Source organism: Sphingomonas glacialis, from assembly GCF_006439055.1.
Lineage (GTDB): Bacteria > Pseudomonadota > Alphaproteobacteria > Sphingomonadales > Sphingomonadaceae > Sphingomonas > Sphingomonas glacialis_A.
Genome location: NZ_RCZC01000002.1, coordinates 399,411 through 455,934 on the forward strand (window position 1 = coordinate 399,411; position 56,524 = coordinate 455,934).

55 protein-coding genes, 2 tRNA genes and 1 riboswitch (2 of these 58 only partly in view) are annotated in these 56,524 nt (G+C 68.3%); of the genes, 22 read left to right on the forward strand and 35 right to left on the reverse strand.

The annotated features are described in order from the left end of the window. The 4 genes from EAH76_RS05630 to smpB all read right to left on the reverse strand — a co-directional run. A protein-coding gene (locus tag EAH76_RS05630) for a response regulator (RefSeq protein ID WP_140849023.1) crosses the window boundary here: on the reverse strand, window positions 1-1,118 show its beginning. It extends 1,288 nt beyond the left edge of the window; only the first 1,118 of its 2,406 coding nucleotides appear in the window; its start codon is at window positions 1,116-1,118; its stop codon lies off the left edge, out of view. 136 nt (window positions 1,119-1,254) lie between these two features. Next, complete coding sequence (locus tag EAH76_RS05635; RefSeq protein WP_140849025.1) at window positions 1,255-3,306, reverse strand: M13 family metallopeptidase; 2,052 nt, start codon at window positions 3,304-3,306, stop codon at window positions 1,255-1,257. Between the two features lie 58 nt (window positions 3,307-3,364). Beyond that, window positions 3,365-3,952, reverse strand: coding sequence for a DUF2062 domain-containing protein (locus EAH76_RS05640; RefSeq protein WP_140849027.1), 588 nt, complete (start codon window positions 3,950-3,952; stop codon window positions 3,365-3,367). Beyond that, the gene (smpB, locus tag EAH76_RS05645) at window positions 3,945-4,427 is read right to left on the reverse strand and encodes an SsrA-binding protein SmpB (RefSeq protein ID WP_140849029.1); all 483 of its coding nucleotides are present in this window, start codon (window positions 4,425-4,427) and stop codon (window positions 3,945-3,947) included. The genes EAH76_RS05640 and smpB overlap by 8 nt, the downstream gene beginning before the upstream one ends. 152 nt (window positions 4,428-4,579) lie before the next feature. Here smpB and EAH76_RS05650 point away from each other — a divergent pair, with 152 nt between their 5' ends. Next, window positions 4,580-4,996, forward strand: a complete 417-nt coding sequence (locus EAH76_RS05650) for an acyl-CoA thioesterase (protein ID WP_140849031.1) — start codon at window positions 4,580-4,582, stop codon at window positions 4,994-4,996. 127 nt (window positions 4,997-5,123) lie between these two features. Here the strand turns inward: EAH76_RS05650 and dapA are convergent, their stop codons facing one another. Continuing rightward, complete coding sequence (dapA, locus tag EAH76_RS05655) at window positions 5,124-6,005, reverse strand: 4-hydroxy-tetrahydrodipicolinate synthase (protein WP_140849033.1); 882 nt, start codon at window positions 6,003-6,005, stop codon at window positions 5,124-5,126. 86 nt (window positions 6,006-6,091) lie between these two features. Between dapA and EAH76_RS05660 the strand changes: the two genes are divergently transcribed. From EAH76_RS05660 to EAH76_RS05680, 5 genes are all read left to right on the forward strand, one after another. Then, window positions 6,092-8,083, forward strand: coding sequence for a lytic transglycosylase domain-containing protein (locus tag EAH76_RS05660; RefSeq protein WP_140849035.1), 1,992 nt, complete (start codon window positions 6,092-6,094; stop codon window positions 8,081-8,083). 330 nt (window positions 8,084-8,413) lie between these two features. Continuing rightward, the gene (gene greB, locus EAH76_RS05665) at window positions 8,414-8,920 is read left to right on the forward strand and encodes a transcription elongation factor GreB (RefSeq protein WP_140849037.1); all 507 of its coding nucleotides are present in this window, start codon (window positions 8,414-8,416) and stop codon (window positions 8,918-8,920) included. Between the two features lie 55 nt (window positions 8,921-8,975). Beyond that, the gene (locus EAH76_RS05670; protein ID WP_140849038.1) at window positions 8,976-9,356 is read left to right on the forward strand and encodes a DoxX family protein; all 381 of its coding nucleotides are present in this window, start codon (window positions 8,976-8,978) and stop codon (window positions 9,354-9,356) included. A gap of 126 nt (window positions 9,357-9,482) precedes the next feature. Then, window positions 9,483-9,758: an acylphosphatase gene (locus EAH76_RS05675; protein ID WP_140849040.1), complete on the forward strand. Its 276-nt coding sequence runs from the start codon at window positions 9,483-9,485 to the stop codon at window positions 9,756-9,758. 77 nt (window positions 9,759-9,835) lie between these two features. Next, window positions 9,836-10,408: a Uma2 family endonuclease gene (locus EAH76_RS05680; protein WP_140849042.1), complete on the forward strand. Its 573-nt coding sequence runs from the start codon at window positions 9,836-9,838 to the stop codon at window positions 10,406-10,408. Window positions 10,409-10,432: 24 nt separating this feature from the next. Here the strand turns inward: EAH76_RS05680 and ettA are convergent, their stop codons facing one another. After that, a complete protein-coding gene (ettA, locus tag EAH76_RS05685) occupies window positions 10,433-12,112 on the reverse strand; it encodes an energy-dependent translational throttle protein EttA (protein WP_140849044.1) in 1,680 nt (559 codons plus the stop codon). A 101-nt stretch (window positions 12,113-12,213) separates the two neighbouring features. Between ettA and EAH76_RS05690 the strand changes: the two genes are divergently transcribed. From EAH76_RS05690 to EAH76_RS05705, 4 genes are all read left to right on the forward strand, one after another. Further along, on the forward strand, window positions 12,214-12,486 hold the full coding sequence (locus EAH76_RS05690; protein WP_140849046.1) for a hypothetical protein: 273 nt from the start codon (window positions 12,214-12,216) through the stop codon (window positions 12,484-12,486). Beyond that, a complete protein-coding gene (locus EAH76_RS05695; RefSeq protein ID WP_140849048.1) occupies window positions 12,483-12,926 on the forward strand; it encodes a type II toxin-antitoxin system VapC family toxin in 444 nt (147 codons plus the stop codon). Before EAH76_RS05690 ends, EAH76_RS05695 begins: the two co-directional genes overlap by 4 nt. Beyond that, window positions 12,923-14,326, forward strand: a complete 1,404-nt coding sequence (locus EAH76_RS05700) for a M20/M25/M40 family metallo-hydrolase (protein ID WP_140849049.1) — start codon at window positions 12,923-12,925, stop codon at window positions 14,324-14,326. Before EAH76_RS05695 ends, EAH76_RS05700 begins: the two co-directional genes overlap by 4 nt. Window positions 14,327-14,484: 158 nt before the next feature. Next, a complete protein-coding gene (locus EAH76_RS05705; protein WP_140849051.1) occupies window positions 14,485-14,763 on the forward strand; it encodes a hypothetical protein in 279 nt (92 codons plus the stop codon). A gap of 74 nt (window positions 14,764-14,837) precedes the next feature. Here EAH76_RS05705 and EAH76_RS05710 read toward each other — a convergent pair whose 3' ends face one another. The 16 genes from EAH76_RS05710 to EAH76_RS05785 form a co-directional block, all read right to left on the reverse strand. Continuing rightward, window positions 14,838-15,461 carry a tetratricopeptide repeat protein gene (locus EAH76_RS05710; RefSeq protein WP_140849053.1) on the reverse strand — a complete coding sequence of 208 codons (624 nt, stop codon included), beginning with the start codon at window positions 15,459-15,461 and terminating at the stop codon, window positions 14,838-14,840. Window positions 15,462-15,553: 92 nt separating this feature from the next. Continuing rightward, a complete protein-coding gene (locus tag EAH76_RS05715; protein WP_140849055.1) occupies window positions 15,554-15,952 on the reverse strand; it encodes a VOC family protein in 399 nt (132 codons plus the stop codon). A gap of 84 nt (window positions 15,953-16,036) precedes the next feature. After that, window positions 16,037-17,089, reverse strand: coding sequence for a Leu/Phe/Val dehydrogenase (locus EAH76_RS05720; RefSeq protein WP_140849057.1), 1,053 nt, complete (start codon window positions 17,087-17,089; stop codon window positions 16,037-16,039). Window positions 17,090-17,117: 28 nt separating this feature from the next. Continuing rightward, window positions 17,118-17,194: transfer RNA gene (locus tag EAH76_RS05725), tRNA-His, on the reverse strand. 54 nt (window positions 17,195-17,248) lie between these two features. Then, window positions 17,249-17,986 carry a type II secretion system protein N gene (locus EAH76_RS05730; protein ID WP_140849059.1) on the reverse strand — a complete coding sequence of 246 codons (738 nt, stop codon included), beginning with the start codon at window positions 17,984-17,986 and terminating at the stop codon, window positions 17,249-17,251. Next, entirely contained in the window at window positions 17,983-18,459 is a 477-nt protein-coding gene (gspM, locus tag EAH76_RS05735) for a type II secretion system protein GspM (protein ID WP_140849061.1), read from the reverse strand. Before gspM ends, EAH76_RS05730 begins: the two co-directional genes overlap by 4 nt. Further along, window positions 18,456-19,553 carry a type II secretion system protein GspL gene (gspL, locus tag EAH76_RS05740; protein WP_140849063.1) on the reverse strand — a complete coding sequence of 366 codons (1,098 nt, stop codon included), beginning with the start codon at window positions 19,551-19,553 and terminating at the stop codon, window positions 18,456-18,458. The genes gspM and gspL overlap by 4 nt, the downstream gene beginning before the upstream one ends. After that, window positions 19,550-20,545 (reverse strand): type II secretion system minor pseudopilin GspK, encoded by a 996-nt coding sequence (gene gspK, locus EAH76_RS05745; RefSeq protein ID WP_140849065.1) that lies wholly within the window; start codon window positions 20,543-20,545, stop codon window positions 19,550-19,552. Before gspK ends, gspL begins: the two co-directional genes overlap by 4 nt. Then, entirely contained in the window at window positions 20,529-21,155 is a 627-nt protein-coding gene (gspJ, locus tag EAH76_RS05750) for a type II secretion system minor pseudopilin GspJ (protein WP_140849067.1), read from the reverse strand. The genes gspK and gspJ overlap by 17 nt, the downstream gene beginning before the upstream one ends. After that, a complete protein-coding gene (gene gspI / locus EAH76_RS05755) occupies window positions 21,152-21,538 on the reverse strand; it encodes a type II secretion system minor pseudopilin GspI (RefSeq protein ID WP_140849069.1) in 387 nt (128 codons plus the stop codon). Before gspI ends, gspJ begins: the two co-directional genes overlap by 4 nt. Next, window positions 21,513-22,007, reverse strand: a complete 495-nt coding sequence (locus EAH76_RS05760) for a GspH/FimT family pseudopilin (protein ID WP_140849071.1) — start codon at window positions 22,005-22,007, stop codon at window positions 21,513-21,515. Before EAH76_RS05760 ends, gspI begins: the two co-directional genes overlap by 26 nt. Then, entirely contained in the window at window positions 21,982-22,362 is a 381-nt protein-coding gene (gene gspG / locus EAH76_RS05765) for a type II secretion system major pseudopilin GspG (protein WP_229839178.1), read from the reverse strand. Before gspG ends, EAH76_RS05760 begins: the two co-directional genes overlap by 26 nt. A gap of 137 nt (window positions 22,363-22,499) precedes the next feature. Further along, on the reverse strand, window positions 22,500-23,726 hold the full coding sequence (gspF, locus tag EAH76_RS05770) for a type II secretion system inner membrane protein GspF (RefSeq protein ID WP_140849073.1): 1,227 nt from the start codon (window positions 23,724-23,726) through the stop codon (window positions 22,500-22,502). A gap of 164 nt (window positions 23,727-23,890) precedes the next feature. Further along, a complete protein-coding gene (locus EAH76_RS05775; protein ID WP_241659655.1) occupies window positions 23,891-25,387 on the reverse strand; it encodes a GspE/PulE family protein in 1,497 nt (498 codons plus the stop codon). A 143-nt stretch (window positions 25,388-25,530) separates the two neighbouring features. Further along, complete coding sequence (gspD, locus tag EAH76_RS05780) at window positions 25,531-27,747, reverse strand: type II secretion system secretin GspD (protein WP_140849075.1); 2,217 nt, start codon at window positions 27,745-27,747, stop codon at window positions 25,531-25,533. After that, complete coding sequence (locus EAH76_RS05785) at window positions 27,744-28,610, reverse strand: type II secretion system protein N (RefSeq protein ID WP_140849077.1); 867 nt, start codon at window positions 28,608-28,610, stop codon at window positions 27,744-27,746. Before EAH76_RS05785 ends, gspD begins: the two co-directional genes overlap by 4 nt. 212 nt (window positions 28,611-28,822) lie before the next feature. Between EAH76_RS05785 and EAH76_RS05790 the strand changes: the two genes are divergently transcribed. After that, on the forward strand, window positions 28,823-29,434 hold the full coding sequence (locus tag EAH76_RS05790; RefSeq protein ID WP_140850380.1) for a prolyl hydroxylase family protein: 612 nt from the start codon (window positions 28,823-28,825) through the stop codon (window positions 29,432-29,434). A gap of 53 nt (window positions 29,435-29,487) precedes the next feature. Here EAH76_RS05790 and EAH76_RS05795 read toward each other — a convergent pair. The 3 genes from EAH76_RS05795 to lon form a co-directional block, all read right to left on the reverse strand. Beyond that, a tRNA-Val gene (locus tag EAH76_RS05795) sits at window positions 29,488-29,562 on the reverse strand. Window positions 29,563-29,688: 126 nt separating this feature from the next. Then, a complete protein-coding gene (locus tag EAH76_RS05800; protein WP_133191967.1) occupies window positions 29,689-29,961 on the reverse strand; it encodes an HU family DNA-binding protein in 273 nt (90 codons plus the stop codon). A 155-nt stretch (window positions 29,962-30,116) separates the two neighbouring features. Next, entirely contained in the window at window positions 30,117-32,564 is a 2,448-nt protein-coding gene (gene lon, locus EAH76_RS05805; RefSeq protein ID WP_140849079.1) for an endopeptidase La, read from the reverse strand. Between the two features lie 82 nt (window positions 32,565-32,646). Between lon and EAH76_RS05810 the strand changes: the two genes are divergently transcribed. From EAH76_RS05810 to EAH76_RS05820, 3 genes are read left to right on the forward strand one after another with little or no spacing between them, the layout of a single operon-like run. Continuing rightward, window positions 32,647-33,318 carry a hypothetical protein gene (locus EAH76_RS05810; RefSeq protein WP_140849081.1) on the forward strand — a complete coding sequence of 224 codons (672 nt, stop codon included), beginning with the start codon at window positions 32,647-32,649 and terminating at the stop codon, window positions 33,316-33,318. Further along, the gene (locus EAH76_RS05815) at window positions 33,315-35,042 is read left to right on the forward strand and encodes a M1 family metallopeptidase (protein WP_140849083.1); all 1,728 of its coding nucleotides are present in this window, start codon (window positions 33,315-33,317) and stop codon (window positions 35,040-35,042) included. The genes EAH76_RS05810 and EAH76_RS05815 overlap by 4 nt, the downstream gene beginning before the upstream one ends. A gap of 51 nt (window positions 35,043-35,093) precedes the next feature. Further along, a complete protein-coding gene (locus EAH76_RS05820) occupies window positions 35,094-35,696 on the forward strand; it encodes a methyltransferase family protein (RefSeq protein ID WP_140849085.1) in 603 nt (200 codons plus the stop codon). A gap of 15 nt (window positions 35,697-35,711) precedes the next feature. Here the strand turns inward: EAH76_RS05820 and EAH76_RS05825 are convergent, their stop codons facing one another. From EAH76_RS05825 to EAH76_RS05860, 9 genes are all read right to left on the reverse strand, one after another. Further along, a complete protein-coding gene (locus EAH76_RS05825) occupies window positions 35,712-37,376 on the reverse strand; it encodes a GGDEF and EAL domain-containing protein (protein ID WP_140849087.1) in 1,665 nt (554 codons plus the stop codon). Between the two features lie 122 nt (window positions 37,377-37,498). Then, on the reverse strand, window positions 37,499-40,492 hold the full coding sequence (locus tag EAH76_RS05830; protein ID WP_140849089.1) for a TonB-dependent receptor: 2,994 nt from the start codon (window positions 40,490-40,492) through the stop codon (window positions 37,499-37,501). A 102-nt stretch (window positions 40,493-40,594) separates the two neighbouring features. Then, window positions 40,595-41,473 (reverse strand): FecR family protein, encoded by an 879-nt coding sequence (locus tag EAH76_RS05835; RefSeq protein ID WP_140849091.1) that lies wholly within the window; start codon window positions 41,471-41,473, stop codon window positions 40,595-40,597. Next, window positions 41,470-41,997, reverse strand: a complete 528-nt coding sequence (locus EAH76_RS05840) for an RNA polymerase sigma factor (protein ID WP_140849093.1) — start codon at window positions 41,995-41,997, stop codon at window positions 41,470-41,472. The genes EAH76_RS05835 and EAH76_RS05840 overlap by 4 nt, the downstream gene beginning before the upstream one ends. A gap of 116 nt (window positions 41,998-42,113) precedes the next feature. Next, window positions 42,114-42,254 carry a hypothetical protein gene (locus EAH76_RS23890; protein WP_161988975.1) on the reverse strand — a complete coding sequence of 47 codons (141 nt, stop codon included), beginning with the start codon at window positions 42,252-42,254 and terminating at the stop codon, window positions 42,114-42,116. Continuing rightward, a complete protein-coding gene (locus tag EAH76_RS05845; RefSeq protein ID WP_140849095.1) occupies window positions 42,255-42,863 on the reverse strand; it encodes an acid phosphatase in 609 nt (202 codons plus the stop codon). After that, entirely contained in the window at window positions 42,860-43,918 is a 1,059-nt protein-coding gene (locus tag EAH76_RS05850) for a phosphatidylinositol-specific phospholipase C1-like protein (protein WP_161988976.1), read from the reverse strand. Before EAH76_RS05850 ends, EAH76_RS05845 begins: the two co-directional genes overlap by 4 nt. A gap of 91 nt (window positions 43,919-44,009) precedes the next feature. Then, entirely contained in the window at window positions 44,010-44,564 is a 555-nt protein-coding gene (locus EAH76_RS05855; protein WP_140849099.1) for a YkgJ family cysteine cluster protein, read from the reverse strand. 58 nt (window positions 44,565-44,622) lie between these two features. Continuing rightward, on the reverse strand, window positions 44,623-46,299 hold the full coding sequence (locus EAH76_RS05860; protein ID WP_140850381.1) for a chloride channel protein: 1,677 nt from the start codon (window positions 46,297-46,299) through the stop codon (window positions 44,623-44,625). Window positions 46,300-46,534: 235 nt separating this feature from the next. After that, a riboswitch (cobalamin riboswitch) is annotated at window positions 46,535-46,761 on the forward strand. A 171-nt stretch (window positions 46,762-46,932) separates the two neighbouring features. Between EAH76_RS05860 and cobW the strand changes: the two genes are divergently transcribed. The 6 genes from cobW to cobJ are packed head-to-tail and all read left to right on the forward strand — an operon-like array spanning window position 46,933 to window position 54,441. Continuing rightward, complete coding sequence (gene cobW, locus EAH76_RS05865) at window positions 46,933-47,970, forward strand: cobalamin biosynthesis protein CobW (RefSeq protein WP_140849101.1); 1,038 nt, start codon at window positions 46,933-46,935, stop codon at window positions 47,968-47,970. Window positions 47,971-47,977: 7 nt separating this feature from the next. Continuing rightward, complete coding sequence (gene cobN / locus EAH76_RS05870; protein WP_140849103.1) at window positions 47,978-51,250, forward strand: cobaltochelatase subunit CobN; 3,273 nt, start codon at window positions 47,978-47,980, stop codon at window positions 51,248-51,250. Further along, a complete protein-coding gene (locus tag EAH76_RS05875) occupies window positions 51,247-52,350 on the forward strand; it encodes a cobalamin biosynthesis protein CobG (protein WP_140849105.1) in 1,104 nt (367 codons plus the stop codon). Before cobN ends, EAH76_RS05875 begins: the two co-directional genes overlap by 4 nt. Further along, a complete protein-coding gene (locus EAH76_RS05880; protein WP_140849107.1) occupies window positions 52,350-52,979 on the forward strand; it encodes a precorrin-8X methylmutase in 630 nt (209 codons plus the stop codon). Before EAH76_RS05875 ends, EAH76_RS05880 begins: the two co-directional genes overlap by 1 nt. Further along, complete coding sequence (gene cobI, locus EAH76_RS05885; protein ID WP_140849109.1) at window positions 52,976-53,701, forward strand: precorrin-2 C(20)-methyltransferase; 726 nt, start codon at window positions 52,976-52,978, stop codon at window positions 53,699-53,701. Before EAH76_RS05880 ends, cobI begins: the two co-directional genes overlap by 4 nt. Then, entirely contained in the window at window positions 53,698-54,441 is a 744-nt protein-coding gene (gene cobJ / locus EAH76_RS05890) for a precorrin-3B C(17)-methyltransferase (RefSeq protein ID WP_140849111.1), read from the forward strand. Before cobI ends, cobJ begins: the two co-directional genes overlap by 4 nt. Here cobJ and EAH76_RS05895 read toward each other — a convergent pair. After that, complete coding sequence (locus EAH76_RS05895) at window positions 54,417-55,166, reverse strand: cobalt-precorrin-6A reductase (protein ID WP_140849113.1); 750 nt, start codon at window positions 55,164-55,166, stop codon at window positions 54,417-54,419. The two genes, cobJ and EAH76_RS05895, sit on opposite strands and share 25 nt — an antisense overlap. Here EAH76_RS05895 and cbiE point away from each other — a divergent pair. Both cbiE and EAH76_RS05905 read left to right on the forward strand, forming a co-directional pair. After that, window positions 55,165-56,373 (forward strand): precorrin-6y C5,15-methyltransferase (decarboxylating) subunit CbiE, encoded by a 1,209-nt coding sequence (gene cbiE / locus EAH76_RS05900; protein ID WP_140849115.1) that lies wholly within the window; start codon window positions 55,165-55,167, stop codon window positions 56,371-56,373. The genes EAH76_RS05895 and cbiE overlap by 2 nt on opposite strands. Further along, window positions 56,355-56,524, forward strand: partial view of a cobalamin biosynthesis protein gene (locus EAH76_RS05905; protein WP_241659571.1) — the 5' end (the start) only. 211 nt of this gene lie beyond the right edge of the window; the window shows 170 of its 381 coding nt (coding positions 1-170); the start codon lies at window positions 56,355-56,357; its stop codon lies beyond the right edge, outside the window. The genes cbiE and EAH76_RS05905 overlap by 19 nt, the downstream gene beginning before the upstream one ends.

A 56,524-nucleotide genomic window follows, 5' to 3' on the forward strand; every position in this document is an offset into this window, starting at 1 on the left:
TGGTCCTTCAAGCGCACCGCGAGATCGGTCGAATGCGTGGCACCCCCGGCGAAGCGGCGGATCGCGTCCGCCACGACGCCCTTGTCCTCGCGCACCAGCAGATCGCCCGGATAGATCGGCGGGCTCGCCGGATCGACCGCGGCGGCGCGGGCGAAGGCGTCGTTCATCTGCAGGAAGCGGCCGTCGGCGCCGATCAGCGCGACGCCGAACGGCATCAGCGAGACGAGGCTGCGGATGTGTGCGCTCGCGCTCTCGCCGATCGCGGCGTGGCCCTCCTCCTCGTCGATCAGCGCGACGAGCATCGGCGCGTCCTCGCCATCGAGGAACGGGATCTGCAGCACGCGTAACGGGTTGCGCGTCAGGCCCTCGCGCTCGAAGCGCGCCATGCCTTGCGCATCGGTGATCAGGAAGCGCGCGAAATCGCGGCCGAGGATCGCGCCCTCCTCCTGCCCCATCGCGCGGGCGCGCAGCACGCGGTTGGCGGCGCGGATACGACCGTCGGGGTTGATCAGCGCCGCCATGATCCCGGCGCTGCCGAGCCGGTCTCCCGTCGCGCCGGCGATGAGGTTTTCCATCGTCTTGGCGAGATCGAGCCCCTGCGGCGCGAAGAAGCGCCAGACGAGCAGATTGTCGTCCTCGCCGACGCGGGTCACCTCGGCCGAGACCGTCGCCCCCTTGACGACGAGGCGCTCGACCGTGGCCGCGCCGTCGCGCCACGCCGCGCGCCCGGTGCTGCCGAGCCGATCGACTCCGCCGGCGTCGAGCGGCAGGCCCGGCGGGGTCGGAAAACCGCCGAACAGCGCTTCGTAGCGATCGTTCGCGCAGACCAGGCGCCCCGCGCGATCGGTCACCGCGATCGCGTCGGGGCTGCTCGCGGCGAGCGCGCGCGCGACGCTCCAATCGGGTTCGTTCGCCGTTCCGGCATTGGCCGGGAACAGGCGGCGCCAGGCGATCAACCCGCCGCCGATGACCAAGGCGGCGGCGAGAAAGGCGCCGGCGATCGGAATGCTGTGGAGGAGCGCGAGGATGATGAGCGCGGCGAGCAGGCCGCAGCCGATCGCGATCAGCGCGGCGCTGCGCGTGGCATCGGTTTGCGGGGTCGCGGGGAGCGTGGCCATCGCCGCATGCTGTGGGCGCTGCGCGGCGCGCGTCAAGACTTAAGCGGCGCTGTGCCGCGGATCGTTTGGGGTTCGCGACGAAACCCCGCACGGCATGACCGGCCCCCGCATAGGCTGCGGGGGCCGGTCACGGATCTTACCAGACCTTCACGCGCTCGGCGGGCGCGAGGTACATCTTGTCGCCGGGCTTGACGCCGAACGCGGCGTACCAGGCATCGACGTTGCGCACTTCCATCGTGCGGAACGGACCCGGCGAATGCGGGTCGCTCAGCAGCTGCGAGCGCAAAGCGGGCTCGCGGAACTTGATCCGCCAGACCTGCGCATAGCCGAGGTAGAAGCGCTGGTCGCCGGTCAGACCGTCGATCACCGGCGCGGGCTTGCCGCCGAGCGAGCGGTGATAGGCGTCATACGCGAGCGCAAGGCCGGCGAGATCGGCCATGTTTTCGCCGAGCGTCAGGCCGCCCTTGATGTGCTGGCCGGGGAGCGGCTCGTACGCGTCATACTGCTTGACCAGCTGATCGGTCATCGCGGTGAAGCGTGCGACGTCCTGCGGCGTCCACCATTCCTTCAGCGCGCCGGTCGGATCGAACTTGCGGCCCTGATCGTCGAAGTGATGGCTGAGCTCATGGCCGATGACGACGCCGATGCCGCCATAGTTGACCGCGGGATCGGCCTTCGCGTCGAAGAACGGCGGCTGGAGGATCGCCGCCGGGAAGACGATCTCGTTCATCGGCGGGTTGGCGTAGGCGTTCACCGTCATCGGGGTCATGCCCCATTCGGTGCGGTCGATCGGCTGACCGAGCTTGTGCAGGTCGCGCTGATATTCGAACTGGTTGCCCGCGGCGACGTTGCCCACGAGATCGTCGCGCTTGACCTGCAGCGCGCTATAATCGCGCCACTTGGTCGGGTAGCCGATCTTGGGGGTGAACGCCGCGAGCTTGGCGTGCGCCTTGACCTTGGTCTCGGGCGCCATCCAGGTCAGCTTGTCGATCCGCGTGCCCATCGCCGCGATGATGTTCTTGACGAGCTGATCGGCCGACGCCTTCGATGCGGGCGGGAAATAGGCCGCGACGTACTGCTGGCCGACATCCTCGCCGAGCGCACCCGACACCGTCGCGACGCCGCGCTTCCAGCGCACCGGCTGCTGCGGCGCGCCGCTCAGCACGGTGCCGTAGAAGGCGAAATTGGCGTCGTTGATCGGCTTCGACAGATAGCCGGCATAGGAGCGCAGCGTGCGCAGGATCATGTAATCCTGGAGCACCTGCACCGGCGCGTCGGCGAACGCCTTGGCCTCGCCCGCGATCGCGCTCGGCATCCCGACGATATAGCTCGCCTGGCCGGCGGTGCCGGTCGCCTGGAGATAGGCGCCCCACGGGAAGCCCATCGCCTTGCCATCGAAATCAGCGGCGAGATACTTGTTGTAGGTCAGATCGGCGTTGCGCGACTTGACGCGGTCCCAATGCGCCTCGGCGAGCGTCTTCTCGAACGCGAACACGGCTGCGGCACGCTGCGCGGCATTGTCCTGCCCGGCGAGGCCGAGCATCGTCGCCTGATACGCCTGGTACTTGGTGCGCGTGTCGGCGAGCTTGGGGTCATCCTTCAGATAATAGTCGCGATCAGGCAGGCCGAGGCCGCCCTGATAGACGTGGACGATATAGTTTTCGGGAGCCTTGTCGTCCTGCCCGACACCGACGCCGAACAGACCGCCGACGCCACGCTGCTGGAGCTTGGCCATTTCGGTCGCGAGCGCGGTCTTGTCCTTGGCGGCCTGGATCTCGGTGATCCACGGCTGGATCGGCGCGATGCCCTTCGCGTTGACTGCGGCTTCATCCATGAAGCTTGCGTAGAAGTCGCCGATCTTGTTGCCCGGCGTCGCCGTCGCCTTGTCGAGGATGATGCGCGTCCGCTCGAGAGAGCGATCGGAGAGCGCGTTGAACATCCCGTAGGTCGCCTTGTCGTCGGGGATTTGCGTCTTCGCTTCCCACGCACCGCCGGCATATTTCACGAAATCGTCGCCGGGCTTAACCGCTGTATCCATGCCGGCAGTGTCGATACCGAAGCTACCGAGCTCGGCGCCGGTGCTCGCGCTCGGCGCGGCTACCGGTTTCGGCTTGCTGGTCTGCGCGTAGGTTACGCCACCCACCGCGGCCGATGCCAGCAGCGAGAGCGTAAGGAGCGAAAAACGCATACAAATGTATCCTTCCTGAACAATATTGCTGCGTGTTGTACCGCTATGACACGGGCAGTCAAATCGTTCTTGTCGGCCCTTCGCGATGCGCACGGGCGCGCCATTTGCGCGCGATCCGGAAGCGCCAGACGAGGCTCGCCACGGCATGGCCGGCGATCGACAGGCCGATCGCGAGGATCACCAGCCCGACGATCGTCGCGGGGCCGCCATGCGACACCAGCCAGTGCAGCCAGCTGGCATTGGCCTGGACATTGCTCGCGATCGGCGCGCCGGGCACGTCGCGGTCGAGCCGCAACACCCAATGGCCGATCTCATACGCGCTCCAGAACAACGGCACGGTAGTGAGCGGATTGTGCAGCAGCGTCGTGCCGACCGCGACCGGCACGTTGGCGCGCACCGGCAGCGCGGTCAGCGCGGCGAGCGGCATGTGCGCGAACGGGAAGAGGATGCCGGTGAACAGCCCGAGCGCGACGCCGCGTGGGACCGACCGGCGCGTGAAGCGCCACAGCGACGGCGCGAGGATGCGGTGTGCGACCGGGCGGAGATAGCGATTCGCCTCGATGCTGTCGCGCGTCGGCACATGGCCACGCGCCCAGCCCGCCGCGCGGGAAACGGGCCCGGAGCGCGGCGCGACGCGGTCAGCCACGGTCGCGCATGATCCGGCCCTGCTCACGCTTCCAGTCGCGCTCCTTGATCGAGTCGCGCTTGTCGTGATCCTTCTTGCCCTTGGCGAGCGCGAGCTCGATCTTGGCGCGGCCCTTCGAGTTGAAATAGACCATCAGCGGCACGAGCGTCATGCCCTCGCGGTTGACCGCGCCGTGCATCTTGTTGATCTCGCGCTCCTTGAGGAGCAGCTTGCGCACCCGCTTAGGTTCGTGATTGTAGCGGTTGCCATGGCTGAATTCGGGAACGTTCGAATTGATCAGCCAGACCTCGCCGTCCTTCACCTCGGCATAGCTTTCGGCGATCGAGCCGGTGCCCGAGCGCAGCGACTTCACCTCGGTGCCGGTCAGCGCGATGCCCGCCTCATAGACCGTCTCGATGTAATAATCGTACCGCGCGCGCCGGTTCTCGGCGACGATCTTGGTCTTTTCGAAGAGTGGGGGTTGGGGACGCGCCATGGGAGCCGCGATGTAGGCGTTGCCGCGCGGAAACAAAAGCCATCCAGACAATTTAGCCGAGCCGACCGCGTAAAGCGCGCGCCGAGCGCCCATCTATGGTTAAGATGCAATGGCCGCTCGCGCGATTGCCGGTTTCGATGTAGAGTCTCGCCATGTCCGATCTCGCTGCCCCCAAATATGCAAGCCACAGCTTTGCGATCGCCATCGATGCGGCCGACATCGATTTCATGGGGCACGTCAACAATGCCTCCTATCTCAAATGGGTACAGGATGCGGTGGTGAGCCACTGGCAGCGTTTCGCGCCGAGCGAGGCGCTGGCGACGCACGCCTGGGTCGCGCTCAAGCACGAGATCACCTATCGCAAGCCGACCTTCCTCGACGACGAGGTGATCGCCACCGTGCTGCTCGAAAAGGTGCAGGGCGCGCGGGCGTTCTACGAGACGGTGATCAAGCGCGGCGAGGATGTGCTCGCTGAGGTGAAGTCGAGCTGGTGCTGCCTGAATGTTGAGACGATGCGGCCGGCGCGGTTGGCGCAGGGCGTGATCGACCGGTTTTTCGCGAAGGATTGAGGCTTCGCAAGCCCAACCCCTCCCCTTCAGGGGAGGGGTTGGGGTGGGGAGGTGTCCGCAAGCGCTCGTCTCTGCGAGGCTTCCCCCACCCCCTTCCCCTCCCCTGAAGGGGAGGGGCAAGAATGAGTTAGGCCAGCCCCGCCGCAGCCAGCCCGGCATCGACCGCACGCTGGCTCGCGTCGCTCGGCCAGGTCATCGGTAGGCGGAGCGCCTTGGGGAAGTCCGGGCGGATCTTGTTGACCGCGTACTTCACCGGGCCAGGCGAGGCGTCGGTGAACAGCGCCACATGCAGCGCGAACAGCCGGTCGTGCAGCGCCAGGGCCTCGACATAATCCCCGGCCGCGCAGGCCGCCTGGAACTCGGCGCACAACCGCGGCGCGACGTTTGCCGTCACCGAGATGCACCCGATCCCGCCGGTCGCATTGAACGCCAGCGCCATGTCGTCATTGCCCGACAACTGCTCGAACCCTTCGGGGCACGCCGCGCGCTGTGCGGAGACGCGCTGGATCACGCCGGTCGCGTCCTTGATGCCGATCACGCTCGGCATGGCGTGCGCGATCCGCGCAACGGTCTCGACCGCGATGTCGGTCACGGTGCGGCCAGGCACGTTGTAGAGCACGATCGGCAGATCGCACGATCCCGCCACGGCCTCGAAATGGCGGAAGATGCCCTCCTGGTTGGGCCGGTTATAGTAAGGCGGCACCATCAGCGCCGCGTCCGCGCCCGCGGCCTTGGCCGCCTTGATGTTGTGGATCGCGACGCGCGTGTCGTTCGAGCCCGCGCCCGCCAGCACCGGAACGCGGCCCCGCGCCTGGTCCACGCAGACGCCGACGATGTGGAAATGCTCCTCGGCGGTGAGCGTCGCGGCCTCGCCGGTCGTGCCGACCGGGACGAGGCCGGCCGAGCCCTCGGCAATCTGCCACTCGACGAAATCGCGATAGGCGCGCTCGTCGAAACTGCCGTCAGCGGCGAACGGCGTGACCAACGCCGGGATCGATCCCGAAAACATACCGAATTGCTCCTGCGGACGGAATTCCGTCGCATTTCTGGTTTATTGAGCGGGACAAATACGGACCGGAGGCATAGTCTGTCCACATGATTGCATGGCTCATCAAATCCGGCGTTTTACTCATAGGCGTTTCCACCCTCGCCGTCACCTCTGGCGATGCGCAGGACCAGCTCGGCTGGGGCCACGCGACGCAGGTGCTGACCGGCACCACCGCCGCCAACACCGCGCTCTCCGCCTCGATCTCCGAGTGGAAATCGCTCCAGCAATCGTCGAGCTACAGCTTCGACAGCTATGCCCGCTTCCTGCTCGCGCATCCCGGCTGGCCCGGCGAGACCGCGATGCGGCGGATGGCGGAGAAGTCGCTCGACAGCGGCGGCTGGTCGCCCGCGACCGTCGTCGCCTTCTTCCGGCGTTTCCCCGCGCTGAGCGGCGCAGGCAAGACGCGCTTCGCCGAAGCGCTTGCAGCGACCGGGCAGCAGGGTGAAGCCGCCAGCGCGGCGCGCGCGGCCTGGGTCTCGGGAACGCTGTCGAGCGTCGACGAGAGCAAGATCCTCGCCGCTTTTTCGAGCGCGCTGTCGCCGGCCGATCACGATGCGCGGATGGACATGCTGCTGTGGCAGGGCGCGACCGCCTCGGCGCAGCGGCAGCTGATGCTGACCAGCCCGGCGCGGCAGAGCGTGTTCGCCGCGCGGCTCGCCTTCCGCACCAGCGCGCCCGACGCGGGCGACCGGCTGATCGCGACGCAGGCTTATGGCGCGAGCGATCCCGGCTGGATCGCCGACCGGGCGACCTGGTATCGCAACACCGGCGCATCGGCCGGCGCGCGCAACGCGCTCGCCCAGCGGCCTGCGCTCGCGGTGGTTCCGGGCAGCGCCGAGCAATGGTTCGAGGTGCTTCTCACCAACGCGCGCGCGGCGGCGAATGACGGACAGAATTCACTCGCATACGATATCGCGCGCCAGTTGAGTGATGCTTATCCGGCTGGCACCGACGTCAGCACACGCCCTTATGGCGAGCGCGACGACTATACGAGCCTCGCCTGGCTCGCGGGGCGCACCGCGCTGAAGCAGCTCGCACGGCCGGGCGATGCGGTGCCGCTGTTCCTCAGCTATGCCGCCGCCTCGAGGACCCCGACGACGCAATCGAAGGGCTTCTACTGGGCCGGTCGCGCCGCCGAGGCGGCCGGGCGTCGCGGCGAGGCCAACGGCTATTATGCGCGCGCCGCAGCGTTCCATGACCTGTTCTACGGCCAGCTCGCCGCCGAGCGGATCGGGCAGCCGCTGGTCGCGCCGGGTGATCCGGTGCTGCGTCCGGTCGATCCCGCGACGCGGTCCGCGTTTTACGGGCGCGAGACGGTACGCGCGGCGCAATATCTCGGCACGGTCGGCAATTGGGAGGACCAGACCGCGTTCGTCCGCCAGATCGCGCTCGATGCCAAGAGCGACAGCGACCATGTCCTCTCGACCGAACTGTCGCGCACGCTCGGGCGCCCCGATCTCGGCGTGATGGTCGGTCGCAGCGCGCTGCAGAACGGGCTCAGCGAATATTCGACCGTCGGCTTCCCCAATGTCCGCGTGCCGGTGGCGAGCCAGGACGACTGGACGATGATCCATGCGATCGCGCGCCAGGAAAGCCAGTTCGACCGCGCCGCGATCAGCCATGCCGGCGCGCGCGGGCTGATGCAGCTGATGCCGGGCACCGCGCGCGATCAGGCGGGCAAGCTCGGCCTCGCCTACAACGCCGCCGCGCTGACCACCGACACCGACTACAACATCATGGTCGGATCGACCTATTTCCGGCATATCTACGAGCTTTATGGCAGCTATCCGCTGGCAGTGGCGGCGTACAATGCGGGCCCCGGCAATGTGAACAAATGGCTGCGCGCCAATGGCGACCCGCGCACGCCAGGCGTCGATATGCTCGACTGGATCGAGGCGATCCCGATCTACGAGACGCGCAACTACGTCCAGCGCGTGCTCGAGAATGCGGTGGTCTACGATCTGATGAACCCGGCGCGCTCGCGGTCTTCTGGAAACAATCGGATCAGCTGGTATCTCGGGAAGAGCATCCCGGGCTAGGCTATAGTCGCGAAGCGGTCGCAGTGGGCACGACCGCGTTGGCGCGGTTCCTCCCCTCCCTGGAAGGGAGGGGTTGGGGGTGGGTCGCTCTCCGGATCGCACGCCCTCACCCCACGGGCCGACCCACCCCTACCCCTCCCTTCCAGGGAGGGGAGGCGCGCGTGGCGGGTGTCCCACGCCATTGTCATGACGCGCGCCACCCCGAAGGAGTGGTGCACCATCGCCCCGCCCTTTTTCTCTGCGTCCTTGGCGCCTTTGCGCTACGTCGCCGGGTCCAAGTCCGGCTCGCGCGGGGATGACAGCCGACGCCGCACATCGGTAGATAGCGCGATGACCGACCGCCCCAATTATATCACGCCCGCCGGCTATGCCGTGCTCAGCGCCGAATATCGCCAATTGCTCGGCGAGGAGCGGCCGAAGCTGGTCGACGTCATCTCCTGGGCGGCAGGCAATGGCGATCGTTCGGAGAATGGCGATTACATCTATGGCCGCAAGCGGCTGCGCGAGATCGACCGGCGGCTGGGTTTTCTCGCGCGGCGGATGAAGGCTGCCAAGGTGATCGACCCCGCCCAGCAGCCCGATCGCGCCCGCGTGTGGTTCGGGGCGACCGTCACGATCGCCGACGAGGACGATAGCGAACGCGTGCTGACGCTGGTCGGCGACGACGAGACCGATGCCGCCGCCGGAAAGATCGGCTGGAACGCGCCGATCGCGCGGGCGCTACGCGGCGCCGCGGTCGGCGATGTGCGGCGCGTGCTGCTGCCGGCGGGCGAGCGCGAGTATGAAGTCATGGCGATCACCTACCCGGCAACCGAGCGTTTCACCCCCGGCGATTGACGCTGCGGAGTGCGCCGCACACGGTTGGGCCCTGACCATCAAAGGACCCTTGCCGATGCCAATCCCCGCCCTCTGGTCGCCGCGCTTGCTCAGCCTGCTGCGGATCATCGTCGGCCTCGGCTTCGTCCAGCATGGCTGCTCCAAATTCTTCGGCATCCCGCCCTTCCCCATGCCGCTCAATCCCCTCCTGACCGTGGCAGGCGTGCTCGAACTGGGTGGGGGCGCGCTGATCCTAATCGGGCTGTTCACCCGCCCGGTGGCGTTCGTGCTGTCGGGCATGTCGGCCGCCGCCTATTTCATCGCGCACTTCCCCAAGAGCGTCTTCCCGGCGGCAAACGGTGGCGAGGCGGCGATGCTCTATTGCTTCGTGTTCCTGTATCTCGCGGCGGCGGGCGCCGGCCCGATCAGCGTGGATGCCCGCCGCTCCAAGATCTGAAGCGCGGGGTGCGATGAACGGCGCGGGCCATGCGATCGATGTTCGTGCGTTACGCGATCGACATGGCTATAGCGCCGACCCGGCGTGCGCATCTGCCGCGCGCCGGGTCGGGAGCAGTACAAGACAATGACGATGCAACGCGTGTTCGTAAGTGGGAAAGTGCAGCGGACGGGTTATCGCGACTGGGCGGTGCGCAAGGCGCAGGAGCTCGGCGTAAAGGGCTGGGTCCGCAACCTGAATGACGGCCGGGTCGAATTGCTCGTCGCAGGCGACGAGAGCGCAGTCACCGCGATGGCGGAGGCGTGCCGCCAGGGCTCCGAGCATTCGCGGGTCGAGCATGTCGAGGCGCTGCCCGCCGACGAGCGCGCACCAATGGGCTTTACCAAGCGGTTCACGGCGTAACACCGCACCTGCGCGGACCTGCGAGCGGCGCCAAATTCGCACCTGCACTTAACCTGCAGCAGTGTTATTCTGGCGTCATGACGAATGTGTCGCCCCTCAACACCGCGCCGCTCCCGGTCCGGCTGCGGATCGAAGACTATCTGCTGCTTCACGAAGCGGGAGCGTTCGCGTCCTACAACCGCACCGAGTTGATCGACGGGGGGGTGTATTTCGTGAACGCACAGCATCGGCCGCACGCGCTCGCCAAGATCGAGCTGTACGATGCGATCCGCGATGCGCTGCGCTCGATCCAATCGCCGCTGCGTCCGATGGTCGAGGCGAGCATCGCCTTGTCGCCGCACGACGTGCCCGAGCCCGACATCGTGCTGACCAGCGAACCGCGCGGCGAAGGGCTGGTCCCGCTCGATTCGGTACATCTCGTGATCGAAGTGTCCGACACGACGATGCGCAGCGACATCCGCCGCAAGGTGGCGAGCTATGCGCGCGCGGCGATGCCCGAATATTGGGTGGTCGACGTCAAGGCCCGCACGATCCACCAGATGTGGGCGCCGTGCCAGGACATCTACACGCAGCGCCGCGCGGTCGTCTTCGGCGATCCGATCATCGCGGTGACGGTCGCCGGGCTGCGGGTCGATACGGCGAGCCTGTAAAGCCCGCCGCACCGGACGCGGGGGTCAGCGCGTCAGTTTCTTGTAGGCCAGCCGCGTCGGACGATCCGCCGCATCGCCGAGGCGACGGCGCTTGTCTTCCTCGTACGATTCGAAGTTCCCCTCGAACCACTCGACATGGCTGTCGCCCTCGAACGCGAGGATGTGCGTCGCGAGGCGATCGAGGAAGAAGCGATCGTGGCTGATCACCACGGCGCAGCCCGCGAAGCTCTCGAGCGCTTCCTCGAGCGCGCGCAGCGTCTCGACGTCGAGATCGTTGGTCGGCTCGTCGAGCAGGAGGACGTTGCCACCCTCCTTGAGCATCTTGGCGAGATGGACGCGGTTGCGTTCACCGCCCGAGAGCTGGCCGACCTTCTTCTGCTGGTCCTGGCCCTTGAAGTTGAACGCGCCGACATAGGCGCGCGTGCCGAGCTCCTGCTTGCCGAAGCGGAACACTTCGAGCTTGTCGGAGACTTCTTCCCACACCGTGTTCGACGGCGTCAGGTCATCGCGCGACTGGTCGACATAGCCGAGCTTGACGGTCTGGCCGACTTCGATCGAGCCGCCATCGGGCTGCTCCTGGCCGGTGATCAGCTTGAACAGCGTCGACTTGCCCGCGCCGTTCGGCCCGATCACGCCGACGATGCCGCCGGGCGGCAGCACGAAGTCGAGATTGTCGAACAGCAGCTTGTCGCCGTACGCCTTGGTCAGGCCCTTGGCCTCGATCACCTTGCCGCCGAGACGCTCGGGCAGCTGGATCAGGATCTGCGCCTTGCCGACCGAGCGGTTCTCCTGCTTCTCCATCAGCTCGTCGAACGCACGGATACGCGCCTTCGACTTGGTCTGGCGTGCCTTGGGGGTCTGGCGCATCCAGGCGAGCTCGTCGGAGATCGCCTTGGCCTTGCCCTGCTCCTCGCGATCCTCCTGCTCGAGCCGCTTGACCTTCTTTTCGAGATAGCCCGAATAGTTGGACTCGTAGGTGTAATAGCGCCCGCGATCGAGCTCGAGCACCCAGTTGACGACATTGTCGAGGAAGTAGCGATCGTGGGTGACGAGGATGACGTTGCCGACATAGTCGCGCAGGTAATTCTCGAGCCAGGCGACGCTCTCGGCGTCGAGATGGTTGGTCGGCTCGTCGAGCAGCAGGATGTTGGGCTTTTCGAGCAGCAGCTTGCACAAAGCGACGCGACGCTTCTCACCGCCCGAGAGATTGGTGACGGGGCTGTCGCCCGGTGGGCAGCGCAGTGCCTCCATCGCGATTTCGAGCTGGTTGTCGAGGCTCCAGCCGTCGACCGCGTCGATCTTCTCCTGCAGGTCGCCCATCTCGGCGAGCAGCGCGTCGAAATCGCAATCCTCGGGCGGATCGCCCATGATCGCGACGATCTCGTTATAGCGATCGACCATCCCGCCGATCGGGCCCGCGCCCGCACGGACGTTGCCGATCACGTCCTTGGTTTCGTCGAGCTTGGGCTCCTGCGGCAGATAGCCGACCTTGATGCCCTCGGCGGCCCAGGCCTCGCCGGTGAATTCGGGGTCGATCCCGCCCATGATCTTCATCAGCGTCGACTTGCCCGAGCCGTTCGGCCCGATGATCGCGATCTTCGCGTCGGGCAGGAACTGGAGCGAGATGTTGTTGAGCACCGGCTTGGGGGCACCGGGGAAGGTCTTGGTCAGGCCCTTCATCACATAGCTGTACTGCACGGCCATCGGCTGCGGACTCCGGGGGTAAAGATGGTGGATTGTTGGCGTGGCAGATAGCGATGCGCGGGGGCGTTGGCAACGTGGGCGGGGTGCGGTAGCTTCCTGGTATGGAACGGATCGACATCTCGGACGGGCGCCGCGTCGCCGATCTGGTCGAAGCGGTCGAGCGCGGCGACGAGGTGGTGATCGTGCGCGATGGCGCGATCGTCGCCGAAGTCCGAAGTCGTCAGCCTCACCCGGCTCCGGCAACACCGCTAACAGGCGAAACGGAGACGATAGACCTCGCCGCCATCCGCGACCTGCATGCACGCTTTCCCAGCCTGCGGATTGACAGCGCCGCGACGCTGATTCGAGAAATGCGCGACGAGGACGATCATTGAAGGCGTATTTCGATACGAGCGCCTTTGCTGCGATCCTCCTCGAAGACGACCGGTGGCAGGACATCGCCGAATGGGTCGATGCGCAGCAGATCCAAGGGTCTATAAGTGATTTCGGCTGGGGTGAATTCGTCTCGGCGATCGGCATCCGCGTGCGCCTTGGACGAGCATTGGCGAGCGACGCGCTGGACTTTCTGGGGCTCGTACCGGCGCGCCTGCGAGGTTGGTCGCGCGTCGCGATCGTACCCGCCGATATCGCAGCCGCGACCGACATGCTTTCGAAGTTTGCGCTCGGACTGAAACTGCCCGATGCGATTCACATTGCGGTCGCGCAGCGTCTCGGGCTTACACTCGTTTCGACCGACATCCGCCAGGTCCGCGCCGCCGTCTCGCTCGGTGTCGCCGCCATCAACCCCTTGCACACAGACGGGACTCCTTCTTGACCACGCTTCGCGCCCTCGCCCCTTCGTTGCTGCTCGCCTCCACCTTGCTCGCCGGTCCCGCGCTCGCCCAGCGCGCCGCGCCATTGGTCGACCCCGCGGTCGCCGCGCTGCGCGACAAGGCGCTGAACGACGATATCGCCTATGACATCGTCGAGGGGCTCACCACCGAGGTCGGCCCACGCCCCGATGGATCGCCCAAGGAAGAGCGCGCGCGGCAGTGGGCGGTCGCCAAGCTCAAGAGCCTCGGCTTCAAGAATGTGCGGATCGAACCGTATGAACTGAAGAACGTGTGGATCCGCGGCGTCGAGACCGCCGAAGTCGTCGCGCCGTTCGAACAGCCGCTGCGGCTGACCGCGCTCGGCAATTCGGGCGCGACGCCGGCCGAGGGGCTGACGCTGCCGGTCGTGTTCTTCCCGTCGCTCGCCGACCTGCGCGCGGCACCCGACGGCAGCCTGACCGGCAAGATCGCCTTCGTCTCGAACGCGATGCAGGCTAATCAGGACGGGTCGAGCTATGGCCCCGAAGGCCAGGCCCGCCGCGCGGGCCCGAGCATCGCGGCACAGAAAGGCGCGAGCGCGATCGTCATTCGCTCGATCGGCTCCGATCACGGCCGCGGGCCGCATGCGGGCGTCACCAACTTCGCACCCGGCGTCGCGCCGATCCCCGCCGCCGCGCTGTCGGTCGCCGACGCCGCCAACCTCGAACGGATGGTCAAGCGCGGCAAGCCGGTGACGCTTCACCTCACGCTGACACCTACGTTCGTGCCAAGCCGCATGTCGGGCAATGTCGTCGCCGAAGTCCCCGGCACCGATCCGGCGGCGGGCACGATCCTGATCGGCGGACATCTCGACAGCTGGGATCTCGGCACCGGCGCGATCGACGATGCGTCGGGCATCGCGATCACCACCGCCGCCGCCAAGCGGATGATGGACGCCGGGCGGCATCGGCGCACGATCCGCGTCGTCTGGTTCGGCGATGAAGAGACCGGCGGGTTCGGCGGCCTCGCTTACGCCAAGGCCCATGCCGGCGAGACGCACGCGATGGCGGCCGAATCCGACTTCGGCGCCGACCGCGTGTGGCGCTTCGAGACCAACCTCCCCGCAACCGCCAAGCCGGTCGGCGACCGGCTGATCGCGGCGCTCGCGCCGCTCGGCATCGTGCACGGCGCAGGCGTCGCGGGCGATGGCACCGATGTCGGGCCGACGCTCGCGACCGGGATCGCTGCGGTCGATCTCAACCAGGACGGCACGCGCTATTTCGATTACCATCATACCCCCGAGGACACGCTCGAACGGATCGACACGCAGCAATTGCGGCAAAATGTCGCGGCATGGACCGCGGTTTTAGCCGTCGTCGCCGATGCGCCCGAGGCGATCGGCCCGGTCACGCCGAAGAAATGACCCTGGCTCGGCTCGTCGCAAATATGGCCGAAAGGTGGCAGATGCGCCGGGCAATGGCCGATTTGCGATTGACGCACCGCAGCGGGGCGCTATGCCTCCGGTCTTCGCGAACGGCATAGGGCCGGTTGCGAAGCGCTAATTTGCTTGGGAGCAATTGCATGAAGAAGATCGCCCTTGTTCTCGTCGCCGCCGGCCTGGTCTCGCTCGCCGCTTGCAACAAGAACCCTGAAGCTGCTGCAATCGAAAACAATGCTGACGTCATCGCCGACGGCATCGACAACAACGCCTCGATGATCGACGACATGGCTTCGAACACCTCGAACGCTGTTGCTTCGGACGTCCTGGCGAACAAGGCCGACGAACTGCATGACACTGCCGACAACGTCCGCGACGCGGGCGAAGCCAAGGCCGACAACGTCGCCAAGGCTGCCAAGTAAGACCCAACGGGCTTCGGCCCAGGTCTGACGATTGGGGCGTCTTCCTAGCGGAAGGCGCCCTTTTTCGTGGCCGCTCAGTTGAGCTGCGCGATCACCAGATCGAGCGCCGCCAGGCGCAGCGCGATATCGCGACGATAGGAAGCACCGGCAGGCGCCAGCTTCAGCGCGCGCGCCCAATACAGCCGCGCGGTGCGATACTCGCCGGTCTGCGCGTAAGCGAGCCCTTCGAAGAACGGCGGCGCCGGATGTTCGGGCGCGAGCCGGGTCGCCTGGTCGAACGCCAGCCGCGCGGCGGGCGACACCGCTGCGTCATGCTGCACCAGCGCCGTCCCCAGCCCGGTCCATAGCGTCAGGCTGCGCGGATAATGGTTGAGCCCGAGCAGCACGACATTGGCGCCGCTGCGGCGGCTGCCCGAGCGCATCAGCGCATCGGACGCGATCAGATACGCCCCATCGCCGGTAAAGCGCCCGAGCATCGCATTGCGCAGTTCGACCATCTCGGGCGCGACCGCCACGGGGGTCGCGTCGGAGACCGCGAGATGCTCGCCGAGCCCGGCGCGTTGCTGGAGCGCATAGCCGGCAGCGCCCAGCATCAGCGCCGCCCCGACCAGCGTCCAGAGCGAGCGGGACACGCCGCTGACCCATAAGGCTCCAGCGGCCACGACGCCGATCAGCGCCAAGCCTATCCAGCCACTCATTGCGTCTGCTTCATATTCATCACGCTGCTGTACGGGATTTGCGCGCGACGTCTAAGCCCAAGTGCGGACTCGTCGCCGCAATGAACCCGGCGTCAGTCGCCAGCGCGTATCGGCTGGATCAGATCCCAGCGGTTTCCGCAGAGATCCTCGAAGACGGCAACGATGCCGTAGGGCTCGTGCCGGGGTGGCTCGACGAAGCGGACGCCGCGCTGCGTATACGCATGATGGTCGCGGGCGAAATCGTCGGTCTCGAGAAACAGGAACACGCGGCCGCCGCTCTGATCCCCTACCGCGCTGACTTGGGCATCGCCGACGGCGCGCGCCAGCAGCAGCCCGCTTGCGCTGCTCGGCGGTGCAACGACGACCCAGCGCTTCTCGTCGCCCAGCGCGGTGTCCTCGCGAAGCTCGAACCCGAGCGCATCGACGAAGAAGGCAATGGCCGGATCATAGTCCGCGACGAGGAGCGAGGTCAGGGTCAGACGCTGTGGCATCCGATCCTTGTGACCGATGGCGCCCGTCGCGCCAATGCCCGACCGCCATTCAGCGGACGCCCGAGGGCGTCCGCGTGGCGGGCTTCAGGCGCGCCCGATCAGACGCTTTGCGATCGTGTCGGCGACGTCGGAGATCGGCGCGCCGGTGCGATCGGCCTCGTCCCACACCTGGACCAGCCGGTCGGGGATGCGCGCGATGCGGGCCTCGACTTCAGCCTGATCGCCGTGCCCGAGATATTCGAGCGCGACGTTGATGATGCCGCCCGCGTTGATCACGTAATCGGGCGCATACAGGATGCCGCGCGCCTGGAGCGCAGCGCCCTCGGCCTTGGTCTCGAGCTGGTTGTTCGCGCCGCCTGCGACGATCGTGGTGCGCAGCGCCGCGATCGATGCCGGGGTCAGGATCGCACCGAGCGCGTTCGGGCTGACGATGTCGGCCTCGACGCCGAGGATCTCATCCGCCGCGACAGTCTGTGCGCCGAGCTGTTCGGCGAGTGCCTTGGCGCGATCGGCGTTGACGTCGGCCAGCGTGAGCACCGCGCCGTCCTTGGCGAGCAGCCGGGCGAGCCCGCCGCCGACGCTGCCGACGCCCTGGATCGCGACGCGCACGCCCTTCATGTCGGTGGCACCAAGCCCGCGCTGCGCAGCCGCCTTGACGCCGAGATAGACGCCCATCGCGGTGTACGGCCCGGGATCGCCGCCGGCGCTGCCCGCCGCGACGGGGAGGCCCGAGACATGCTTGGTCTTGGTCGCGATCGTCTTCATGCTCGCTTCGGACATGCCGACGTCCTCGGCCGTCACATAGCGCCCGCCGAGCGAATCGACCACGCCGCCGAACGCCTCGAGCTGCGCGAGGCTGATCGTGTCACCCGGCTTCGCCGCGAGAACGACGCCCTTGCCGCCGCCCATCGGCAGATCGGCCATCGCGTTCTTGAAGCTCATCCCGCGCGAGAGGCGCAAAGCGTCGGTGATCGCGCGGTCGCTGTCGGCATAATGCCAGAAACGCACGCCGCCGGCGGCCGGCCCGAGCTTGGTCGAATGGATCGCGATGACAGCCCGAAGCCCCGAGGCCGGATCGGTGAAGAGGTGCACGCCCTCATGATCGTCGAAATCGGGGAAGCCCCATCCGGTGGTCACGGATAAATTCCTGGCTGCTGAAAAGAAGTGGGGCGACCGACGGGACTTGAACCCGCAACATCCGGCATCACAAGCCGACGCTCTAACCAATTGAACTACGATCGCCGCAGAGGAAGCGCCCCTAGCGGGGTCGGGGGGCCAGCGTCAAGAATGGATCGCTCAGAATTTACCGTCAATCGTCAGGCGATGCCCCGACGGGGTCGGTTGAAAGCCACTGAGCTCGAGTTTTTGCGCGGCGGTCGCATCGACCGGCTTGACCGTCAGCTCGGCGCGGAACCGGCCGGCCGACCAGAGCCGCAGTGCGATCTGCTCGGTCCCCGACTGGCTCGCCAGCGGCAACAGCAGCGCACCGGCATCGCAGCGCGCGGTGCCGGCAAGCCCCTGCCCCAGGCTGATTCCCGCGATATCGGCGCCGAGCGTCGCCTTGACGCGCCCCTCCGCCGCCTCGCATTTGCCATCGACGAAACGGAGCGTGACCTCGTCGAGATCGATTCCGCTGACCGGGAGCGGCGCGAAGACGTCGCCCGCCGGGAGGCGCGCGGTCATCGAATCGAGCCCGACGCCGTGGCGCGAGACGCTGATAGCGCCGTGGACCGCGCGAGTCATTGCGTCAGCGCCGCCGGCGTCTGGGCTTGCCAGGGCGACCCGCGCCCGGCCCCCGAGCAGCGCCCAGGGCGAGAGCGAGGCCTTCACGTCGCCCAGTGCGATCGTGCCGACCTGCGCTTCGCGTAAGCCACCGAACCACACGCTCCCGGTCGCCGCGCGCGCGGCGATGCGGGTCGAATCGAGATCGAACCAACCGAGCACGAAGCGCAGCGGCAGCAGGATCAGCAATGCTGCGAAGAACACCGCGCCGAACAGCGCGACCGGGCCGGTCCTGAGGCGAAAGCGCGTCATGGATGCTTCGCCTTCAAGGTGAGCTGGACCGCCACGCCATGGTCGCCCGTGTCGGTGGTGGCGAGCTGATCGACCAGAATGCCGTCGGCCTCGAGCTGCGCCAGCCAGCCGACCAGCGCGCCCGGTCGTGCCGCGGCGAGCGCGATCGCGACGCGGTCATTGCCCTGCGGCGTGACGTTGGCGAGCGCGAAGCCCGCATCGTTGGCGCGCGCGCGGATCACCGATTCGAGCGGGGCGTCGAGCGGAGCGGCGCGCATCGCTTGCGCCGCCTTGACCGCATCGACGCGGACCTGCGTCTCGCCGAGCGCGATCACGGCGTCAGCATGGCGCGCCTTGGCCGAATCGAGCGCGTCGCTAAGCGGCACGACGAGGAAATAGCCGAACACCAGGGCGGCGATCACGCCACCGGCGAGCAGCAGATACTGTTCGCGCTGGCTCCGGCTGCGATACCAGAGGAGGAAACGCTCGGTCATCGCGGCTTCACCGTCAGATCTCCCGAAAGGCGACCGTTGAGCGCCTGGAACTGCCCCTGCGGGGCGGCAGCGAACCCGCTCGCCTCGAGCTGCCGCTGCAGATCGAGGATCTGCCCTTCGTTCTGCACCCCGACGCCGACGCGCAGCGTGCCGTTGGGATCGAAACCGAGCGTGTGCGCCTCGCTCCCCGGCGTCGCGCGAATCGCCGCGAACACCGCCGCCGCGGTCCGGCTGAACCCCTGCCCGCCGCCGCGAAGCCGGTCGAGCCGGGCGCTCAGCTGACGGTCGGCGTCGCTGACCGCTTCGCCGCGGGCAAGGCCGGTGCGTGCGAGCAGATCGGTGCGGCGCTCGAGATCGTCGGCGGCGCTCGAATAGGCGATCAGCTGGACGATCGTGATCAGCAGCGTGACGACCAGCGTCGCGGCGGCGAGCCAGCCGAGCCGACGGACCAGCGCCCAATCGACCCCGATCCGCGTCTTGCGGGCAAATGCCCCTTGCCGCAGGTCGAGCGGCGGCGCCGCGACCGCCGCGACGATCGCCGCCTCGAGCGCATCGCGCGGCAATATCGCGGGTGCGGCACCGCCCGTTACGAGCTCGGTCAGCCGGGCTTCGTCGGCAAATCCGCTCGTCGTCCCGCGCACCACCCCTTCGCCGCCAAGATCAGCGCGCAGATAGCCCGATTCGGGGCGCGGCAGCAGCAGTGGCGCGGGCAACATCGCCGCGGGATCGACGCCGTTGTCCGCGAGCAGATCGAGCCAAGCGCGCATCTGCGTGGCCGCGACCACCCCGATCGGGCGTTCGAGGATCGCGCCCTCGCGCCCGACCGCGACGTGGAGGTCGCCGATCGGGCTCGCGCTCGCATCGGCGGCGAGCATCCGTGCGGCGGTGACCGATTGCGCGAGCGAGCGATCGGGCAGCTCGGCCCAGTGCAGCGTCACCGCATCGGCGGGGGCGATAGCGACGTACGACTCCTCCACCTCGGTCGAGAGCGGGGGAAACCCCTCGCCGCGCGCGCGGACGGTGCCGCCGGCGATGCGCAGCCAGCGCCACGGCACATCGGGTGCGGGAAGGAAGAGGACAAGCGTTTCGGTCATGATGGCTCGCCCCATTGCCGCGATACGAGCCGCGCGGGAAGCACCGTCGCGTCGATCAGTCCGGTTTGTTCCAGCGTGGCCCCGCCGAGCGCGACGCGCACCTTGAGCGAGAACCATGTCGTCTTGATGTCGGTCTGCCCCGGCGCGTCGTCGCCGGTGGTGCTGCGCACCGCGCTTTGCGCCCAGAACGCCGTGCTCGTCGCAAAGCCCGCCGCCGGGCGCTGCAACAGCACCTGCCGCACCGCCTCGGGGGACAGCCCGATCCGCAGCATCGCGATCAGCGGCGCCTGTTCGGGGAGCAGCGTGTTGACGTTGATCTTCGCGGGCGCGGCGACGGGCAAGGTGCAGAGCCACGGGCGCAGCTTCTCGTAATCGCTGCGCGTCACCCCGCGCACCGCGCGCAGTTCGCTTGGGTCGACCATCAGCGTGTTGGCGGTGCGATAGGGCTGCGTGCCGCCGCGATAGTCCTTGTCCTCGGCGCCGCCGGTGAGCGGCGCATCGTCGCTGTCGATCCAGTCGGCGGCGGCGGCAGCGATCGCATCGGGTGAGCCGGCCGAGGGATCGACCAGCCGGATCAGCCGCGCGAACTGCAGTTGCGACGGCGTGTACGCAAAATACTGGCCGCTTCTGGCGGGAGTCTCGGTGACGAGGCTGTTGAGGTTGAAGCAATTGCCGCCATCGACGACGGTCGCGGTCGCGGTGCCGTTGGGGATCGGCAGCGGGTACGGCGTGCCGCTCCAGCCGCCCTGCAGCGTGACCTTGTCGGGGCTCTTGCGGAGCAGGTCGCTGACCCGGACCACCGCGAGCGTCTCGGTCGCGAACGAATACGCGCGCGCCTGGTCGAGCGCGACGGCATTGCCGCCGAGCCGCGTCGCGAGCCGCAAGCGTTCGAGCGCGGTCCCGGCGAGCACCGCGATCACCGCGACGAGCAGCAGCACCGTCAGCAACGCCGCGCCGCGCTCGGAGGGTTTGCGATCACCCGACACGGTCATCGATGCGCCTTCCGTAGCCGGTGCCGACGAAAAAAAGCTGACGCGTGGCGATGCCGTTGTCGCGCACTACGCGCAGTTCGAGCGCATCGGGGAGCGGCGCCTGCGGTGTGCCGGTCCAGCGGTCGCTCCACGCGCCCTTGATGCGATAGCGCAGCGTGACCTGGCGGACGTGCGTCAGCAGCGGCGTTGGGGGTAGCGGCGCGGCACCGTCGAGCATCGGATAGGCGGTCCGCGCGAGCGCACCGTCGACGACGCCATATTCGACCTTCTGCACGCTCGCGCGCGGCGTACCGTCGAGGTTGCTCCAGCCGCTGCGGACGAGGCGGAGCATCGGGGCCGCTGCCGCGCCCGCTTCGCCGGTGAAGGGGGGAAGCCCGCCGCCATCCTCGCTGCGCGTCTGGCGGGGCGTCGCCTCGGCGAGATCGGCGGTGAGGATCGACGTGAGGCGGTTCATCGCCGACACGTCGTCGAGCTTGGCGCCGGTGGCGGTCTGCGCGCGGACCGAGAAGGACAAGAGCGCCACCCCGGCTGCGGCGAGCAGGCCGAAGATCAGCAGCGAGATCATCACCTCGACCAACGTGAAGCCGTGTTCGGCAGGGCGGCGCGTCATGTGCTGCGCGTCCCGTCTCGGACCATGGTGAGATGCCCAGCCTGCCGCCCCGCCGCATCGCGCACGGTGACGTCGATGCGGAGCACGCGGATGTTCCCGGTCGGCTGTACCGTCCGTGTCCAGCTCCAGCTGCTGCCGCCATTGCTTTCGCTGCCGCTCGCGGTGCCGATCGTCGGCGGGCGCGCATCGGTCATCGCCTCGATCGCGACGTTGCGCGCGACGGTCTGCCCGAGCAGCGTCGTGTCGAGCGTCGCCGCACCCCGGATCGTCGCGCCCTCGAGCCGGATCAAGGCGAGCGCGGCGAGGCTGAACACCGCAAGCGCGACCATCATCTCGATCAAGGTGAAGCCGCGGCGGTCAGCCACCGATGTGGACCTTGCCATCATTGCCGATATGGACGACCAGCGTCTCGCCCGAGCGCGCGAGCGTCACGTCGAGCGGACGATCGGTGCTGCCGACCGAATCGAACAGCACGCGGTCGCGCGTTCCCGCGCCCGATAGGGTGGCGTGCGTGCCCTTGCCCCACTGCGTAACGCGCAGCGGCTTCTCGGCCATCGCGACCCAGGCGCCGTCGACGCGTTCGTCGAAGCCGTAGCCGCCTTCGGAGACCCACACGCTGATCGGTTTCGCGCCGACCACGGCGAGATCGCGTGCGGCACTGGCGCGCGCGGCAAAGCGCGCGGCCTCGTCGGCGAGGCGACCGCGCGGATCGGGCAAGGCGAACACAACCGCGGCGCTGGCGAGGCCGATGATCGTGACGACGACCATCAGCTCGATCAGCGTGAAGCCGCGCTCGCGCTCGCCCCCCCACTCGCCCTTGCGGGGTTTACTGCCAGCTGCCGATATCGGCATTGACGCCCTCGCCGCCTTCCTTCTTGTCCGCGCCGAGCGTCCAGACATCGGCCTCGCCGTGCGCGCCGGGTGCCGCATAGAGATACGGCTTGCCCCACGGATCGAGCGGCAGCTTCTTGATATAGCCGCCGCGCTGATACTTCGACGCGTCGGCGTCGGCGGGGGCCGAGACCAGCGCCTGGAGGCCGTCGGTGGTCGAGGGGTAGGAGTCGTTCTGCAGCTTGTAGAGATCGAGCGCGCCCTCGATCGTCGAGATGTCGGCCTTGGCCTTGACGATCTTGCCTTTGTCGCCGAGCGGCAGGACATTGTAGGTGACGATCGCGGCGAGCAGCCCGATGATGACGATCACCACCATCAGCTCGATCAGCGTGAAGCCCGACTCCCCGTCATTCCCGCGAACGCGGGAATCCTGCTTCTGCGGTTGGAGGGAAGACGCGGGATTCCCGCTTGCGCGGGAATGACGGATGGGGGGCATTGCGAACCTCGTCATGTTTATTGGCCTGCCAACGTGTTGAGCTGCAGGATCGGCAGCAGGATCGATAGCACGATCGTCGCGACGACACCCCCCATCACGACGATGATGATCGGCTCGAGCAGCGACAGCGCGGTCGTGGTGAAGCGATCGAACTCGCGCTCGAGATACTCCGCCGCGCGTTCGAGCATGTCGTCGAGCTGCCCCGCCGTCTCGCCCGATGCAGCCAGATACGTCAGCAACGGCGGAAAGACGCCCGCACGGCGCATGGCGGCGGAAAGGCTGCCGCCGCCGCGGATCGATTCGATGATCTCGTCCGACGCTTGCTTGAGCCGCAGATTGTGGATCGTGCTGCCGGTCAGCGTCAGGCCTTCGAGCAGCGGCAGGCGGCTGGCGACCATCGTCGCGAGCGTGCGCGCCATGCGCGCGGCGTGGAGATCGCGGAACAGGCGGCCGAGGATCGGCAGTTTGAGGATCCAGGTGTCGAAGCCGAGCTTGATCCGCGGGTTCTTCAGCGCGCGCCATGATCCGAAGCCGGTGATCAGGATGACGAGCAGGATCGCCCACCAATAGCCGACCATGAAATTCGACAGCCCCATCACGACGCGCGTCAGGAACGGGAGCTGCTGCCCGACAGTGTCGAACTGTTCGACCACCTGCGGCACGACGAACACCATCAGCGCGGTCACCACCGCCATCGCCACCACCGCGAGCACCGCGGGGTAAGCGAGCGTGGTGATGATCTTGCCGTTGATCTCGGCCTGGCGTTCGAGCAGCACCGAGAGGCGTTCGAGGATCACCGGGAGCGAGCCCGAGCTCTCGCCCGCCGACACCATCGCGCGGTAGAGCGAGGGGAAACTCTTGCCCTCGCGCGCCATCGCCTCGTGGAGGCGGCGGCCTTCGACGACGCCGGCATGCACCGATTCGACGATTGCGCGGACGTGCGGCTGCTCGGTCTGGCGCGAGATCGTGCGCAGCGATTCCTCGAGTGGCGAGACGCGATTGAGCGTGGCGAGCTGGCGGGTGAAGAGCGTGAGCTGCTTGGTGCTCATCTTCTTCGAGCCCAGGCGCAGGTCGGAGAGCAGCGGCTTGCCCTTGGGCGCGCGGCCCGAGCCGGGTTCGACCTTGACGACGTAGAGCCGGCGACGGTCGAGCAATACGCGGGCGGCGTCGATCGAGGGCGCGGCGATTGCCCCGCGTGTTTCGCGGCCTTTGGTGTCGATCGCGAGGTAATCGAAGTTAGGCATGGATACTCCCCTCCCTGGAAGGGAGGGGTTGGGGGTGGGTCGGCCTAATGCAGGCGTCGACCTCACCACGGGGCGGCGAACCCACGCTGTTGCAGGCGTCGACCGCGCCACGGGCCGACCCACCCCCGGCCCCTCCCTTCCAGGGAGGGGAGGAAGAAGGGAGGTCACTCACCCGCCACCTCCGGCACCACCATCGGCGCCTCGGCATCGGCCATGTCGCGCCGAGAAACGCGCACCGCTTCCTCCGCCGTCGTCACCCCATCGCGCACCAACTGCCGCGCCGCCGCCCCAAGCGTCGGCGCATGCAGGAACGCATGGCGCGCGATCAGTGCCTCGTCGCCGCCATCGTTGATCAGCCGCCGCACCGTCTCGTCGATGCGGATCGCCTCATAGACGCCGACGCGGCCCTTATAGCCCGTCCCCTGGCACTGCTCGCACCCGACCGCCTGATAGACGATCGCGCCGGGCTCGAACCCGAGCAACGCCGCGACCGATACATCCGCGGCGACCGGCCGGCGGCAATGCTCGCACAAGCGCCGCACCAGCCGCTGCGCGATCACCGCGCGCAGCGTCGAGGCGAGCAGGAACGGCTCGACCTTCATGTCGCGCATCCGCGTGATCGCGCCGACCGCGTCGTTGGTGTGGACGGTCGACAGCACGAGATGCCCGGTCAGCGACGCCTGCACCGCGATCTCGGCGGTCTCGCGGTCGCGGATTTCGCCGACCATCACGACGTCGGGATCCTGGCGCAGGATCGCGCGCAGGCCGGCGGCGAAGGTCAGCCCGACCTTGGCGTTGACCTGCGTCTGGCCGACGCCCTCCATCGCATATTCGACCGGATCCTCAACCGTCAGGATATTGCGGCTGCCGTCGTTGAGCAGCCGCATCGAGGCGTAGAGCGTGGTGGTCTTGCCCGAGCCGGTCGGCCCGGTGACGAGGATGATGCCGTTCGGCTCGGTGATCGCTTCCTTGAGCAGCTGGTTGATCGCCGGTGTCATGCCGAGCACATCGAGCGTGATCCCGGCATTCTCCTTGTCGAGGATACGAAGCACAACGCGTTCGCCCGCGCGGCTCGGTAAGGTGGACACGCGGACGTCGAGGAGCTTGCCGCCGAGCGTCAGGCCGATGCGCCCGTCCTGCGGCACGCGTCGCTCGGCGATGTCGAGCCGTGCCATCACTTTCACGCGGCTGACGACCACGGGGGCGACGTGCGGGGGCATGCGAAGTGTCTCGCGCAGCACGCCGTCGATGCGCATGCGGACGACGAGGCCGGTCTCGTACGGCTCGATATGGATGTCCGACACGCCGTTGCGCGCAGCGTCGGCGATGATGCCGTTGATCAGGCGGATCGCGGGCGCATCGTCGGCGGTGTCGAGCAGATCGTCGGCGGTGGGGAGATGGTCGGCGAGCAGGTCGAGCTCGTCGCCGAGGCCGAGCGTGCCGGCGGCCATCGCGGCGGCCTGGCCGTCCATGGCGTAGGCTTCGGAGAGCAAGCGGTCGAATTCGGGCGCCGCGACGAAGGTTACGTCGAAGGGCCGCGCGAGGTGGCGGCGCAGTTCGAGCAGGACCTTGGGGTCCGAGCCTTCGCGCATTGCGACGGTGAGCTGGTCGTGGGTGGGGTCGAGCACGACGCCGAAGCGGCGGGCAAATGCGTAGGGGATGCTATTTGCTCCCCTCCCGCTTGCGGGAGGGGCTGGGGGAGGGCCGTCGAGGTCAAGCGCAGCGTTCGCGGCACGTCCCTCCCCTAGCCCCTCCCGCAAGCGGGAGGGGGATAAGAAGGGAGCGGCGGGCTCATCCCCTGGCATCACCGGTCCCGCTTCGTATGGATCACCGTGCTCGAGCTGCGCTGCACCGGCACCATGATCCGCGGATCCTCGATATTGCCCGGCACCGGCGCGGTCGGGATCGGCGGGGCGGCGCCCATGTAATCGCGGACGAGCTGGTCGATCGACGGCTCGTCATTGGGCATCGCCAGCCCCTGCTGGAGCCGCAGATAGCCGTAGCGCTGCTCGGTCAGCTTGCGGCTGTCCTCGGCGCTGCGCAGGATCGTCGGGCGGATGAAGATCATCAGATTGGTCTTGGTCCGCGACTTCGCCTTCGAGCGGAACAGATTGCCCAGCCCGGGGATGTCCCCGAGCAGCGGGATCTTCTCGATCGTCCGCCGCTCGTTATCGTCGAGCAGCCCGCTGATCACCGCGATATCGCCATCGTCGACGGTCCGGACGGTCTCGACCTCGCGCTTGTTGAGAATGAGGTCGGCATTGCTGCTCGATACCGGCCCGGCGATCGAGCTGACCTCGAGCCGCAGGTTGAGCTTGACCGTCCCCGAGGAATTGACCTGCGGGCGGACCGTCAGCTCGATCCCGACGTTTTCACGCTGCGTCGTCTGGAAGGCATTGTCGAAATTGGTCGAGAGCGCGCGTCCGGTCGTGATCGGGATTTCCTGGCCGACCAGGCTGTGCGCCTCCTGATTGTCGAGCATCACCAGATGCGGGACCTGCAGAAGGTTCGACGTGGTGTCGCTCTTCAGCGCATTGATGATCGAGGCGAACACGGTGCTGCCGATCTTGCCGGCAAATCCGCCGAAGCCGCCGCTCGCGCCGAGGACCGAGCTCAGCGCGCTCTGCGTCAGCGAATCGCTCGCCGCGCTGTTGGTGCTGGTCGTTACGGTCGACCCGTTGATCGTGGTCGTCGTGCTCCCGAGCTGGTTCGCGGCGACCGCACCGGCGATCGTCAGCAAGCTCGGCGCCGCGTTGCTGAAGCTCGACGCCGCGAACACCCCGCCACTCGCGCTGCCCACCGCGAATTGCGCGCCGAGCTGGCTCGACATCGAATCCGAAACCTCGGCGACGATCGCCTCGACCAGCACCTGCTCGCGCCGCGTGTCGAGCTGGCGGACGACGTCGGCGAGCTGGCGCTGCACTTCGGCGGGTGCGGCGATGACGATCGCGTTCGCGCCGACGAAGCGCGTCACCACAGAGGCGGTGCGACCGCCCGAGGTGATCGCGGTCTGGGTCGGGGCGTTGCCGGTCGGTCCGCTATCCTGCTGCACCGCTGGCGTATTGGCGGGACGCGAGACCGAATTCGCGCCGGTGCTGCCGTTCGCCTGACTGTTGCTGCCGAAGTTCGACGCCGACAGCTGCTGATTGGTGATCGGCGACGGCGTCTGGCCGACGAGCTGCTGCAGCACCGGCAGCAATTGCTCGGCATCGGCGTTTTCGAGGAAGATAACCTTGATCTCGGTGCCGTTCTTGGCGCGGCGATCGAGATCCTCGGCGACGGCGGCGAGCCGGGCGACCGATGTGGCATCGCCGCGGATCGCGACCGAGTTCGAGCTGTTGACGGCAACGACGCTGACCGACGCGCCCGCCGCCGCGGGGGCGGCCCCGCCCCCGGCTCCACCCGAGCTTTGGCCGGCGAGCGCCTGCAACGCAGTGGCGATCTCGCGCGCGCCGGCATTTTTCAGCGCGATGATCCGGGTCGATGCGTTGTCGGTGTCGATCCGGCGCAGCACTTCGCGCACGCGGCGGACATTGTCGGCGAAATCGACGATCACGAGGCTGTTGCCGCCGCGGTTCGCGGTGACCGAGCCTTGCGGCGAGATCAGCCCGCGAACCGTATCGACCGCCGATTGCGCATCGATCGAGCGGAGTCGGACGATCTCGGTGATGTAGCTGTTGCTCGTCGCGCCGCGGACGCCGACGCGGCTCGGCTGCGACGCGGCGCTGTCGGTCGGCTGGATGCGGAACGCGCCGTTGGTGGTGGGCACCGCGACCAGCCCGTTGGCGCGCAGCGTCGAGAGGAATATCTCGAAATATTGCGACTTGCTCACCGGGTGATCGGTGACGACGGTCACCTTGCCCGCCACGCGCGCGTCGATGATGAAAGTCCGCCCGGTCACGCGCGCGGCATCGGCGATGAACGCGCGAATGTCCGCATCGCGCACGTTCATCGTCTGTTGCGCCTGTGCGGCGGCGACGAGCGTCATCGCGAGGATGGGCGTCAGGATCAGTTTCTTCATTGCCCCGCAATCGTAATGACGAGTGGTATCGTGTCTTTGCCGCGCTCGACCGAGACGCTCAGCTGTCCGCCCTTGGCATATTGCGCGGCCAGACGCTCTATGTCTTCGGCGCCACCAACAGACTTGCCCGCAATTTGCGTTATGACGTCACCGTCGCGCAAGCCCGCCGCGCGGAACCCCGCGCCCGCGCCCTGCGCGCGCACAGTGAGGCCGCTCACCCGGCCACCGTCGATCCGCGGGATGAAGCCAACGTCGCGGCGCATCTGCGCGAAGCTGACGCCTTGCGGTCCGATCGCGGCGGGTGGCGGCGCGGCGCCGACCGACAGCGCGCCGCCGCCGCCGCCGATCAGCGGTGGCCCGTTCGGCACGGCCTGGACGGGCGCCTGTTCGGTCTGCTGCAGGTACAGATCCTCCGCCGCGCCGCCGCGGTCGATCGTGACATGGTCGAACGCGACCGCCTTGAGCCGCACGCCGGGCATGATCTCCTGCCCGACCCCGACGCTTTGCTGGACGCCATCGGGCCCGGCGATGATCGCCGAGCCGCCGCCCTGCGCCTCGTCGATCCGCACGCCGAACAACGTCAGCTGGAGCGTGGTGACGACCGTCGGCCCCACCGCATCGCCGCCGCTCGCGCGATAGAAGGGATCGAAGCCGCGCAGGATCGCCTCGGGCGAGCCCGCCACCCCGCCTTGCTCGGGCCGCCAGATCCCGACCGGGCCGACCGGAGTCAGCACCGCCCAGACCAGCCGCGCGCTCTGGATCGCCAGCAGCGCGATCAGCGCCAGCTCGAGCGTCGAATAGACCGTCGTAACCGGAAGCCGCCGCAGGAAAGCCCGCGCGCGCGCATCCAAAACCAAGCGCATGTGGACCCATCCCCGATCGCGACGTCCCGTCGGCACCCGTGTTATCGTCACGCAGCGCCGCTGTGAACCGTGTACGTGGCAGGTCGCCGATCGGACGCGCCGCTATCGGCTGGAAAAATCGCAGGACCTTTGGCAAGGCAGGCGGCGTGACCGATGCTCCCGCTCCACCAGCCGCCGCCGCCCGCTTCGGCTCGGGCCTCGATGCGGCGGCGATGACCGCGCATCTGGCGAGCCAGCCCGGCGTCCAGCGCGTGCCGTCGCCCAAGCTCACCTTGTTCGTCCGCCGCGCCTTCCTCGATGCCGAGACCTGCACGGGCTTGCGCGCCGCGGTCGATGCCACGCGCCGCCCCTCGACGGTTTCCGATTTCAACGGCGACCGCGCCTTCCGCACCAGCGAGACGGGCGATCTCGATCCGCTCGACCCGCTGACGATCGCGCTCGATGCGCAGATCGCCGCCTTTACCGGGCTCGACCCGACGCATGGCGAGCCGATCCAGGGGCAACGCTATGCGGTCGGCCAGGAGTTCAAGCCGCACACCGATTATTTCGAGCCGCTCGGGGTCGATTTCGATCGCGATTGCCGGATCGCGGGCAACCGCACCTGGACCGTGATGGTGTATCTGAACGAACCCGAGGCGGGTGGCGCGACGCGCTTCAAGGCGATCGACAAGATCATCCAGCCCGAGACGGGCAAATTGCTCGCCTGGAACAACCGGCGGCCCGATGGGTCGCCCAATCCAGCGAGCCTCCACCACGGCATGAAGGTGCGCGCCGGGAGCAAATACGTCATCACCAAATGGTTTCGCGAGCGCCCGTGGCGCTAGCGCGCCGCACGTAAAAAAGCCGCCCCATCCAAGAGGATCCGGCGGCTTCGATATGGTGGGCGCGGCAAGGATTGAACTTGCGACCCCACCCGTGTGAAGGGTGTGCTCTACCACTGAGCTACGCGCCCGTTGCCCCGCGCGATGCGATGGGGCGAAACGGATAAGGGCGGCCTACCGCCGCCCTGATGCCGGTCTCTTAAAACGAGCCGGCGCCGTTTGTCCAGCGCCGATGCCCGAAAATTCCGATCAGCCGATCAGTTGACCGAATCCTTGAGGCCCTTGCCGGCCTTGAACTTGGGCTGCGACGATGCCTTGATCGTCATCGGCTCGCCGGTGCGCGGGTTACGGCCGGTCGATGCCTTGCGCTTGGAAACCGAGAACGTCCCGAAGCCGACGAGACGCACTTCATCGCCCTTTTTCAGCGCGGCGGATACTGCTTCGAACACGGCTTCGACGGCCTTGCTTGCATCACCCTTGGTCAGACCCGACGTGTCGGCCACCGTCGCGATCAGTTCCTGTTTGTTCATGGCCACGAAACCCCCGTTTGAAAAAATACTCTGAAATGATTCCCAGGCAAAAGCCGGTGGTACAGTAAGGCGGCTCGCATCGGGGCTGTCAAAGCAAAAACACCCCCGCCGTCGGTCAAAACGGCGAGGATGCAGTAATATACGCCGAGCCGAGCTCAGTGGTGGAGTTCACCGCCGATGGCCGGGACACCCGCCGGCGGCTGCGCGGCGAGATCGTCGGCCTCGGTCCAGTCGATCGCGGTGAGCGGCCCCGTCAGCGCAAGGCGCAAGACCTCGTCGACATGCGCCACCGGGATGATCTTGAGACCGTCGCGGATGTTGGCGGGAATGTCCGCCAGATCCTTCTCATTCTCCTGCGGGATAAGCACCGTGGTGATGCCGCCACGCAAGGCCGCGAGCAGCTTCTCCTTGAGGCCCCCGATCGGCAGCACGCGGCCACGCAGCGTGACCTCGCCGGTCATCGCGATGTCGCGGCGTACCGGCACGCCGGTCAGCGTCGAGACGATCGCGGTGACGATACCGATACCCGCCGACGGACCGTCCTTGGGCACCGCGCCTTCGGGCAGATGGATATGGATATCCTTGCGCGCGAAGATGCTCGGCTTGATCCCGTACGAGGGCGAGCGTGCCTTGATGAAGCTGAACGCGGTCTCGATCGATTCCTTCATCACGTCGCCGAGCTTGCCGGTGATCTTGGCCTGGCCGCGCCCGGGCACGGTGACGCTCTCGATCGTCAGCAATTCGCCGCCGACCTCGGTCCAGGCGAGCCCGGTGACCGCACCGATCTGGTTCTCCTCTTCACCCAGGCCGTGACGATACTTCTTCACGCCGGCGAAGTCGGACAGGTTGTCGGGCGTCACGGTGACGCTCGTCGTCTTGCCCTCGAGGATCTGGCGCAACGCCTTGCGCGCCAGCTTGGCGATCTCGCGCTCGAGCGTACGCACACCCGCCTCGCGCGTGTAATATTGGATCAGCGCGCGGAGGCCCTCGGTAGTGAGCGTGAACTCGCCGGCCTTGAGACCATGCGCCTCGATCTGCTTCTCGATCAGATGGCGCTCGGCGATCTCGACCTTCTCGTCCTCGGTATAGCCTTCGAGCCGGATGATCTCCATGCGGTCGAGCAATGCCTGCGGCAGGTTGAGCGTGTTCGCCGTCGTCACGAACATCACGTCCGACAGATCGACGTCGATCTCGAGATAGTGATCCTGGAACTTGGCGTTCTGTTCGGGATCGAGCACCTCGAGCAGCGCCGATGCCGGATCGCCGCGGAAATCCTGGCCGAGCTTGTCGATCTCGTCGAGCAGGAACAGCGGGTTGCTGGTACCGGCCTTTTTGAGGTTCGTCACGATCTTGCCCGGCAGCGAGCCGATATAGGTGCGGCGATGCCCGCGGATCTCGGCTTCGTCACGCACGCCGCCGAGCGACTGGCGGATGAACTCGCGCCCCGTCGCCTTGGCGATCGACTTGCCGAGCGAGGTCTTGCCGACGCCGGGAGGACCGACGAGGCACAGGATCGGCCCCTTCAGCTTGTTGGTACGCGCCTGCACCGCGAGATATTCGATGATCCGGTCCTTGACCTTCTCGAGCGCATAATGGTCCTCGTCGAGCACTGCCTGCGCCGCCGAGATATCCTTGCGGATCTTCGACTTCTTGCCCCACGGGAGACCCAGCAGCACGTCGAGATAATTGCGCACGACGGTCGCCTCGGCGCTCATCGGCGCCATCGTCTTCAGCTTCTTGAGCTCGGCGGTCGCCTTGGTGCGCGCCTCCTTCGAGAGCTTCATCGTCGCGATCTTCTGCGTCAGCTCGGCGATCTCGTCGCCTTCGCCGTCGTCACCCTCGTTGCCGAGTTCGCGCTGGATCGCCTTCAGCTGCTCGTTGAGATAATATTCGCGCTGGGTCTTCTCCATCTGGCGCTTGACCCGCGACTTGATCTTCTTCTCGACCTGCAGGACGCCCAATTCGCCCTCCATGAAGGCGAACACCATCTCGAGCCGCTTGGCCGGATCGCGCTCGATCAGCAGCGCCTGCTTGTCGCTGACCTTGACCTGGATGTTGGCGGCGACCGCGTCGGCGAGTTTCGAGGCGTCCTCAATCTCGCCGAGCTGGACCGCGGTCTCGGCGGGCAGCTTGCGGTTGAGCTTGGCGTAATTCTCGAACTGGTCGATCACCGAGCGCATCAGCGCCGACAGCTCGGTGCTGGCAGCCACGGGCTCGCCGGTCTCGGCCTCGTCGGCCTCGGCTTCGAGCATGTCGACTTCGGCCGAGAGATAGCCATCGCTCTGGACGAGCGAGGTCAGCGCGGCGCGGCGCTTGCCCTCGACCAAAACGCGGACGGTGCCGTCGGGCAGTTTGAGCAGCTGGAGCACGACAGCGGTGACGCCGATCTCGTACAGATCGTCGCGATCGGGATCATCTTCGCTGGGATCGAGCTGCGCGACGAGGAAAATCTCCTTGTCGGCGGCCATTGCGGCTTCCAGGGCTGCGACCGACTTGTCGCGCCCGACGAACAGCGGCACGATCATGTTCGGAAAAACGACGATGTCGCGCAGCGGCAGGACGGGATAAGCCTGAGTGGACGGGGTGGCAGAAGCTTGGGTCATGGATACTCCGAGATCGCGACAAGGCCGCGTGCTTGACCCCTTATATGGGGGGAGTTGCCGATCCATCAATCGCCGAGCGCTTTTGGGCGGAACGATCGCGCTCGCTGCCTCACCTGCGCTGCTCAACGCAGCGCCGCGTGGCGGTGGCGACCCGCTCGCGCGCGCCTTCGCTGCGGCGGGGGGACGCGATCGGCTGGCGCGCGTCCGGGTGGTTGCGTGGAGCGGCACGGCATGGATGATGCTCGGAAAGACGCCGGTCACTCTGCAAGTCGAAAGCCGCATCGAGCCGTTCGCGCGGGCGCGCTCGGACAGCTGGCTCATCAGCGAGACGCGCGACGCCGCACGCACCGTCATGATCGAGCGCGATAGCGCGTTTCTGGTGCAGGGCGGCGCGCAGACCACCCTGCCCGCCGCGCAAGCGCGGTTCGAACGCCAGCGGCTCGGTGCGTTCGCCTATCTGCTGCTCGCCCCGGCGTTCGTGTCGGTGGCGGGTCGCAACCGGCTCAACGCGGCACGCGAGGGCTATCCGCCGATCGCATTGACGCTGGGCCGCGATGGCCAGATCGCCGCGGCCGATTACGTGCTTACGGCGCCCGCCCCCGGCGCGCCCTCGATCCGCCAGCATTTCAGCTTTACCGGCAGCGTGAGCGCACAAGGCGTCCGCTTCCCGCGCGTCACGACGATGCTGCAGGACGGCCGCCCGTCGCTGCGGCTGACGATCACCGATTTCTCCGTGGAACTGAGCCCCGCATGATTCCTTTCCGTATCGCCTTCCTGTGCAGCTGCCTGGCGCTGACTGCCGCCGCTTTGCCCACCAAGGGCGAGCCGCCGCTCACCGCGCAGACGCAGAAATCAGGCGGACCGATCGACCCCGAGCAGGCGAAGCTCGGCTTCGACAGCGCCGATCTGGCGTTCGAGGTGCTGCCCGAGACCGAGACGCTGCGCGGGGTCGCGACGCTGCGCTTCACCGCCAAGGCGCCGCTGACCAAGCTCGTGCTCGATCTCGACCGCAACCTGCCCGTCGATGCGGTCGCTATCGACGGCACGCCGCTCGCGCCCGGCGCATGGCGCAATCCCGAAGGCCAGCTCGTCATCCCGTTGCCCCGGCCGGTCGCGGCGGGCGGGCACGTCACGGCCAGGCTGACCTATGGCGGCACGCCGCACGTCGCTGTCAACGCGCCGTGGGACCCCGGTGTCGTCTGGGCGAAGACGCCGAGCGGCGCGCCGTGGTTCGGCACGACCGCGGAGGGCGCCGGGTGCGACCTGTTCTGGCCGTGCCTCGATTTCCCGACCGGCGAGCCGGGCGTCGTCACGCTCCATATCACCGTGCCCAAGGGGCTGAAGGCGCCGTCGAACGGGGTGCTGCTCGGCGTGGATACGCTCGCCGATGGCCGCACGACGTGGAACTGGCGCGTCAAGCATCCCAACACCTACGGCGTCGCGCTGACGGTCGGGCCGTTCGAGGAGGTCTCGGGCAGCTATAAGAGCCGCTACGGCAACACGATCCCGATGGCCTATTGGTATCTCCCCGGCGAGGAGGCCAAGGCCAAGGCGCTGTTCGCCGAATTCGCGCCGACGCTCGATTTCTTCGAGAGCGAGGTCGGCCCCTACCCGTTCGGCGACGAGAAGCTCGGCGTGGTCGAGACGCCGTACAAGGGCATGGAGCATCAGACGATCAACGCCTACGGCAATGGCTATGCCAAGGCGCCCGAAGGCTTCGACTGGCTGTTCCAGCACGAATTCGCGCATGAATTCTTCGGCAACCAGATGACCGCCGCCAATTGGGACGATTACTGGCTGCACGAGGGCTATGGCAGCTACATGCAGCCGCTCTACGGCCGCTGGCGCGAGGGCGAGGCGCGGTATGCGACGATGCTCTCCGACCAGCGGGGCAAGATCGCCAACCTCCGCCCGGTCATCGCCGGCAAGGTCCGCACCGAGGACGAGGTGTATGAGATCAGCAAGGGCGGGCCCGGCCAGGACATTTATTACAAGGGCTCGTGGATGCTCCACAGCCTGCGCACGCTGATCGGCGACCGCGCGTTTCGCGATGTGACGCGGCTAATCGTCTATGGCCGGCTCGATCCGCGGCCGGGCAATTTCACCCCGCGCTACGCCTCGACCGCCGAGTATGAGCAGATCGTGCGACGCGTGACGGGGAAGGATTATGGCTGGTTCTTCGACGTCTACCTGCGCGAGGCGGCGCTCCCCGAGCTGATCGAGACGCGCAGCACGACCCGCCTCACGCTGCACTGGCAGGCGCCGGGCGGCGGGCGTTTTCCGATGCCGGTCGATGTGCAGGTCGACGGACGGATCGTGCGGGTCGCGATGACCGGCGGCTTCGGCAGCCTCGCGGTGCCGCGCCAGGCGCATATCGTGATCGACCCCAATGCCAAACTGCTGCGCCGCTCGATCGCGATCGAGGCGTATCAGACGTGGCGCGATGCCGCGGCAAAGGCCGCGAAATCGGCGAATTGACAAGGACGTGTCGTAGGCACACAATACAGTCCGGTTGGTAGGGGAGCAGTGATGGCGTTCATCCCATTGGACCCGGTCGGGCTTCCCGGCCTTGCGGCGCTGGCGATCGGTTTCCTCGCCGGGCTGACGACGTTGCTGCTTGCCCGCGCACGCGGGCGGAGCGCCCCGCCAAGCGCCGACTCGGAACGCCGCAATGCCTCGATCGTGTGGATCGTCGTTCAGGGTATCGGCATCGGGCTCGCCGGCTTCGGGCCGATCCACATCGCGCTCGATCCGCTCTCGCCCAAGGCGCTGATCGAGGCGGGCGTCGTGCTTGCGCTGATGCTGGGCGCGGTCTGGCTGTTCGATTCGGCATCGCGCGCGATGGGCCGGAACTGGGCGCTCGTCGCGCGCACGCGCGACGATGGGCAATTGGTCGAAACCGGCCCGTTCGCGCAGATCCGCAACCCGATCTATGTCTCGCTCGCCTGCGTCATGGTCGCGATGGCGATCGCCTATGGGCATACCGCCAATCTGCTCGTTGCAGCGCCGCTCTTCGCGCTCGGTACGTGGATGCGCGTCCGCCACGAAGAGGTCGTGCTGCGCGCGGCGTTCGGTCCGGCGTTCGATCGCTATGCGGCGCGCGTCAAACGCTTCGTGCCCGGCTTGCTCTGACCGCGCCGAACGCGATCAGGCGGGGTCCGCCCAGCGTTCCTGGCGCGCGCGCTTCGCCGCGTAGAGCGCGACATCGGCGCGACGCCACACCGCCGTGAAGCTCTCCAGCGCGGTCTTGCCGTCGTCCGGCTCGGTCATCACCACCCCGACGCTCGCGCTGATCGGCACCACCGCGTCGCCCTGCACCATCGGCGCGTTGAGCGTCACCTCGATCCGCTCAGCCGCCGCGGCCACGCGCTCGGCGCTCGACTCGGGAAGCAGGACGGCGAATTCGTCGCCACCCAGCCGCGCCACATAGTCGGTCGGGCGGACAGCGGCGCGCAGGCGCTGCGCCACCTCGACCAGCACGGCATCGCCGACCGAATGCCCCATACTGTCGTTGACCGCCTTGAAGCGGTCGAGATCGATCGCGACGACGCCCAGCGGCCAGCCCGTGCTCGGCTGACCGAGCCGCTGGTCGAGCCCGCGCCGGTTGAGCAGCCCGGTCAGCGGATCGGTGCCCGCCGCCGTCTCGGCCGCGAGCTGGCGCTCATGGTCCTCCGAAATGTCGATCGTCACGCCGACGATCCGCAGCGGGCTGCCGTCGGGCGCGCGCAGCAGGCGCCGGTCGCAGCGCATCCAGCGCGGCCCGGCGATCGTCTCCAGTTCATATTCGACCGATGTCTCGTCGATCGTCCCGTCGACCAGTGCCTGCACCGATGCCGCGTCGCGCGTGGCCGGAACGATCCGCTCGGCATAATCCTCGAGATCGAGCGAGCCGGCGGTATCGCTCCCCGAAACGAAGCGCTGGAACGACGGCGACATCTCGAAGCGCATCGTCTCGACATCGATATGCCAGAAGCCGCCGCGCACCGCTTCCATCGCCAGCATCAGCCTGGCGGTGACTTCCTGTTGCTCGCGCTCGGCCTTGCGGCGCTCCGACACGTCCTCGATCTGCGCGATGACGCGCACCGGCGTGCCGTCGAGACCGCGCACTGCGGAGACGGCGAGCGTGGTATGGACGATCTCGCCACCCGCCCGCAGATAGCGTTTGTCCATCCGATAGCTGCTGCGCCGACCGGCGAGCAGCTGACGGAACTGGCGATCATCGGCATCGACGTCGTCGGGATGCGTGATCGCGCGGAAATCGGTCCCGACCAATTGCGCGCTCGACATTCCGAGCATCGTCGCAAACGCGCGATTGACGCGCTCCATCCGGCCGTCGGGATTGGTGACCACCATCCCGACCGGGGCATGGTGGAAAGCATCGTCGAACATCCCCTCGGTCTCGACGATCCGAGCCTCGAGATCGCGGCGCACGCTGATGTCGGTGACCAGCAGGACCACGCCGCACACCTGCCCCGTCGCGTCGAGATCGGGGACATAGCTACCCTGGACGTCGCGCGCGTTCGCGCCATCGAACAGCGTATATTCGGCGGTCACGGAGTTTCCCTCCAGCGCCTGCTCGATCAGGCCCCGCACGGTTGGATAATTCGTCTCGCCGACGATCTCGCGGCACGAACTGCCGACGATCTGCGCCGGCGCGAGCCCGCGCCACGCCGCATAGGTCGCATTGGCATAGCGATAGCGCAGATCGGGGCCGAAATACGCGACCAGCCCCGGCAGCATATCGAGCAGCCGGGAGGCCGAGGGCAGCATCAACGGCGAGGGCCATATCGGATCGGCGTCGAACTTGGTCATAAGACCACATAGATCAAGTTTCGTTAACCGATCGTGCGTGTCTTTCCCTTGCCGTCAGGTGGCCACCGCAGCCCAGCCGGATGCGCCGCCTGGCCGGACGCGGTCCGGCCAGGCGGAACCGATCAGAATTCCGCGGTCACGCCCACCGAAAATGTCCGGCCGCTCGTCGTATAGACTTCGGGCCGGTCATAATCGACGCTGGCGAACTGCCGGATCGCGGTATTGGTGAGGTTTATCCCCTCGGCGATCAGCCGCACGCCGGGACGCAGGTTCACATGCGCCTGGAAATCGACGTTGTTGGTGCCCTTGATGCCGTCGCCGGCATTGGCATAGGCGTTGCTGGCGCTGGTCAGATACTGGCTGCGATAGGCGTCGGACACGCGCACGCCCCACACCTTGTTCTCGTAATAGAGCGTCGCGTTCGCCGCCCATTTCGACAGATTGTAGAGCGGCAGGTCGCGCGGGACGCCGCTGAAGAACACCGTCTGATGCCCGTCGAACCACGTCCCGTTGGCGACGACGCCGAGATGCTTGAGCACGCCGGGCAGGAAGGTGAAGTCGTGCTGGAACGCCGCCTCGATCCCCTTGATGTTGGCGCCGGGGCCGTTGATCGGCTGGCTGACGTCGAAGATCGTGTTGGCATCCTCGCCCTGCACCAGCAGCGACAGCGGCAGGCCGGTCTGGCCGTAGGGGATCTGCTGCGTCGAGGAGACGATGAAGCTGTCCATATGCTTGTAGAACAGGCCGAGCGAGGCGAAGCCGGTATGGCCCATATACCATTCGACCCCACCTTCGATCGAGGTCGCCTGATACGGCTTGAGATAGGGATTGCCGAGGCTGAGCGATCCGCCATTGGGGCGCGTCGTGATCGATCCCGCCGCGGCGAGATCGCCGAGCCCGGGGCGGTTGACGTTGCGGCTGGCGCTGAGGCGCACGACGACGTCCTTCGCCACGTCGAGCGCGAGATTGGCCGCAGGCAGGAAGCCGTGGCTGTTGGTCGAGATCGACACCGCTGAAAAGCCGGTCGGCGTCGCAAGATGCCCCGAGGAGATCAGGTCGGTCGAATAATAGCGCAGGCCGGCATTGGCGCGCAGCCGCAGGCCGCCGAGATAGGTGTCGAGATCGAGCTGCCCGAACCCGGCATAGGTCTTTTCATCGACGCGGTAGTCGCTGCCCGCCTGAAGGTTCGCGGCGGTCAGGCTGCGCGGATCGCCGAGATAGCTGTAGATGCCATCGACATTGCCGACGATATATTGCGTCAGCGTGTCGACCCCGACGGTCTGCTTTAGCCCGTTGGGCACGGCGATGTCGGCGGGGACGTTGTGGAACACCTTGTTGACCCAGGTATAGCCGCTGTTGATGAAATGCTTGAACTCGCCGCCCGTCTTGAAGGTCAGCGCAGGCGTCAGCTTGTACGCGCCGTCGAGCTTGGCATTGGCATATTGCGTGGTGATCTTGTTTTCCTGGACGTCGAGCCGCTGCACCGCCCAATTGTTGGGATCGGTGATGTCCTTGCCATAGGTATTGACGGGTATCGTCGGCCGGTCGTCATAGCTGAACGGCGTGTTCTTCAGTTCCATGAAGACCTTGTCGAACACCGGCTGCCCGAAATCCGATTCCTCATAGCCGCCGAGCGCATGGAAGCTCAGCCGGTCGCTGACGTCCCAGCTGGCGTTGACGACACCCTGGTAGAAATCGGTGTGGTTCTTGACGATGTGATGCTCGGAGCGGAGATCGATCCCGGTATAGCTGGCCGCGCGCAGCGTATTGGTCTTGTCGATCACCGCGCTCTGGATCACCTGCGTGCCAGTGATCGAGGTGCCGGTCAGCGCATTGGTGCCCGCGGTGGCGATCGCATAATCGTCGCGATGGTCCTGCAGCCGGCCATACAGACCATCGATATCGAGCTTGAAGCGGCTGCCGGGGTGATATTGCAGCGACGAGGTGATGCCGAGCCGCTTGCGGTCGGTGAACCAGCTCGACGGCGACTGCGCGGTCGGCTGCCACACGCCCGCCAGCAGGTTGGCGCGCGTCGCGGCATCGATATTGGGGCCGATATTGGCGGCGTTGTATTTGGTCAGCCCCCAGCCCCAGTTGCGATAGCCATATTCGTTGTTTTTGATCCGGCTGTAGGCGACCGAGACGAGCGCGCCGAAATCGCCGTGCCGGGTCGAGGCGAGCGCGACGAAGCGCGGGGTGATGCCGCTGGTATTGTCGTTGGTCTGCCCCTTGGCCGAGACGACGAGCTTGGTGCCCGGATAATCGAATGGCCGCGCGCTCGACAACTGGACCGTGCCGGCGATGCCGCCTTCGTCCTGCTCGGCCGAGAACGACTTCTGCACCGCGACGCGGTTGAACAGTTCGGAGGCGAACAGGCTGTAGTCGAATGCGCGCGAGCGGGTCACGCCGCCGCGATTGTCCATCCCCGAGGCGGTGTTGCCGAGCACCTCGATGCCGTTGAGCTGGGTGCGCGTGAAATCGGCGCCGAGCCCGCGCAGCGCGATCTGGCGGCCCTCGCCGCTGTCGCGCGTGATCGTGATGCCGGGGACGCGCTGGAGCGATTCGGCGAGGTTGAGATCGGGAAACGAGGCGATGTCGGTGGCGAGGATGTCGTCCTCGGTGCCAACCGCGCGGCGCTTGAGATCCTGCGCGCGCTGCAGGCTCTGGCGATAGCCCGAGACGATGATGTCGGGGCCGCGGTTTTCCTCTCCTTCGGAAGGCGCCGGCGCAGGCTCGGCGACGGCGCGCGTCTCGACCTTGGTCGCCCGGGCGCGCGTCATGCGCGGCGTCGCGCCCGGCTTGAGCACCGCGACGCTGCCGCGGATCGAGGCGGTCAGGCCGGTGCCCTGGAGCAGCAACGTCAGCGCGTCGCGCACGCTGTGCGTGCCGCTGATGCCCGCGGTGTGCCGTCCCTGTACCGCGGCGGGTGCGACGAGCACCTGGACGCCGGTCGTGCGCGAGAATTCGGAGATCGCGCCGCGCAGATCGGTCGGCGCGATCGCAAACGCCATGCGGCGCTCGAACGCGACCTCGGTGGCGTGCGCCGGCGCGGCGACGGCGGTGGTGACAACGACGGTCGCCAGCCCGGCGAGCAGGATCTTCTTGGAACGGTGCATGTGCTTTCCCCCTACGCGCCAAGCGGCGCCTCGAATGGGAAGACGGGGAAAGGCGGCAATCCGGACAAAAGAAAGTTGTTACGATTTACAGGCGTTTACGCGTCATTTTTGTGACGCTGGGTGAGCCTGCAATCGCAACCTCTTGCTGTCGCCCTCCACGGTAAAGCCATAGGCATCGCCTACCGCTTCGAGCAGTTGGCGCGGCTGGTCGAGCTTGAAACGCCCCGACAAAGGCAGGTCGGCAAGCTGGGGCGGCGGCGTGGCGATCACCGGTCCGCTCCCGCGATTGAGCGTCGCGACCATGTCGCCGAGCCGCATCGCATCGGTGTCGAGCCAGCCATGGCGCCAATCCTGCTGCGCCGCGTCGAAGCGCGACGGCAGGCCCGCGACACCGCCGCGGAAGTGCGAGCGCCAGCCGGCCGGCACGATCACGCTGTCGCCGGCGCGCGCAGGCTTGCTCGGCCCGAACCGCACGCGCCCGCGATAGACCGCGAGCCGCACCGCGCCATCGGGGGCGAGATCGACGTCGAATGCGGTGCCGAGCACCCGCGTATCGGCCTTCCCCGCTTTGACCGCGAACGGGCGCGCCGGATCGTGCGCGATGTCGAAAAAGGCCTCGCCGTGGCGGAGCACCGCGCTGCGCGCGTCCGCCTCGAGCCGGATATCGACCGCAGTCGCCCCGCTCAGCCGGACGCTCGAGCCGTCGCGCAACTGGAAACGACGCTGCTCGCCGCGCTGCGTTTCGAGATGCGCGAGCGCGACGGGTCGCGTGCTCGCCATCCCGCCGACCCACATTCCGGCCCCGACAACCAGCAGCAGTGCGGCGGCGCCACCGCTCGCGCCGACCTTGCGGCGGCGCTTGGCGCGCATCGCATGGACCTGCGCGTCGGACAGGCGTTCGCTCGCGGCACAGGTAGCCAGTGCTTCGAGCAACGCCGCTTCCGCGACGCCGCGCGGCGCCGGTTTCGTGACCACGCTCATGCCCCCTCGTCCAGCGCAAGCCCGCGCCGCGCGAGCGCATGGCGCAGATCGGCGACCGCGCGGCCGCAATGGCGCTCGACCGCGGCGTTGGTCATGCCGAGATCGGCGGCGATCGTCGCGATCGGCTGCTCCTCGAGCCGGCGCCGCGTGAACACTTCGCGCCGCAGCGCAGGCATCGCCTTCAGCGCGCGGATCAGCACGTCGACGCGCTCGCGATAGGCGAGGATCTCGTCGGCGCGGGGCGCGGGGCAGATCAGTTCTTCGGACACCGCTTCGGCGACACCGACGCGGCGCACCCGGCGCAGATGGTCGTTGATGAGGTTGCGCGCGACGGTGAAGCAGAACGCGCCGACATCGCCGATCGAGCGCGTGCGACGATAATCGTACAGCCGGACATAGATTTCCTGGACGATATCCTCGCTGTCGGCGCGGTGCCCGAGCCGCCGCTCGACGAAGCGCTGGAGCAGCGGGCGCAGGTCGCCATGCTCGCTGGCGCGCGACAGCGTGGGTGCGTGCTGCGTCATTGGCGAAACGCGCGCAGGCGCGACGGGTCGGTCATCGGTCGCTCCCCTGCGGACGGAATGCCGCGATTCGCCATGCGCTTAGCTCTGCTGCATGAAGCCCGCATGACAGTCGCGACTCAGCGCAGCGCGCGCGCTTCGGCGGCACAGCGCGCCGCCGGGATCGGCGACGCGGTGGTCCGCAGCGCGGCGAGCTCGGCGCGTGCGGAGTCCATGTCGCGGCGGAATTCGGGCGAGGCATGGAGCGTCGCGACCAACACCTATCCCGCCATGAAACCCGCTTCGACCGCGCTCGCGCTATGCGACCCGCAGATATAGCGGCTCTCGCCGTAAGAGCGGCCGCGCGCGAGGATCTCGGTCGCGCGTTCGGGCATCAGTTCGGCGAGCAGCAGCGCGGTTGACCAGCCATTGGTGGTGTGGCCCGACGGGTAATCGCCATTGCTCGCGAGATGCGCGGTCTTGGGCTCGCAGATCGGCGCGTCGTCGGTCAGATACGGGCGGCGCGTGGCATAGCCCTGCTTGACGCGATCGACCATCGCCCCGCCGCCGGCCAGCGCGAAGACGCGCAGCGTGGCGGGCACGGTCTTGGCGTCAAGCTGCATCCCGATCGCGCAGGCGAAGGTGGTGAAGCGATCATCGGTCACGTCGCGCGTCGCGATCTGCCAGCGTTTGCTCCCCTCCAGCGCGCGGGTCTGGCGGAACAGCGCGCGATCGGCGATATTGCGCGGCGAGCCCGGCGCGGGCGGCGGCGGCAGGATCCGCGTCAGGTCGGGCAGCGGCACGCTCGCCAGATAAGGCTGCGGCGTTTCCGCGGCGGCGACCAGCGCGCCGCCGACGAGCAGTGCGAGCAGCAGGCGGCGGGCGCTCACGGCTTGCGTTCCAGCATGGCGTCGCTGCACCCGGCTGGACGCCGCACCGGATTGCAGCGCGCCACCGCGCCGCCCGGCAGATGCACCTGATACCCGCCGGCAAAGCGCGGATCGGGCCAGAGATAGTCGGTCGAGATATATTGCGCCCCGCTCGCCAACGCGGCGTCGTGCGGGCGGGTGTCGTTGCTACGCGCTTCCTTGGTATTGGCATCGGCGCGCGTGCGGACGAGATAGCCGGCGGCGACATCGCGCTTGATCCGTGCGCCATCGGCGATCGGATCGTTGAGCGTCAGATAGGCGGCGGCCGGGGATTGCTCATCGGTGTTGACGAAGAACACGCGTCCCTCGAGCGAGGCGCGCTTGCCGCGATACACCGCGACCTTTGCGGGCGGCTCGTCAAGCGCGAACAGGAAGCGGCCGCGCGCCTTGTCGAGCGTCGGCCATTGGTTGGCGAGCACCGCGTCGCGCAGCGTCGGATAGCGGCCCTGCACGTCGTCGGGCACGATCAGCATCGCGGGCGTCATCACCGAGCGGATCTCGGCATCGAGCGCGTCATAGGCGGCTTCGGTGAAGGGCAAGGCGTCGATCCCGCCGCGCGCGGCGTTCTTCTCGTCCTTGGCGTTGAACATCAGCATGATCGGGACATGGCCGGGATGCTGCGCCGACCAGCTGCGGATTTGCTGCAGGCACTCGGTCAGCAGCATGCAGCTGCTGGAGTTGTCGATGCCGGGGATGTGGAGCACCTTGAACCCCGGCCGCAGCAGCTTGGGGTCGCTCGATCCCTTGGCATAATGGCCGCCGTCGGGGTCGTAATTGACGTCGATCTCGAGCTGCCGCGCGCCGGCGTCGAGCTGTTCTACGAGCGGGCGATGCGCATAATCGAGCGCGTCGGCGATTTTCGGGTCGAACGCACGCAGCTTGACCATCGTCGCTGCCGGCATCGCCAGCTTGTAGCTGTTATGCGTGCCGACCACGCTGATATCGTTCGAGCGCACCGGAACGGGCACGGGAGGAAGCGGCGGCGCGAGCAACGCTGCGAGCAGAGGCAAGATCATCGAGATTGGGTCCATCACCGGCGCCGCCGGATGGCGGACCCGCACCCGCTACGCGCGGATCGCTACGGGACGATGACAGGCGGCGCGGCGGTTACGCTGCGAAGACGCCATAGCGTGTGCGCCACGCGGCAACTTCGTCCTGCAGGTCGGCGGGCGCCGGCGTGCCGGACAGGACATGGCGGGCGACGTCGGAGTCGGGATGCATCAGCATCTTCTCCGCCCCGTCGCTGAACCAGACGGGGACGAGCTGATCGCACACGCTGTCGAGCACCGCGGCGGCCATGCCGTTCGCGATCGCGTCGCTCCCGGGGAGCGCGCGGACGGTGATCGACATGCCCTCAAGGCAATTCTGCGGATGCTGGACGAAATTGAGCGAGACGAGCAGCCCCGATCGATCGGGCCGCGCACCCTCGGGCATCGCCGCGACGCGCCGCCACGCACAGAACCAGGTCCGGCAGATCCGCGGACGCACGGCATGGATCCCGCATCCCTGCTCGCTGAGATGGATGCATGGCGTCCCGGCCGGTTTGGAGAATTCGGGGGTATTGACCGTGAGCACGGTGCAGCACGCCGTGCAATCGCCGCAGGACCGGTCGGCGAGGACCGGCCCGAGCAGCGTGGTTTCCAAGTCGGTCTCTGTCTCCACGCCGCGGGAGTGCCGCGATCCGGGGCGGATGACAAGAGCCGCGGATCCGCGCGCCCGGCTAGCGTTCGCCGAACAGATCGCGCTGCGTCTTTTCCAATTCCTCGGCATAGCGCCGCCGGACGAACGATTCCGACACGATCCCCAGCACCGCGCGCGTGTCGTCGAGCACGGCGAGCTCGTCGGCGCCCGAGGCGTCGAAGCGCCGCATCACCTCGGCAATGTCCATCGCCGGCGTCAGAGCCGCGTCGACGTTGATCGCGAGCGTGCCGACCGGCGCCTGCGGGTCGAGCCCCTCGGCATAGGCCGCCGGCGTCTGAACGATCCCGGCATAGTGCGCCGCGGCATCGACCAACACCGTGCGGCTCGACGATCCGAGCGGCACATGGCTACGGAAAACGCCAAGCGGCGTGTCGGCCGGCATCGCGGCGACGCCGCGGCGCATCATCCGCCCGGCGGTGAGCGTCTTGACCCAGCCGACGTCGCGCGCGCTCTTGATCGTCTCGCCGCGCAGGTGCAGCCGCCAGGTCGAGAAGCTGTAGCCAAACGTCTCGCGCACGATCGCCGAGGAGACCAGCGCCGCCGCCAGCACCGCGCCGGTCAGCGCGAAGTCCTGCGTCGCCTGCAGCACGACCATCGCCATCGTCATCGGCCCGCCGACCACCGCCACCGCGAGCGCCGCCATCCCGACCAGGGCGGCGTTGCGCGGATCGACCACATCGTGCCCGACCACCATCGCCAGGCCGTCGGCGAACAGATGCCCGATCAACGTCCCCAGAAACAGCGAAGCGAAGAACAACCCGCCGCGAAAGCCGAAGCCGAGCGACACGATCGAGGCGGCGCATTTGGCGAGCAGCACGAGCAGGATCAGCGTGAGCGGCGCGCCAAGCGCGAGATCGGCATGGAGCGCGCCATGCCCCGCCGACAGCGCCTGTGGCGAAACCAGCGCGATCGGGATCAGCAGCAGGCCGCCGATCGCGGGCCGTGCCCAGTCGGCCACCGGCAGGCGCCGCGTTCCCGCCTCGACCAAGGCGACCGCGCGCATCAGCAAGATCCCCAGCGCCGCGCAGATCGCGCCCAGCACGGCATAGATCAGATAGTGATGCGTCTCGGTCGGCATCGTCGCCGCGTCGATGACATAGGGCTGCGCGCCCAGCCCCTGCGCGACGAGCGTACCCGCCAGTGCCGCCGCGACGACCGGCGCCAGCGCCGACGGCGTATAGGCGCCGATCACGATCTCGAACGCATAGAAGGCGCCCGCCAGCGGCGCACCGAACGCCGCGCCGATCGCCGCCCCCGTGCCTGCGCCGACAAGGTTGCGCAAATCGGCGCGACGCAGGTTGAACACCTCGCCCGCGAACGAGGCGAGCGCCCCGCCGAGCTGCGCATAGGCCGCCTCGAGCCCGACCGACGCGCCGAACCCGTTCGACAGCACGGTCTGCCCGGCGATCACCAGGCTGTCGCCGGGCGACATCCGCCCGCCATGAAGCGCGTTCGCCTCGACCGCATCGACCAGCCGCCGCCGCCGCGCGCGCACCGCCCAGGAGAAAGCGGCGAGCACCAATCCGCCGACCGGTAACATCAGCAACGCGATCAGCGGCAGCGACGGCATCGCACTGAGCCGTGCGCCCGGCGGCAGATTGTAAAGCACGCGCTGGATGCTCCGCGCGAGCGCGCCCTGGACGACGCTCAGCAGCCCTGCCCCGGCCCCGACGATCGTCGCGAGCACGATGAACATCGCTTCGCTCGCGCGGACGCGGCGGCGAAACCATTTCAGGAGGAGCACGGCGCGCAGCGGACGTCCTTATCGACGGGGTCGGTCACGTCGCCAGAGCCGCCGACGCGGTGGCCAAGCGCCCTAGCGCGCGAAACGCAGCCTGCCAACGCATCGTGCGAGCGGGAGGCCGTCGCGCGAATGATCAATTGGCAAGCCGGCGCAGCGCAGCTAAACGGATGTGCAGGAACCTAATTCGGTTCTCGATGATCGCGCCGGTGCCCCGCAAGGGGCTTGAATGGGAATGCGGTGCGGGGTTCGCCCCAAATCCGCGGCTGTCCCTGCAACTGTAAGCGGTGAGCGACGGCGTCAGGCTCCACTCTGGAGCAGCCACTGGGACCGCGCATCGAGCGATGCGCTCCTGGGAAGGCGATGCCCGAGCTTCGACCCGCAAGCCAGGAGACCTGCCGGCGATAAGGTCGCTCTTGCTTCGGCCCAGGGGTTGGTCGCGGCACGGTTCTCCGTCTGAGCGACGAACCTGTGTGGCTGGGGCCGCATCGGTGTAGGCTTGCGGAGGGCTTTCGGCGCCCCACCCAATGGCGTGCGCCGACCGACATGAGGTCCCCGCCGTTCGTTGCCAGCGCCGTGGGAAACCCTATGTCCGACCTCTCGAAAATTCCCGTTACCATCGTCACCGGCTTTCTCGGCGCCGGCAAGACGACGCTCATCAGCCATTTGATCCGCCAGTCGGGCGGTCGTCGGCTCGCGGTGATCGTCAACGAATTTGGCACGCTCGGGGTCGATGGCGATATCCTCAAGGGCTGTGCGATCCCCGATTGCCCGGCGGAAAATATCGTCGAACTCGCCAATGGCTGCATCTGCTGCACCGTCGCCGACGATTTCATCCCGACCGTCGAGACCCTGCTCGCGCTCGATCCGCGGCCCGACCATATCCTGATCGAAACCTCGGGGCTCGCTTTGCCCAAGCCCCTGCTCAAGGCGTTCGACTGGCCGGCGATCCGCTCGCGGATCACCGTCGACGGGGTGATCGCGCTGGCCGATGCCGAAGCGGTCGCCGCCGGGCGCTTCGCCCCCGATCTCGCGGCGCTCGACGCGCAGCGTGCCGCCGATCCGAGCATCGATCACGAAACCCCGCTATCCGAAGTGTTCGAGGATCAGCTCGCCTGCGCCGACATGGTGCTCCTCACCAAATGCGATCTCGCCGGTGCCGACGGCATCGCCGCGGCGCGCGCGGTGATCGCCGCCGAGACGCCCCGCGCGCTGCCCGTGCTCGAACTGATCGACGGCGTCGTCGATCCGCGCATCGTGCTCGGCATCGGCGCCGCGGCGGAGGACGATATCGCCGCGCGCCCGTCGCATCACGACGGCGAGGACGAGCACGAGCATGATGATTTCGACAGCATCGTGCTCGACTTCGGCGAGATAACCGCGCCCGATGATCTCGCCGCGCGGATCGAGGCGCTCGGTGGCGGTGGCGACGTGCTGCGCGTGAAAGGCTATGCCGCGGTGGCGGGCAAGCCGATGCGGCTGCTGGTCCAGGCCGTCGGGGCGCGCGTCCGGACGCATTACGACCGGCCGTGGCGCAGCGACGAACCCCGCGCCACGCGCCTGGTGGTGATCGCCGAGCGCGACCGGCTCGACCCCGCAGCGATCCGGGCGGCGCTGCAGGGCTGACGCTGCGATGCACGTCATCTTCCGCGAAACCCACGGGTTGGAGGAGAGCGCATCGCCCCGCGATCTGGGGCAGGACGCCGCCGATCTCGTGCTCTTGTCGTTTTCCGACAGCGATCTCGGCGCGTTCGCGGCCGGATGGCGCAGCGCCGTGGCGGATGCGGGCGATGCCGCGCTGCCGAGCGTGCGGCTCGCCAATCTCGCCGAACTGACGCATCCGCTGTCGGTGGATACCTATGTCGAGCGCACCTTGGCGGGCGCGAAGGGCATCCTGATCCGGCTAATCGGCGGCGCGGCCTATTGGTCCTATGGCCTGCAGCAGGTCGAGGCGCTGGCCCGGCGCGAGCGGATCGCGCTGGCGGTGATCCCCGCCGACGGTCGCCGCGACGAACGGCTCGAGGCCGCCTCGACGGTGCCCATCTCGACGCTGCATCGGCTCGCCCAGCTGTGCGATATCGGCGGCGCCGCGGCGGCGCAGGCAGCGCTTGCGCAATTCGCGCTGGCATCGGGCTGCTATGTCCGGCCGGTCCATGGCGCGCGCGCGATCGCACCCGTCGGGGGATGGCAGGCGGAGCGTGGAATCATCTGCCCCGCGGCGTTCGCGCTCACCGCTACGCGGCCGCGGATCCTGATCGTCTTCTACCGATCGTATCTATCCGCCGCCGATCTCGACCCGATCGCCGCGCTGCAAGCCGCGTTCGAGGCGCGCGGCTGCGACGTGCTCGCGCTGTTCGCGCCGTCGCTCAAGGACCCGGAGGCGAGCGGCTGGCTGCGACGCTGGGTCGCGACCCTCGCGCCGGCGGCGATCGTCAACGCCACCGCTTTCTCAGCGCGTGATGATACAGGAACCACGCCGCTCGATGGGGCGGGCGTGCCCGTGTTCCAGGTCGCGCTCGCCACATCGGATCGCGCGGCTTGGGCGGGGGCGCAGCGCGGGCTGTCGCCGGTCGATCTCGCGATGCATGTCGTGCTGCCCGAAGTCGATGGCCGCCTGTTCGCGGGCGTTGCGAGCTTCAAGGACGACGCGCCGTTCGATCCCGACCTGCAATTCGCCCGCCGCGAGCATCGCGCCGATCCCGCGCGGATCGCCGCGATCGTCGCACGGATCCTCAGCTGGATCTCGCTCTCGCGCACCCCGGCGGCGGAACGGCGGCTGGCGATCGTCGTCTCGACCTATCCGGGCAAGACGCACCAGATGGCGCATGCGGTCGGTCTCGACGCGATCGCCTCGGTCGCGGCGATGCTGGAGGATCTCGCTGGTGCCGGCTATCCCACCGGCCACGGCCGCGCCGATCTTCCCGTCATGCTCGCGACCCAGACGCTAGACTGGCCGGTCGCGGCGTATCGTGCGGCGTTGCTCGGGCTGCCGGCCACGTTGCGCGACGATCTCTTCTCCGCGTGGGGCGAGCCCGAGGGAGACCCTTCGGTCAGCGAGGGCCAGTTCCGCTTTGCCGCCTATGCCAGCGGCGAGAGCATCGTCGCGCTGCAACCCGAACGTGGACGTCCCGCAGTCCGCGCGGACGAATATCACGATGTGTCGCGCTGCCCGCGCCACGGGTACGTCGCCTTCTACCTCTGGCTGCAGGCGCGGGGCACGCACGCGCTGGTCCATGTCGGCGCACACGGCACGCTGGAATGGCTGCCGGGCAAGGCGGTCGCGCTGTCCGACGCCTGCTGGCCCGAGGCGCTGACCGGTGCGCTGCCGGTGATCTACCCGTTCATCGTCAACGACCCCGGCGAGGCGGCACAGGCCAAGCGCCGCATCGGCGCGGTGACGATCGGGCATGTTCCCCCGCCGCTCGAGCGCAGCGGAGGTGGCGCCGGGCTCGGTCGGCTCGAGGCATTGCTCGACGAATTCTCCAACGCCGACGGGCTCGATCCGCCGCGGCGCTCCCGGCTGCGCGGCGACATCCGCGACGAGGCGCGCGCGCTCGAGCTCGACGGGGTGCTCGGCCTCGACGCGGCACGCTCTGACGCCGAGGCGATCACCCGGATCGACACCTTCGTCTGCGATGTGAAGGACAGCCAGTTCGGCGACGGGCTCCACGTCTTCGGTCGCGACCATCAGGGCGCGGCGGAGCGCGACGGGCTGCTCGCCGCGCTCGATGGGCGACGCGTTGCGGCCGGGCCCTCGGGCTCGCCGTGGCGCGGACGAAGCGACGTGCTGCCGACCGGCCGTAACCTTTATACGACCGATCCGCGCGCGGTGCCGTCGCGCTCGGCGCACGCGCAGGGCGTGCGGCTCGCCGACGAACTGATCCGCCGTCACTTGCAGGATCAGGGCGATTATCCCCGCGCGCTCGTCATCGACCTGTGGGGATCGGCGACGATGCGCACCGCGGGCGAGGAGTTCGCGATGGCGCTGCATCTGCTCGGCGCCGAACCCGTGTGGGACATGGGGTCGGAGCGCGTGACCGGGGTCGAGATCCTGCCGCTGCTGCTGCTCGACCGGCCGCGGATCGATGTCACGCTGCGCATATCCGGCCTGTTCCGCGATGCTTTCCCGACGCTGTGTGCGATGTTCGGCCAGGCGGTCCGCGCGATCGCCGCGCGTGACGAACCTGCCGATCGCAACCCGTTCGTCGGTGCCCCCGCCGCTGCGCGCGTCTTCGGCCCTGCACCCGGACGCTACGGCGTCGGCCTGGGCGACAGTGTCGATAGCTACACGCCCGAGGCGCGCCGTTCCGCGGGCGAAACGTGGCTCGCCGCATCGTCGCACGCCTTCGATGGCGAGGCCGAACCCGCGGATTCCGACGGAATCCGCGCGCGGGTCGCTGCGGCCGATCTGTTCGTCCATGTCCAGGACCTGCCCGAAACCGACCTGCTGCTCGCCGCCGATTATGCCGCGCATGAAGCAGGTTTTGCCGCCGCACAGGCGGTGACGGGCGGGAATGCGACGGCCTACCACCTCGACGCGACCGATCCCGATCGCCCGCGCGCGCGGCCGCTTCCCGAAGAGATCGCCCGCGTCGTCCGTGCGCGCGCCGCGCATCCGGGCTGGATCGCCGGGATGATGCGCCACGGCTATCGCGGCGCGGCGGAGATCGCGGCGACGCTCGATCATCTCGGCAGCTTCGCGCATCTCGCGGGCGCGGTGACGCCTGAGTCGTTCGACCTCTATTTCGACGCGACGCTGGCGCGCGACGATGTTCGCGCGTTTCTGGCCGATGCCAACCCGGGGGCGCTCGCGGCGATGGAGGCGCGGTTTGCGGCTTTGCGCGCGGCGGGGCTCTGGCAGACGCGACGCAATTCGATCCTCGCTCAGCTGGACGGCGCGGCATGAGCGCGGTGCGTGGCTGGTGCCCGACCGCGTGGCGCCCCATGGCCGCGGGCGATGGCTTGCTGGTCCGCGTGCGGCCGCGGCTCGGGCGGCTCGATCGCGAGCAGATGCTCGGCCTGTGCGCGGCGGCGGTTCGGTACGGCAATGGCCAGATCGACGTGACCAACCGGGCGAATTTGCAGATTCGCGGGGCTACCGGCTCCAGTTGGCAAGCGCTTGTCGCCGCGCTGGTGGACCTGGCTCTGGTCGATCCCGATCCGCAGCGCGAGGCACGCCGGGCGATCCTCGTCGCGCCCGACTGGCAGACAGGCGACGACACGCATCGCATCGCTTCCGAACTCGAAGTGCGGCTCGCAGAACTTCCCGAGTTGCCGGGCAAGGTCGGCTTCGCGATCGACGCTGGCGCTGCGCCGGTGCTGACGAGCGCGCCCGCGGATTTCCGGATCGAACGCGCCGTCACCGGCCGCCTGATCCTGCGGGCGGAAGGCCGCGAAACCGGGGTGGCCATCGCGCCGGGCGGCGAAGTCGATGCGCTGATCGCGCTCGCCACATGGTTCGTCGCCACCGGCGGCGCGGAGGCCGGTCGGATGGCGCGCCATACCGCACCGCTCCCCGACTGGGCCGCCGGCGACGACCACCCCGCCCCGCCCGCAGCGCCGCTTGCCCCCGGCCGCCATCCACTCGGCGCCGCGCAGCCGCTCCCCTTCGGCCGGATCGATGCCGAATCCTTCATCGCGATGCTGGCTACCTCCCCCGCCAGCGCCGTCCGCACCACCCCGTGGCGCCTGCTGCTGATCGAAGGCGCAACTCACGTCCCCGCCCGCGACCCGCTCGCCGCGACCGATGCCTGTGTCGGCGCACCCGCTTGCCCGCAAGCCAGCGTCGCGACGCGCGACCTCGCCGCCCGGCTCGCCCCGTTCATCGCCGGGCATCTCCACGTCTCGGGGTGCGCCAAGGGCTGCGCGCGCGCCGCCCCCGCTTCCGTCGTGCTGACCGGCCGCGACGGGCGCTACGACCTCGCGTTCCATGCCCGCGCCGGGGCGCCACCGGCGCACGCGGGCCTCGACGCGGCCCAAATCCTCGACCATTTCGGAGCCGCCTGATGCCGCATGTCTATGAGACCGATGGCGCCGCAATCTATCGCCAGTCGTTCGCCACGATCCGCGCCGAAGCCGCGCTGTCACGCTTCGACCGCGACGAGGAACCCGTCGCGGTGCGGATGATCCACGCCGCCGGGCTGGTCGACCTCGCAGCCCACATCCGCTTCTCGCCCGGCTTCGCCAGCGCCGCGCGGGCGGCGCTCCAAGCCGGCGCGCCGATCCTGTGCGACGCGCGTATGGTGACCGAAGGGATCACCCGCGCCCGCCTCCCCGCCGACAATCCCGTGATCTGCACGCTCCACGCGCCCGAGACACCCGAGCTCGCCCGCGCGATGGGCAACACACGCTCGGCCGCCGCGCTCGAACTGTGGCGCCCGCATCTCGCCGGCGCGCTGGTCGCGATCGGCAATGCGCCGACCGCCCTGTTCCATCTGCTCAACATGCTCGAAGACCCGGCCTGCCCGCGTCCCGCCGCGATCATCGGCTGCCCCGTCGGCTTTGTCGGGGCGATGGAGTCGAAGGCCGCGTTATGGGCGGAACAGCCGGTGCCATGCGTCATCGTCGAGGGGCGGATGGGCGGCAGCGCGATCACCGTCGCCGCGATCAACGCGCTGGCGAGCCGCACCGAATGACCAGCGGCACCATCCACGGCGTCGGCCTCGGCCCCGGCGCGCAGGATCTGATGAGCGTGCGCGCCGATCGGCTGGTGCGCGGCGCAGCGCATATCGCCTTCTTCCGCAAGGCCGGGCGCCCCGGCCATGCGCGGCGCATCGTCGAGGGGATGCTGCGCGACGACGCGGTCGAATTCGCGATGGAATATCCCGTCACCACCGAGATCCCGCTCGCCGACCCGCGCTACAACGCACAGCTGAGCGGCTTCTACGCCGAGTGCGCGCGACACCTCGCGACGCTGGCGCAGGGCGGCGCGGATGTCGTCGTGCTGTGCGAGGGCGATCCGTTCTTCTACGGGTCGTTCATGCACCTCCACAGCCGCCTGACCGGAATCGTGCCGGTCCAGGTCGTCCCGGGCATCACCGGCATGTCGGGCGCGTGGACCGCCAGCGCGCGACCGATCACCTGGGGCGATGACGTGCTGACCGTGCTGACCGCGACAATGCCCGAGGCCGAGCTCGCGCGCCGCATCCGCGATACCGATGCGCTGGTGGTGATGAAGATCGGCCGCCACCTCGGCAAATTGCGCCGCGCGGTCGCCGCCGCGGGGCGCGAGGATGCCGCCTGGCTGGTCGAACATGCCGCGATGCCCGACCAGCGCGTCACGCGACTGGTCGATGCCGGCGCGGTCGCCCCTTATTTCGCGATCCTGCTGATCCACGGGCAAGGGCGGCGGCCGTGACCGGCTGGCTCGCCATTGCCGGGCTCGGGCCGGGCGACGCCGCGCTGGTGACGCCCGAAGTCAGCGCGGCGCTCGCCGAGGCGACCGATGTGATCGGCTACATCCCCTATGTCGCGCGCGTCGCGCCGCGCGACGGGCTGACGCTGCACCCGTCCGACAATCGCGTCGAACTCGACCGCGCGCGGCACGCGCTCGACCTCGCGCTGGCGGGGCATCGCGTCGTGGTCGTGTCGTCGGGCGATCCCGGCGTGTTCGCGATGGCGGCAGCGGTGTTCGAGGCGATCGAGCAGGGCGCGCCCGAATGGCGGACGCTCGATGTCCGCGTGCTTCCCGGCATCACCGCGATGCTCGCCGCGGCTGCTCGTGCCGGGGCACCGCTGGGCCACGATTTCTGCGCGATCAATCTCTCGGACAATCTCAAGCCGCAGGCGATCATCGACCGCCGCGTGCGGCTCGCGGCGGAGGCCGATTTCGCGATCGCCTTCTACAATCCCCGCTCGAAGGCGCGGCCCGACGGACTGATTTCGGCGCTCGCCATCCTGCGCGAGACCTGTGCCGACGCGCGCCCGGTGCTCTTCGCGCGCGCCGTCTCGACGCCCGACGAGCAGCTCGAGGTCGTTGCACTGCCCGAGGCCCGGGCCGAGATGGCCGACATGCGCACGGTGGTCATCGTCGGATCGAGCCGCACGCGGATGATCGCGGGGACCCGCTTCCTCTATACGCCGCGGTCGGCGGCATGACCGATCCAGGCCAATACCGCGGCGACGTCGTGGACCTCGGTCCGTTCGGGAAGCCACGGGCGATCGATCATCACGACCGGCACGCCAAGGCTGCGCGCGGCGATCAACTTGGCCTGCGCGCCGGTCCCGCCGGCATCCTTGCAGACGATAAGGTCGATCGCATTCTCCCGCAGCAGCGCGACATCACCCGCAACCGTGAAGGGGCCGCGATCGACGACCAGCCGATAGTCGCGCAGCGCAACGGGCTCGGACGGGGGATCGACGAAGCGGAGCAAGTAGCGATGCTGCGGTTGCGCCGCGAAGGCCGCGACATGCATTCGCCCGAGCGCGAGCATCACGTTTCGGAGCGGACCTGCGAGGGCAGCGACCGCCGAGGAAATATCGGCGACGCGGCTCCAGCGATCGCCATCCTCTTCGACCCAGCCGGGACGGCTCAGCGCGATATGCGGAACCCCCGCCTTCGCCGCAGCGGAGACGGCGTTCGCGCTCATCTGCGCGGCGAAGGGGTGGGTCGCATCGACAAGATGGGTGACACGTTCCGCGTCCAGCCACTCCACCAACCCAGCGACGCCGCCGAAACCGCCGACCCGCACCGCCACCGGTTGCGGCTTCGGGCTGGCGACGCGCCCGGCATAGCTCAACGTCGCGGGCACGCCGCGTTCGGCGAGCGCGGTCGCAAGGGCGCTGGCTTCGGTCGTGCCGCCAAGGATCAGGACGTGCGTCATGGCTGAGGGTGTCGGCAATCCGTGGCTGACGATCGTCGGGATCGGCGAGGATGGACCCGCAGGCCTGTCCGCCGCAAGCCGCGATGCGATCGCGCAGGCCGATTGGCTGACGGGCGCGGCTCGGCACCTCGCCTTGCTGCCCGATCCCGGGTGCGAAACGGCATGCTGGCCGGTCCCCTTCGCCGACGGCATCGCGCCGTTGCTGGCGCGGCGTAGGAGCCGGGTGGTGATGCTCGTGTCGGGCGATCCGTTCTGGTTCGGCGGGGGATCGGTCGTCACGCGGCAGCTCGCGCCGCACGAATGGGTGGCGCACCCTGCCCCGTCGAGCTTTGCGCTGGCCGCGGCGCGGCTGGGCTGGGCGATCGAGGAGACCGAGTGCCTCGGCCTCCACGCCGCGCCCTTCCAGCGGCTGCGCCAGCATCTCGCGCCCGGTCGCCGCGCGATCGTTACGGTTCGCGATGGCGGAGCGGTCGCTGGGCTGGCGGACTATCTGACCGAAAGCGGTTTTGGCGACAGCGCGCTGTGGATCCTTGAGGCGCTCGGCGGTCCGCGTGAACGCGTCCGCCAGACCAGCGCTTCATCCGGAGCGTTCGCTGACATCCAGCACCCGGTCGCTGTCGCAATCGAGGTCGCTGGCGAGGGCGCGGTACTGCCAGGCGCCAGCGGCCGACCGGACGACTGGTTTGCGCATGACGGGCAGATCACCAAGCAACCGGTCCGCGCGCTTACGCTCTCGGCGCTCGCTCCCCGTCCGGGCGAATTGCTGTGGGACATCGGCGCGGGATCGGGGTCGATCGCGATCGAATGGCTGCTCTGCGCCCCATCGATGCGCGCGCTGGCGTTCGAAGCCGACCCGACTCGTGCCGCTCGCGCGCGCGACAATGCCGCCGCGCTCGGGATGGATCGGCTGCGGGTGATCGAAGGTCGCGCGCCCGAGATGCTCATCGACCAGACGATCCCCGATGCGGTCGTGATCGGCGGCGGGCTGTCCGACGCCTTGCTCGCGTGGCTGTGGCAGCATCTGCCAGCCGGTACGAGGCTGGTCGCCAATGCCGTCACGCTCGAATCCGAGGCGCTGCTTGCAAACTGGCAACGGGACAAAGGCGGCGATCTGTTGCGGATCGAGCTCGCGCGGGCCGCCCCGATCGGCACGCGGCGCGGTTGGCGATCGAACTATCCCATCGTGCAGTGGAGCGTGACGCTGTGATCGTCGCCGGATTCGGCTATCGAACAGGCGCGTGCACGGACTCGCTGTTCGCCGCACTAGACCTTGCGCGCGCCGGGCACCCGCCCGTCACCGCGCTCGCGGCACCGGCCGACAAGACCGCGCTGCTCGCCACGCTCGCCGAAACCCTCGA

Coding starts and splice junctions, on each gene's coding strand:
- EAH76_RS05635 (WP_140849025.1), bottom strand. CDS start 3,306: ATGCGTTTTTCGCTCCTTACGCTCTCGCTGCTGGCATCGGCCGCGGTG.
- smpB (WP_140849029.1), bottom strand. CDS start 4,427: ATGGCGCGTCCCCAACCCCCACTCTTCGAAAAGACCAAGATCGTCGCC.
- EAH76_RS05650 (WP_140849031.1), top strand. CDS start 4,580: ATGTCCGATCTCGCTGCCCCCAAATATGCAAGCCACAGCTTTGCGATC.
- dapA (WP_140849033.1), bottom strand. CDS start 6,005: ATGTTTTCGGGATCGATCCCGGCGTTGGTCACGCCGTTCGCCGCTGAC.
- EAH76_RS05660 (WP_140849035.1), top strand. CDS start 6,092: ATGATTGCATGGCTCATCAAATCCGGCGTTTTACTCATAGGCGTTTCC.
- greB (WP_140849037.1), top strand. CDS start 8,414: ATGACCGACCGCCCCAATTATATCACGCCCGCCGGCTATGCCGTGCTC.
- EAH76_RS05670 (WP_140849038.1), top strand. CDS start 8,976: ATGCCAATCCCCGCCCTCTGGTCGCCGCGCTTGCTCAGCCTGCTGCGG.
- EAH76_RS05675 (WP_140849040.1), top strand. CDS start 9,483: ATGACGATGCAACGCGTGTTCGTAAGTGGGAAAGTGCAGCGGACGGGT.
- EAH76_RS05680 (WP_140849042.1), top strand. CDS start 9,836: ATGACGAATGTGTCGCCCCTCAACACCGCGCCGCTCCCGGTCCGGCTG.
- ettA (WP_140849044.1), bottom strand. CDS start 12,112: ATGGCCGTGCAGTACAGCTATGTGATGAAGGGCCTGACCAAGACCTTC.
- EAH76_RS05690 (WP_140849046.1), top strand. CDS start 12,214: ATGGAACGGATCGACATCTCGGACGGGCGCCGCGTCGCCGATCTGGTC.
- EAH76_RS05705 (WP_140849051.1), top strand. CDS start 14,485: ATGAAGAAGATCGCCCTTGTTCTCGTCGCCGCCGGCCTGGTCTCGCTC.
- EAH76_RS05710 (WP_140849053.1), bottom strand. CDS start 15,461: ATGAGTGGCTGGATAGGCTTGGCGCTGATCGGCGTCGTGGCCGCTGGA.
- EAH76_RS05715 (WP_140849055.1), bottom strand. CDS start 15,952: ATGCCACAGCGTCTGACCCTGACCTCGCTCCTCGTCGCGGACTATGAT.
- EAH76_RS05730 (WP_140849059.1), bottom strand. CDS start 17,986: ATGACGCGCTTTCGCCTCAGGACCGGCCCGGTCGCGCTGTTCGGCGCG.
- gspM (WP_140849061.1), bottom strand. CDS start 18,459: ATGACCGAGCGTTTCCTCCTCTGGTATCGCAGCCGGAGCCAGCGCGAA.
- gspL (WP_140849063.1), bottom strand. CDS start 19,553: ATGACCGAAACGCTTGTCCTCTTCCTTCCCGCACCCGATGTGCCGTGG.
- gspK (WP_140849065.1), bottom strand. CDS start 20,545: ATGACCGTGTCGGGTGATCGCAAACCCTCCGAGCGCGGCGCGGCGTTG.
- gspJ (WP_140849067.1), bottom strand. CDS start 21,155: ATGACGCGCCGCCCTGCCGAACACGGCTTCACGTTGGTCGAGGTGATG.
- gspI (WP_140849069.1), bottom strand. CDS start 21,538: ATGGCAAGGTCCACATCGGTGGCTGACCGCCGCGGCTTCACCTTGATC.
- EAH76_RS05760 (WP_140849071.1), bottom strand. CDS start 22,007: ATGCCGATATCGGCAGCTGGCAGTAAACCCCGCAAGGGCGAGTGGGGG.
- gspG (WP_229839178.1), bottom strand. CDS start 22,362: ATGGTGGTGATCGTCATCATCGGGCTGCTCGCCGCGATCGTCACCTAC.
- gspF (WP_140849073.1), bottom strand. CDS start 23,726: ATGCCTAACTTCGATTACCTCGCGATCGACACCAAAGGCCGCGAAACA.
- gspD (WP_140849075.1), bottom strand. CDS start 27,747: ATGAAGAAACTGATCCTGACGCCCATCCTCGCGATGACGCTCGTCGCC.
- EAH76_RS05785 (WP_140849077.1), bottom strand. CDS start 28,610: ATGCGCTTGGTTTTGGATGCGCGCGCGCGGGCTTTCCTGCGGCGGCTT.
- EAH76_RS05790 (WP_140850380.1), top strand. CDS start 28,823: ATGACCGCGCATCTGGCGAGCCAGCCCGGCGTCCAGCGCGTGCCGTCG.
- EAH76_RS05800 (WP_133191967.1), bottom strand. CDS start 29,961: ATGAACAAACAGGAACTGATCGCGACGGTGGCCGACACGTCGGGTCTG.
- lon (WP_140849079.1), bottom strand. CDS start 32,564: ATGACCCAAGCTTCTGCCACCCCGTCCACTCAGGCTTATCCCGTCCTG.
- EAH76_RS05815 (WP_140849083.1), top strand. CDS start 33,315: ATGATTCCTTTCCGTATCGCCTTCCTGTGCAGCTGCCTGGCGCTGACT.
- EAH76_RS05820 (WP_140849085.1), top strand. CDS start 35,094: ATGGCGTTCATCCCATTGGACCCGGTCGGGCTTCCCGGCCTTGCGGCG.
- EAH76_RS05825 (WP_140849087.1), bottom strand. CDS start 37,376: ATGACCAAGTTCGACGCCGATCCGATATGGCCCTCGCCGTTGATGCTG.
- EAH76_RS05830 (WP_140849089.1), bottom strand. CDS start 40,492: ATGCACCGTTCCAAGAAGATCCTGCTCGCCGGGCTGGCGACCGTCGTT.
- EAH76_RS05835 (WP_140849091.1), bottom strand. CDS start 41,473: ATGAGCGTGGTCACGAAACCGGCGCCGCGCGGCGTCGCGGAAGCGGCG.
- EAH76_RS05840 (WP_140849093.1), bottom strand. CDS start 41,997: ATGACGCAGCACGCACCCACGCTGTCGCGCGCCAGCGAGCATGGCGAC.
- EAH76_RS05850 (WP_161988976.1), bottom strand. CDS start 43,918: ATGATCTTGCCTCTGCTCGCAGCGTTGCTCGCGCCGCCGCTTCCTCCC.
- EAH76_RS05860 (WP_140850381.1), bottom strand. CDS start 46,299: ATGTTCATCGTGCTCGCGACGATCGTCGGGGCCGGGGCAGGGCTGCTG.
- cobW (WP_140849101.1), top strand. CDS start 46,933: ATGTCCGACCTCTCGAAAATTCCCGTTACCATCGTCACCGGCTTTCTC.
- cobN (WP_140849103.1), top strand. CDS start 47,978: ATGCACGTCATCTTCCGCGAAACCCACGGGTTGGAGGAGAGCGCATCG.
- EAH76_RS05875 (WP_140849105.1), top strand. CDS start 51,247: ATGAGCGCGGTGCGTGGCTGGTGCCCGACCGCGTGGCGCCCCATGGCC.
- EAH76_RS05880 (WP_140849107.1), top strand. CDS start 52,350: ATGCCGCATGTCTATGAGACCGATGGCGCCGCAATCTATCGCCAGTCG.
- cobI (WP_140849109.1), top strand. CDS start 52,976: ATGACCAGCGGCACCATCCACGGCGTCGGCCTCGGCCCCGGCGCGCAG.
- cbiE (WP_140849115.1), top strand. CDS start 55,165: ATGGCTGAGGGTGTCGGCAATCCGTGGCTGACGATCGTCGGGATCGGC.
- EAH76_RS05895 (WP_140849113.1), bottom strand. CDS start 55,166: ATGACGCACGTCCTGATCCTTGGCGGCACGACCGAAGCCAGCGCCCTT.